The following is a 57,671-nucleotide window of genomic DNA, read 5'->3' as shown; positions in this document are numbered from 1 at the left end:
ATCTTCTCAAGGATTGCTGCTAATTTATCTGGTTTTAAGTTCGATAAAATGCGAAGAGCTTCTGCATCACTCATTTTAATGAGTACAGGTGCAGCTGCTTTAGCAGACATTTTATCAAAGGTTGTCAAAATATCATTAAAATCTCGTTTAACGTCGTCTTGCTCTCTTTTTAATTTCTCAATTTCAAAAAGCAATTGTTCTTTCTCTGTCATTAGCTGTTCTTTTTCAGTCAATGTTGAATCCAATTTCTTTTGCAATTGTGTAATTTCAGCTTCTTTTTCTTGGATTTCAGCCTGTAAGTTGACTACCTTTGAATCGTTATTAACAACAGCATCTTTCGCTTGCTGTTCCTCTGATTCAACAAAAGGTAAGTTTCCTAGAGCTTTTTTACCTAAATCAAAGACATTGGTATTCATCAATGTAGCGACTATAAGTAGAACAGCTACAACAAACATTATCGGTAGCAGTATCCACATGAAAAACTTTTGAAAACCACCAGATTTCCGCGTTGGTTGCTGTTCCTCTAACTCTTTTACAATTCGATTGTTTTTTGCCATGAAATCACCTGATTTCTTTCTTGTTGTACGTAAGTGATGAAATTTCATCTAAAAAAATACCTTCAATACGATCTTGTTCTTGTTGGAACACTTTAAAATCTTTTTCGCGCATTTTTTCGAATTTACGTACTTCCAAGTTTTTTTCTAATAATTTTTCTTCATGCCAGTTCATCTTTGCACGCGCTTGGACAACCTTTTGCTGCACATCTGCGATTGTTTTTTCAAGGCTGTCTATAAAGCGGGCATAATGATGAATTTCCTCTATCGACGAACCTATAGCTAAACGTTGTTGCTGAAATTCTAGTAAATTTTCTTTCTTTTTCAGCAAATCATATAGCTTTGTTGCGATTTCTTCAAAAGAACGTACAGATTCTTTATAGGCGATTTCGGTTTCATTCTTTTCTTGCTCACGAATGGTTAACACTTTTTCAAAACGATATATATAACTGACCATCTATTTGCCCCCACCGTTCGATAATGTAATTAACTCATTCATACTTTCTTCAAGTGTCACCTTATCTAAATATCCTTGCTTTAAATAAGCAGTTATAAGCGGTTCATAGTGAATCGCTTCATCAATTTCTTGTGACGTTCCCCGTTTATAAGCGCCGATATTAATTAGATCCTCTGACTTGTCATATGTATAATAGAGCTCTCGCAAACGTTCTGCTGCCTTTTTATGTTCAGGCTCTGCCACATGATTCATCAAGCGACTAACGCTTTTCAACACATTAATCGCCGGATATTGTCCTTTGTTAGCAAGATTTCGATCAAGTACAATATGTCCATCTAAAATCCCTCGAACAGTATCAGCAATCGGCTCATTCATATCATCCCCATCTACTAGGACAGTATAAAAGGCCGTGATAGAACCCTTTTCATTTGTGCCAGTACGCTCTAATAATTTAGGTAATATCGCAAATACAGATGGCGTATAACCTTTTTGAGCAGGTGGTTCACCAGTAGCAAGCCCGATTTCACGTTGTGCCATTGCAACACGTGTCACAGAGTCCATCATTAACATGACATTTAAACCACGATTTCTAAAATACTCCGCAATAGCTGTCGCTGTAAAAGCACCTTTAATACGCATAAGTGCTGGCTGATCAGATGTTGCCGCTACAACAATCGAGCGACTCAATCCCTCTTGTCCTAAATCACGCTCAATAAATTCACGAACCTCACGACCACGCTCTCCAACCAATGCAATTACATTTAAATCAGCTTGCGTATTACGCGCAATCATACCGAGCAATGTACTTTTTCCGACCCCCGAACCAGCGAAAATCCCGACCCGTTGTCCATTCCCTACTGTTAACATACCGTCAATCGCTTTTACGCCAACCTCAAGTCTCTCATCGATAGGTGGACGTGTCAGCGGATTCGGCGGGTCTTGCTCTGTTGGTACAGTCATTAGACCCTTTGGTAATAATGTACCATCAATAGGATTCCCCATAGAATCAAGTACTTTTCCAATTAACTCTGGCCCAACCCTTACTTCGAGTGGTGCTCCAGTACCTTCAACTAAGCAACCAATCGAAATTTCACGCAGCGAGGTAAAGGGCATAAGGACTACGATTTCGTCTTTAAAACCAACGACCTCTGCCAAAATGATTTGATGGCCGTTTTTCGATGTTTCAACATGTATTTTACATACATCACCGATGGAACTATCCGGACCTTGCGACTCAATCATCAAGCCGACAACTCTCGTCACTCTACCAAACTTTTTAAAGGTTGGTATATTAGGAATTTGTTCGATTAATTGAGCCGTTTTCATCTAGATCATTCCTTACTTTCTAATATTTCATGTAGTTTTAATCTCAATTCATTTAACTGCTCATCTATACTTACAACGATACGGCCATGATTTGTTTCGATAAAACAATCTGTTTCGTTTTCTAAATCTTCATTAACAAAAATCATAAATGGTACATCTGTTGGGAACATTTCAGCAAGTTCATCACGATTTGCAGTAATTAACCCGTAATAGGTCGGCGAAACGTAGATTTTTATTTCTTTCATTTCTCTCGCTTCTTTTAGCCCTCTTCTGACGATTGACACAAACATTTCATCATCTCGTTCTAGTGAAGCACCTATAATTCGTTCTGCCGCTGTCAATCCAAGTTCCAAAATGATAGCCTCTTGGTCTTGAATATATTTCTGCGCATTTTCTCCTGCTTGTACAATAACTTCATTGGCAGTGTGTAAGGATTGTGCCATTGCTTCATTGGCTTTGTTTGTACCATCCTCATAGCCTTGACCAAAGCCTTCATCGTAAGCTTCTTGTACGCGATTCGGTCGTTCTTCTTCCCAACTTTGTTTCATGTGCTCAATTTCTTGGAAGTACAATTGTTTTTCTTGCTCAAAAGCCTCACGCTCATTTTGTAGTGCAGCTCTTGCCTCAGCAAGCAACTGATCACGTTCTATAAGTACGTCTTCCATAGTAATTTGGCTGTGGGATGTTTCATCTGTTTCAATTTCGGGTATTTCAAACATGTCACGAATTTGTATCTCTTTCACATTTTCGCCATTGGATTGTGTATATACGGAACGGATGATTCTAGACAATGACGTCATCTCCTCCACCACGTGCAATAATAATCTCACCAGCATCCTCTAAGCGACGAATAACAGCTACAATGCGAGATTGTGCTTCCTCTACGTCACGTAAACGTACAGGTCCCATAATCTCCATTTCTTCTTTAAACGTTTCAGCCATTCGTTGTGACATATTGCGGAAAATAATGTCTTTTACTTCTTCACTTGACACTTTCATTGAAAGCAGTAAATCTTCATTTTCACAATCACGAATAACACGCTGAATAGAGCGGTTGTCGAGCGTCACGATATCTTCGAATACAAACATGCGTTTTTTGATTTCTTCAGCAAGTTCAGGATCTTGAATTTCGAGTGCGTCCAGAATGGTTTTTTCGGTTTGTCTATCTACTCCATTTAATACTTCAACGACAGCATCGATGCCGCCTGTTTCTGTATAATCCTGTGTGACCGTAGATGATAATTTACGTTCCAATACAGACTCAATTTCACTAATTACTTCTGGTGAAGTCGACTCCATCATGGCAATACGTTTGGCGATATCTGCCTGCACCTCTTGCGGAAGTGAAGATAAGATAACACCTGCTTGGCCTGCTTCTAAATAAGACAGAATAAGGGCAATCGTTTGCGGGTGTTCATTTTGAATAAAGTTAAAAATTTGCGATGGGTCAGCTCTACGTGCAAAGTCGAAAGGTCGCACTTGTAAAGAGGATGTTAAACGATTAATAATCGTTTGGGCTTGTTCCATGCCAAGTGCTTTCTCAAGTACTGTTTTCGCGTAACCAATACCACCTTGTGTAATATAATCTTGCGCAAGGGCAATATTATGGAATTCTTCTATTATTTCTTCTTTCACGTTCGCTTCTACTTTTTTAACACTTGAAATTTCTAACGTTAAACGTTCAATTTCTTCTTCAGTTAAATGTTTATAGACAGAAGCTGAAACCTCAGGCCCTAGTGAAATTAACAAGAGTGCGGCCTTTTGTTTTCCGGTTAATTCCTTATCTTTCTTGGACACAGCCGAACCTCCTAGTTAGTCTTCCGCAATCCAACTACGCAGTAACTTCGCAAAATCGTCTGGCTTCTCTTTAGCCATTTTCTCAAGTTGCTTACGACGCATTGTAGCTTCCGTTTCAATTTCTTCATTAATATCATCAATCATTAGTTCTTCTTGTTCTTCTAGGATACTAAGTTCTTCTTCTTCCTTCGCACGTTTACGAGAACGAATGATGAAGAATGCTAGTAATAGAATGACAGCTAGTAAAATGCCTCCAATGACCCAAACCCACCATGGAATAACTGGATTTTCACTACCTACATCTGTTGCTTTACCATTTAAGGATTGTACTGAAACAGCCACTTTTTCATCAATTTGCTCTTGCGTAAGTTCAGCTGCTACATCTTTTGAAATTGTTGTACGTACAATAGTACTTAAAATTTTCTCAATATCTTCTAGCACACCATCTGGTAGCGATGCTGCGTCTGTTGCTGTCGGTGGCTCAACGATTACTTGTATACCGATATCTTGGACTTTATAAGGTGCCTCTTGAATATCTTTACGAATACGGTTGACATCATTATTGATAGTTTCTTCCGTACGTTCGTAATCTCCGTCACCCATTGCACCTTCATTATAGGTTGTGAAGTTATCTGTAGTTGTTTCTGCCTCAGGTGTACCCGTCGCTGCCGCACCTGAACCCGAATAGGATTCAGTAATACGTTGGGCGCTAATAGCAATGCCCTCCATATTCTCTTCATCAACTGGTGTCACTATATTTTCTTCACGATTTTCTTTTTTAAAATCGATATCTGTTGTAACTGATGCAATTACTTTATCTTGCCCCATTAATGTACCAAGCATATTCTGTACTTGACGCTGCAAGTCACGTTCCACCATTTTTTTCATCTGTAATTGACCTTCAGCTGTAGTTGTTGATGAAGCATCAGCAGTTGCAGCATTTAAATCAAAGTACTCCGAAAACTGGTTGGAAATAACGATATTATCTGTGCTTAAATTTGGAATGCTTTTTGCTACTAAGTTGTACATAGTAGCAATTTGTTGTTCCGTAAACTTATAGCCAGGATCGGTATTTAAAACAATAGAAGCACTTGCATCTTCTTTTACATCCGTTACGAAAACACCCTCTTCAGGTAAAGTAATCATAACTTTTGCATCTTTTACACCCTCTAGATTTTTAATCAGTTTGCCGATTTCTGTTTCTGTTGCTGCTTTTTTCAATAAGTTAAATTCATTATCTGTCATACCAAAGCCAGAACTATTAGCAAACGAGTAATCAATCGTGCCGGTTTGAGGATATCCTTCTGATGCTAGTTGCACTAATAAAGCATCAGCTTGTTGTTCAGGTACGAGTATGGAAGTTCCGCCAGGTGCAATTTCATATTTTACACCTTGGGTATCCAACGCCTCCTTCACTTGACCAATTTCTCTCGTTGACAAATCTTTATAGAGTGGTACATATGTAGTTTTTGTAGCGAAAAATGTAATAACAGCTGCAAGTACTATCACACCTACTACAGAACCAATCATTACACCTTTTTGTTTTTTACTACGACTTGTCCAAAATTGGCTGGTGTCGTTTTTTATTTTCGTCAATCGTTCATTCATTATGAATCCTCCGGTTATAGTGAATAACCTAGCAATTAATAATTCGCGATAACAGTGGTACCCCATAGTTTTCAATTTTTTCACCTGTAACAGCAAAATTCCTATGACAACTATGGGAAACTTGTCTTTATTTAATGGTGCATTTTAACACCTATTTAATAAAGTTAGACACTCATTCGCATTATTTCTTGGTAAGCTTCAATCACCTTATTGCGAACTTCAATTGTTGCATTTAATGTAACGCTTGCCTTTTGTGATGCAATCATCACTTCGTGCAACTCTACGTCTCCACCAGTTATTAGCTTTTTAGTAAAATTATCAGATGTTATTTGCTGATCATTTACTTTTGAAATAGCTTCTTTTAACGAATTCGCAAAGCTCTGTTGTGCTTCATAAGGTGTCGTATTCAATTTATTTGTTTCGTTTACAACCTGAGTAGGTGTCATTAGTGAAACGGACGAAATTGTCATTATGTATCATCCTTTCTATATATTATTTACCAATCTCTAATGCTTTTGTAAGCATAGATTTATTCGCATTGAAAACTGTTATGTTTGCCTCGTAAGAACGAGTGGCTGACATTAAATCCACCATTTCTTTTAACGGATCCACATTCGGCATATTGACATAACCATCTGCATTGGCATCTGGATGTGTTGGATCATACACCAATTTGAAAGGTGTTTCTCTATCTTCTTTAATCTGTGAAACCTTTACGCCATTCCCAACACCGCTCTTCGCATTTTTACCAAGTGCAACATTAAAGAATTTTGAGAACTGATTTTCTTGAGCAGTAAGAGTGACAGACTTGCGTCGATAAGGCTCCCATTCACCATTTACCTGTCTAGCACGAGTCGTATCAGTATTTGCCATATTAGAAGAAATGACATCCATTCGTAATCGTTGTGCCGTTAAAGCAGAGGCAGTGGTGTTCATCCCATGAAAGATAGACATTAATTACTTACCTCCTTTAATAACAGTATTTAATGTATTTAACTTACCGTTTACACGATCAATTAAAGCATTGTAGTAGATTTGATTTTCTGCTAATTTCGCTTGTTCAGCATCCATATCTACACCATTACCGTTATTTCGATAGCGTAAGCCATCCATGTTATTTACACCTGGCGTAGATTGTCTAATCGAGAAATCATAATGTCTATTATCCGTACGATATGCCGAAATAGATATTTCCTTCTCTGTTTCCAACATATCCTTAAAACTTACATTTTTCGCCTTATAATTTGGCGTATCGACATTCGCTATGTTATTCGCGATTGTTTTATGATTCAAAGTTGCATAGGAAAGTCCATTTTCCAGGCTACTAATAGTTCCTCCAAATAAATTCAAAACCATTCACCTCTTCTATTACTTCTTTATTTATCCAATAATACAATTGTAATTAAGATGCTACGTAGTGTCTATTGTCTTTTGTCACTTTTTAATAGTATATACGCCCTATTTTTTAACTTCAGGACCCAGGACAAAACTATCTCGACCCTTTATAGGACTAGTTTTCACGCATTTTCTTTCTTTTTCTAGTTATTTAACACTATTTCGACAGTGTTTACTGTATTAGTAATAAGGATTTCCCTTTTTTTACCTTTACCAATTTCGACACATTTTCCTAATAAAACATCACTAATGAAATAACAACCAATTCTACCACTTATCAAGTCCAAATACACGTAAAAAAAAAGCTCTCCCAAAAAAATTTGAGAGAGCCTGTCGTTTACTCATTTTATTTCATTTTAATTTCAGCTAACGCGTTTAAAAATTTATCGTTCAATACTTTAATGTACGTACCCTTCATACCAAGAGAACGAGATTCAATTACACCTGCAGATTCTAGTTTACGTAATGCGTTTACAATAACTGAACGTGTAATTCCCACTCGGTCCGCAATTTTTGAAGCTACTAATAAACCTTCATTACCATCAAGTTCCTCAAAAATATGCTCAATTGCTTCTAATTCACTGTATGATAGTGAGTTAATGGCCATTTGCACAACAGCTTTGCTACGAGCTTCTTCTTCGATTTCCTCAGATTTTTCACGTAAAATTTCCATTCCTACTACTGTTGCACCATACTCAGCAAGAATTAAATCATCGTCCTCGAATTGAGCAGATAAACGAGCAAGAATTAAAGTACCTAAACGTTCACCACCACCAACAATTGGCACAATTGTTGTTAATGCATTTTGGAACAATTCTTTGTTTTCGACTGGGAATGCCGTATGTTCATTATTAATATCTAAATTCGATGACGTCTCAGAAATTGTAAATAAGCTATGTGTGTATTCTTCAGGGAATTGACGCTCTTCGAACATCTTTTTCATACGTTCATTTTCGATTTGTTGGTGGATTGATATGCCTAAAAGTTTCCCTTTTCGACTAACAATATATACATTGCTATCAATAATATCACCTAATGTATCTGCCATTTCCTTAAAGTTTACTGGCTTACCAGCAGATGCCTGGAGCATTGAGTTAATTTTACGCGTTTTTTCTAATAAATTCATTATATGTTCCTCCTATAAATAATCCGAAGAGTATTTACTTAATATTCTAAAGGTTTTTACAACTGAATGATACTATTCAGCCTTATCTTACAATATAAACTGTGACAAATCTTTGTTTTTTACAATGCCCGCCAATTTTTGATCCACATAAGCTGCTGTAATCGCAATATTCGCTGGTGCAATCTCAGATGCTTCAAATGATAATTCTTCTAGCAATCGTTCTAAAATAGTGTGTAATCGACGCGCTCCGATATTATCTGTTTCTTGATTAACCTCGGTTGCGATTTCTGCTATACGATTAATAGCATCATCCGCAAAGCTAATTTCTACGCCTTCCGTTTCTAATAATGCTTTATATTGCAAGATAAGTGATTGATCTGGTTCTTGCAAAATTCGCACAAAGTCTTGCTTCGTTAACTTTTCAAGCTCAACACGAATAGGGAAGCGCCCTTGTAATTCTGGAATTAAATCCGAAGGCTTAGACATATGGAAAGCGCCAGCTGCGATGAACAACATATAGTCAGTTTTGACAGCACCATATTTCGTCGTCACTGTAGAACCTTCTACGATTGGCAGAATATCACGCTGTACACCTTCACGTGAAACACTTGCAGAAGAGTTATTTTCTTTACTTGCAATTTTATCAATTTCATCGATAAAAATAATGCCCGATTGTTCTGCTCTAGACACAGCTTCTTGCGCTACTTCGTCTGCATCTATCAGCTTATTTGCTTCTTCAATTGTTAAAACACGTCGAGCATCCTTAACTTGTAAACGGCGCTTCTTCTGTTTTTTAGGCATTAAGCTGGATAGCATATCTTGCATACCGCTATTTGCAGACATATCCATTCCCGTCCCCTGTAATGCGTCAAAAATAGAAGGATTTTGCTCTGTTACTTCAACAGTCACCCACTCATTTTCTAATTTACCGTTACGTAAATCAATAGCGATTTGCGCACGTTTTGAACGCACTTCAGTTTCTTCCGAAGATGTATCTTCTTGTGACTGTTGCTCCTTGCCACCAAATAACATTTCAAACGGGTTTTGCATAGCTTGCTTTTTACGTAAGGAAGGAACAAGTAGTTTAACAATTGCCTCATTTGCTAGTTCTTCAGCTTGTTCTTGTACGGACTCCATCATTTCTTCCTTTACAAGACGATGGGAAGCCTCCACAACATCACGTACCATCGATTCCACGTCACGTCCAACGTAGCCCACTTCAGTAAATTTAGTTGCTTCTACTTTAATAAACGGAGCATTTGTTAACTTGGCAATTCTTCTGGCAATTTCTGTTTTACCAACACCTGTAGGTCCAATCATCAAAATATTTTTTGGAATGACTTCAGCCTTCATGTCATCAGATAACAGAGAACGACGATAACGATTACGCAGTGCGATGGCTACTGCTCGTTTCGCTTCATTTTGTCCAACGATATAACGATCCAAATGCTCAGAAATCTGTCTTGGCGTTAAATTGTGTTGTGTCATTAGTTAAGCGCCTCCACGATAATATTATGGTTTGTAAATACACATATTTCAGCTGCTGTTTCTAATGCTGCCTCTGCAATCTCTCGGGCAGACATTGTTTCACCTGCATATTTTTTAAGGGCACGACCTGCTGATAATGCATAGTTGCCACCTGAACCAATCGCCAAAATACCATCATCTGGTTCAATGACTTCTCCTGTACCCGAAACAAGCAATAACGTAGTTTTATCCATTACAAGTAACATCGCCTCTAATTGACGCAACATTTTATCACCACGCCATTGCTTTGCAACTTCTACCGCTGCACGTTGTAAATTACCATTGTATTCATTTAATTTGGCTTCAAACATTTCAAAAAGTGTAAAAGCATCGGCTACCGAGCCTGCAAAACCTGCAAGCACCTGCCCATTAAACAGACGTCTGACCTTCCTTGCAGTACCTTTCATCACAACTGCATTGCCAAGCGTCACTTGACCGTCGCCAGCCATAGCGCACCCTCCATTATGATGAACTGCAAATATCGTTGTCGCATGAATTTGTCCCATTTGCCTTCCTCCTTAGCCTCTATTATGCCCGCGGATGAGCATTCATATATGTTTGACGAAGATGCTCATTTGTTACATGCGTGTAAACTTGTGTAGAAGATAAATGTGAGTGCCCTAGCAACTCTTGTACCGTACGTAAATCTGCGCCATTATTCAGTAAATGTGTAGCAAATGTATGGCGAAGCATATGTGGGTATATTTTTGTATGAAGTGAGGCCTTGTCAATCATTTCATTTAAAATATGACGTACCCCTCGTGGTGTAAGTTCCCCACCGCGCATGTTGACAAACACTTGCTGATGAACTGTTTTTTTCATCAAGCGCGGACGAGCCAACTCTATGTAGTCTCTCAAAGCTACACTTGCAAATTGGCCAAATGGAATAATGCGTTCTTTTCGTCCTTTACCCATTACCCGAACGATTGAATAATGAAAATCTATATCTTCTATCATAATGGATGTAAGCTCGCTCACACGAATGCCTGTTGCATATAACAACTCTAAAATAGCCAAATTTCGCAACGATTTCAAATCTTCTCCTACATTTGCATCAAAAAGCTGCATCAATTCTTCTTCGTAGAAAAAGCTTGGCAAACGCGATTCTTTTTTCGGATGATAAAGTGAACGAAATGCACCATCATCCAGTCCGTGCTGTCTATTTAGGAAGCGAAAAAAGGAGCGAATGGAAGAAATTTTTCTTGATACAGATGATCTTGCTTTTTTTTCATCGTACAACTTCGTAACATAAAGACGTGCATGTATATACTCAACACTCGCTAAATCATGAACGTCCTCTGCCTGTAAAAACGTTAAAAAATCTAGGAGGTCTGATTCATATTCTCGCACCGTATGAACAGAGAAGTTTTTTTCTACTTGGATATAAAGCATGAACTGTTCAAGTGCTTCTTGGGACGAAACTATCATAAAAAGATTCACCACCAACGAATTATTCGTAACCTTCTCATTACTAATATCAACAAATTCACAAGCGAAAAACATTGTCATCGCCCATTGTTGCTAATCGAATTAGTAATCTTCAAAAAACATACATATTGACACTATACCTATCTTCGCAATATAGCAAGTGAAAAAGGTTACATTTTGAGAAAATCTCAATATAAACAATTAAAATGCGTGTAAATAAGCATTTGTTTACTAAAAAGAAAAAGCCTCTAAAAGTATATCAACTTTCAGAGGCTTTTAGCAATTAAATTGTTTGCGAATTCACAAAATTTCGAATCGTCTCTAAAGCGCGTGTTGCATGCATTTCAGCACGCTCAGGCTTTGAGCGACGACCTGGTGGCAATTCCGGGAATATGCCAAAGTTGACGTTCATTGGTTGGAAATTTTTAGACTGCGCTTCTGTTATATAACGCGCCATGCTTCCCATCGCAGTTTCAAATGGGAAAATCAGCGGTTCTTGTCCTAAAGCTAAACGTGCTGCATTAATGCCAGCAATTAGTCCACTCCCAGCAGACTCTACGTATCCTTCAACACCGGTCATTTGACCAGCAAAGAAAATGTTTTTATGCTCGCGTAACTGATACGTTTTCTCCAATACTTTCGGCGAGTTAATGAACGTATTTCGGTGCATCACACCATAACGAACAATTTCTACATTTTCTAAACCTGGAATTAGTTGTAGTACTTCTTTTTGTGGCCCCCATTTTAAATGCGTTTGGAAGCCTACGATATTATACAGTGTGCCCGCCGCGTCATCTTGACGTAATTGTACGACAGCATATGGACGTTTACCTGTTTTCGGATCTTCAAGTCCTACTGGCTTCATCGGGCCAAAAAGCATTGTTTTTTCGCCACGTGCTGCCATAACTTCGATAGGCATGCATCCTTCAAAGTAAATTTCTTTTTCAAATTCTTTTAATGGCACCACTTCTGCATCGATTAATGCTTGACGGAAACGGTCAAATTCCTCTTTTGTCATAGGACAGTTTAAATAAGCCGCTTCGCCCTTATCATAACGAGATTTCAAATAGACCTTATCCATATCAATGCTATCTTTTTCGATAATTGGTGCCGCTGCATCATAGAAATACAGATAATCAAGCCCTGTTAAACCTTGGATTTGTTCTGCTAAAGCCTTAGATGTTAATGGACCTGTTGCAATAACAGTAATACCTTCAGGAATAGTAGTCACTTCTTCGTGAATAACTTCTACAAGCGGATGATTTTTTACCGCATCCGTGACATAGCCAGCAAATTCATGACGGTCTACTGCAAGTGCCCCACCTGCTGGTACCGAGCATGCATCAGCCGCTTTTAGAATTACCGAATCTAACAAACGCATTTCTTCTTTAATAACACCAACAGCATTTGTCAATGTGTTTGCACGTAATGAGTTTGAGCATACAAGCTCTGCAAATTTATCAGTATGGTGAGCTGGTGTTTGCTTTACTGGACGCATTTCATAAAGTCTAACTTTTACACCGCGTTTAGCAATTTGCCAAGCTGCCTCACTACCCGCAAGACCCGCGCCTATTACATTTACTACTTGTTCAGTCATTGTTCTTACCATCTTTCTATCATTGAGTAGGTGTTTCTTCGTAGTCACATTTTGTACATTGAATTTGCACACCTTTTTTCAGTTTTTTCTCTACTAATAATGCACTGCATTTTGGACATGGTCTACTAATCGGCTTGTCCCATGATACAAACTCGCACTCAGGGTACTGATTGCAACCATAGAATAATCGTTTTGTTTTACTTTTACGTTCTACAATCTCACCCGTTTCACAAGATGGACATTTTACACCAATTGGCTTCATGATTGCTTTTGTATTACGACAATCCGGGAAATTTGAGCACGCCATAAATTTGCCATATCGACCTAATTTATAGACCATTGGTGAGCCGCATTTTTCACAATCCTCACCAGCAGGTTCATCTTTAATCACAACTTTTTCCATTTCGGCATCTGCATGCTTCACATGCACCTCGAAGTCTTTATAAAACTCATCGATTACTTCTACCCATTGACGGCTACCTTCTTCAACATCATCAAGATCTTGTTCCATTTTCGCAGTGAATTCAATATTTATGATATCTGGGAAAAATTCTAGGACAAGTTGGTGTACGATTTCACCCAGCTCTGTTGGCATGAATCGTTTTGCATCTAACACGACATAGCCACGGCGCTGTAATGTATCGAGGGTCGGTGCATATGTGGACGGGCGCCCTATACCTATCTCTTCCATTGTTTTCACAAGACGCGCCTCTGAATAACGTGGTGGTGGCTGTGTAAAATGTTGCTTCGGCTCGATTTCAAGAGATTTCACTTGATTACCGATTTCCATTTCAGGTAGAAGCTTTGTAGTTTCTTCCGTTTGGTCATCAGTACCTTCTATATAAAGTTTCATAAAGCCGGCAAATTTCACTTGTGAGCCGTTCGCACGGAATAATACATCACCATTTTGCAAGTCAACTGCAACTGTATCTAGTACAGCTGGTGCCATTTGACTGGCGATAAAGCGCTCCCAAATTAAACGATATAAACGTAATTGGTCACGGCTAAGTACTGTTTTTAATTCATCTGGTGTTCGCATTGTGCTTGTTGGACGAATTGCTTCATGGGCGTCCTGTGCATTTGACGCTTTTTTTGTCTGTTTGATCTCTGTCGCAATAAATTCTTTACCATACTTTGATTCGATATATGAAATGGCTTCTGTTTTTGCAGTTTCGGAAATACGTGTTGAATCCGTACGCATATACGTAATCAAGCCGACCGTTCCTTCTTTTTTACCGATATCAATACCTTCATACAATTGTTGTGCAAGCATCATCGTTTTCTTCGCACGGAAGTTTAGCTTTCGAGCTGCCTCTTGTTGTAAAGAAGATGTCGTAAAAGCAGGTGCTGCATTTCTTTTACGTTCTTTTTTCGTTACATTGACAACTTCAAACGCTGTACCCTTGACGTTTTTTAAAATGGATTTCACTTGCGCTTCATTTGTTAACTTTATTTTGTCTTTGCCATTCCCATAGTATAGGGCGTCAAAAGTTTTCTTGCCCTTTTCAAAGGAGCCTTCAATTGTCCAGTACTCTTCTGGTTGAAAGTTTTTAATTTCATTTTCACGATCAATGATCATGCGTAGTGCTACAGATTGTACACGCCCTGCAGATAAACCTTTTTTTACTTTTTTCCAAAGAATCGGACTAATGTTATAACCAACAAGTCGGTCTAACATTCGTCGTGCTTGCTGTGCATCCACTAAATCCATATTAATAGAACGAGGATTCTTAAACGAGTCTAGAATTGCGTCTTTTGTAATTTCATTGAAAACGACACGGCAATCCGAATGGATATCTATATTTAGCGCAGTCGCAAGGTGCCAGGCAATTGCTTCTCCCTCGCGGTCTGGATCGGCTGCTAGATATACTTTCTTTACTTTTTTAGCCGCAGACTTTAGTTCCTGTAAAACAGGTCCTTTACCGCGAATTGTAATATATTTTGGTTCGTAGTTATTTTCAGTATCAATGCCCATTTGGCTACGTGGTAGGTCACGAACATGCCCGACCGACGCTTTTACTTTGTATTTTTTTCCTAAATAACGCTCAATTGTTTTTGCTTTTGCTGGTGATTCTACAATCACTAAATAATCCGCCATCTATGTCTCCCCCTTAGCGAGGTCTAATGCTAATTTTTTTATGTTACCTGTTGCAAAATGTATAACAGATTTTAAGATAATGCAACTTTTTTTCAATTTTTGCTAGAAAAGAGCGCTAGTGCTTCAACGATTTGATAGCCGTTACACACAGGAATAGCTCCTTCTAAAATTAACTTATTTGTCCCTTTTGACTGCTCAGCATCAATTGGTCCTGGTACAACAAATACATCTTTTCCTTGCTCTAATGCGCATTCAGTTGTAATAAGAGTGCCACTTTTCAGTGCCGCCTCTGTCACTACTAATGCTTGTGAAAGCCCACTAATTATGCGATTACGCATGGGAAAGTGCCATTTTTCCGGTTTTATATAAGGTGGATATTCTGTGACAAGTAACTGATTCTCAGCCATTCTTTCAGCAAGGGTCTGATTTTCTTTTGGGTATACATGATGAAAACCATGTCCAAGCACAGCAATAGTTTTGCCACCCATGGTAATTGTTGCCTCGTGAGCCATTGTATCTGCGCCGCGTGCAAGCCCACTCACGACCGTGTATTCGTGTTCAACAAGTGGCGGGACAATTAAGTCCAATGCTGTCTTTGTATAAGCTGTAGCCTTTCGAGAGCCTATAATAGCTACTTGTTTATCACTTGTTAACAGAGAATATTGACCTTTCACATACAATACAGTAGGTGGACTTGGTATTTCAAATAATTGCGCCGGGTAATAAGGGTGATGAAAGGGTATGGGGAAAATATTAGCCTGTGCATAGGCTTCTTCAAACGACAAGCTAATTACGCGCTGAAAGCTTTGAGAAATTTGCTTCGCTTTTGACAATGGAATTTGTAATGCTTTCGCTATGTCATTAGGGTGCGCTTTTTCAAAATAGCTTAATACATCCACCGGGGACAATAACTGTTGAAGTTTTTGGAGTGGTAATGGATATATATAATGCAAAGCTAGCAATCTTTGTAGGTCTACTGAATAAATCATTTAAAAACCTCCTTTTTAATAGAAGAAATTAAATGACCGCATTTTTCATTTCACCACAAAAAATAGAAAAGCGTATTTGCCTTCGCCGCATAAAGGTTTGTAAAAATCGCTAACGTCCTTGACCTCACCGATATCACAGAAGCCTCAAACGATGGAAATACCGAAGCAAAAGTATAAGCTCCACCACTATAATTTGGCAATCGAAGCGAACTTAAACAAACTGGGCAAATACTTAGACAGAGAAAAAGATGTAGCCACTATGTGCTACATCTTCCATTTTAATGGGTTTTACACTTTTCGTATAGCCCTTTTTCTTTTATTACTTTAATAAGTGTTTCACCAATCACTGATGGTGTTTCTGCTACTTCAATGCCTGCTGCATTCATAGCTTTAATTTTTTCAGCTGCTGTTCCTTTACCACCTGAAATAATGGCACCCGCATGGCCCATTCGTTTTCCTGGAGGAGCTGTTTGTCCACCGATAAAGCCAACGACAGGTTTCGTCATATTAGCTTGAATCCATTCGGCTGCTTCCTCCTCAGCTGTACCACCAATTTCCCCAATCATGACAACCGCGTATGTCTCAGGGTCATTGTTGAATGCTTCTAGGGCATCAATAAAGTTTGTCCCATTAACAGGATCTCCGCCAATCCCAACAGCTGTTGTTTGACCAATACCTGCTTGTGTTAATTGGTGAACCGCCTCGTATGTTAATGTTCCAGAACGAGAAACAACCCCTACATGGCCTTTAGTATGAATATATCCTGGCATAATGCCGATCTTACATTCATCAGCTGTAATAACACCTGGGCAGTTTGGACCTACTAAGCGTGTTTTTTTGCCTTCCATATAGCGTTTAACTTTTACCATATCAAGGACAGGAATATGCTCTGTAATGCAAATTGTTAGTTCTAGCTCAGCATCCACAGCTTCTAAAATTGCATCTGCTGCAAATGGCGCAGGTACATAAATAACCGATGCTGTTGCACCAGTTGCTGCTACAGCTTCTGTTACTGTATTAAATACAGGTACACCTTCGATTTCAAGACCACCTTTACCAGGTGTTACGCCTGCTACGATTTTTGTACCGTAGTCAAGCATCTGCTTTGTATGGAATAGCGCTGTTTCGCCTGTAATTCCTTGTACAATTACCTTTGTATCTTTATTAATAAATACAGCCATTGTTCTCCCTGCCTTCCTTAGCCTACTAGTTCCACAATTTTTTGTGCGCCGTCAGCCATTGAATCCGCTGCTACGATGTTTAAACCAGATGCGTTTAAGATCTCTTTCCCAAGTTCTACATTCGTACCTTCTAAACGAACTACTAACGGTACAGCTAAACCAATTTCTTTCGCTGCTGTTACGACACCTTCAGCGATAATGTTACATTTCATAATTCCACCAAATATATTGACAAAAATGCCTTTTACATGTGAATCAGAAAGGATAATTTTGAATGCTTCTGTTACTTTTTCAGCTGTAGCACCGCCCCCTACATCAAGGAAGTTAGCGGGACTTCCGCCGTAATAGCTTATTGTATCCATTGTCGCCATAGCAAGACCTGCACCATTTACCATACAGCCAATATTGCCATCTAGTGAAATATAGCTAAGGTCATATTTAGAAGCCTCGATTTCTTTTGCATCTTCTTCATCAAAATCGCGTAACTCGACAATATCTTTATGGCGATACAATGCATTTGCATCAAAGTTAAATTTAGCATCTAACGCTACGACTTCTCCTTGTCCAGTGACAACAAGTGGATTAATTTCTACAATAGATGCATCCTTGTCGATAAATGCTTGGTACAAGCCTAACATTAATTTAACAGCTTTCCCTACTAGGTTTGCTGGAATATTCATATTAAACGCCATGCGACGTGCTTGGAAGCTTGTTAAGCCGATTACAGGATCAACAACTTCTTTGAAGATTTTTTCTGGGTGTGTTTCCGCTACTTCTTCAATATCCATGCCGCCCTCTTCAGAACCCATCACCGTTACACGAGATGTAGCGCGGTCTAATACTAAACTTAAGTAATACTCTTTTTGAATATCTGAACCCTCTTCAATGTATAAGCGTTTTACTTCTTTTCCTTCAGGACCTGTTTGATGTGTTACTAAAATTTTCCCTAATAATTCTTTTGCGTAAGTTCGCACCTCATCAAGGTTTTTAGCGATTTTAACTCCACCTGCTTTACCGCGTCCACCCGCATGAATTTGCGCCTTGACAACCGTGACATTTGAGCCAAGTTCTTTCGCTACCTTCACTGCTTCATCAGGGGAAAAAGCAACTTTTCCGTTTGGTACAGCTACACCATATTTTCTAAGAATCTCTTTCCCTTGATATTCATGGATATTCATAATACATCCTCCCATCAAACATTTGCAAAATTGTTTTACTAACATATCTATTCTAACTAAAGATTCTGATAAAGTCTACACTTTGTCTTTTGTTCGAATTTTATTGTTTATTATGACATTTTCTTCTACTTCGTGTACTAAAACAGAGAATTCTAAAAATCAGAATACTTTATCTTTTCTATTATTTTGTCCATGTTGTTGATCTAAACGATAAATAAATGCAAAAACTTCGGCCACCGCTTGATATAATTCTTCAGGAATCGACTCATTTAAATCTAACTGTCCAAGCAATTGTACGAGGTTTGGATCTTCATAAATCGGGACATCATGCTCATTTGCACGGGCTAAAATATTTTCGGCGACCTTCCCTTTTCCTTTTGCGATTACCATTGGACTATCAAATTTTCCTTGCTTATACGTAAGGGCAATTGCTTCTTTTCGAGTAATTTTTTCCTCACTCATATACGGTAATCCACCCCACTATGTCCCTCTCGCTGTTCTACTACAGTGCTTATTTTTTCAGGTTTAGCCTTTTCAAATTGCTTAATAAAAACACCAGATAGTTGATATTCTTTTTCTGCCAAGCCGATTTTTAACGCTGCTTTTAATGGTTCTGCTAGTGGAATGATATCAAAATTCTCATTAAATACCGTCACTGTCACAACACGATTTTGAACTTGCATATCAATAACTGTCTCTTTCATTGATTCCATTTGTAAATAAAATAAGATTCGTGCAAAATTGGCATCAATTTTACCATCATCCTTCATGCGCCCATTCCATTGTAAGGTTGCATCCATTTTTTTGCCGAAAAATTCGAGTGGTACCTGCATAATAAGCTGATGCTGATGACCACTTTCACCTGATGCAAGCTGCATACCATTCATACGTGTCATTAACATTTCTGCTGCTTCCTTCAGCTGTGGTGTAATCTGCGCCTCCTGCAACAATGTATGGAGCTGTGGCTTTAATTGATGAGCAATCGTCTGTAAATCAGCAGACTTATTAGCAAGTGTGGCCTCATAGCTAATCCCTAGACTTTTTAAAACCGTTTTAAGCGCATGTTCCATTGCCTTACTATCCATCGAGCTTTGTACATGTGCATCTGCCTGTGTAAGCATTTGTTGAATCATTGGTTGAGGCGATTCAATCCCAACCTTCACGAGATTACGCATCAACGCTTCATTTTGTACAGGTCTGGCTAATTCATGCCTGAATAGCGACAATAATTGGTCTTTTGTTGACAAACCATTTGAATCTTGCGTAAATAAGCGTTCTGGTGTATTTTGGGCAAATGCCTTGATAAGCTGCTCCTGCATCTGTTTCGCAAAAACTTCAAGTGCTTGCTTACTTGGTGGCAATTGACTAAATCTATCTATTATTTGGTTTAGTTGTTGTTTTTGCTCATTCGTCAATAAGTTTTGACCTGCTGTCCATGATTTTAGTTGTTCAATGAGCTGTGTGGTATTTTCTGGCTTTGCTGTTAAAATCGCTTGAATTATCTGTCCTGCCTGATGTCCTGCATTAGATTGTAGAGGTTTTGTATTATTTGCTATAAGAGTTGACCAATTTTGTAATGTTGCTTGCTGTGGAAGCACACTAGCATCCTTCAATATATTCAATGCTTGTAAACGCTCACTTATTGAGCTGGCATTATTAGTTAATAGTTGAATCGATTTTGCAAGCATTAAACTACCCGTTTCCACATCAAAAGGCTTTGCTATCGTTTGTACTTGTTGCATTAAATTTTGCTTTAAACTTGCTGCTATGACTGTATCCTTCGCTAACAATTGGGCAAAGGCATCCATGGTAGCAGACATTCCAGCAGTTTTTTGTCCGCTGACAAGTGCTTGGAATACGTCATTTGTCATGGGCATTTTAAGTTCTACCATTTTTTGCAGGGCTAGCAATGCATCTGCTTTAGAGATACCTTCGGGCAATGCTTTTAACCACATTTCTGCTTGTAGGAGTTGTTCCTTAGAAATTGGTATTTGTGCTTTCATAAAATGTGCTAACACTTGCTGCATTTCCGTTGTTTTAGGTAGATTCATCGATTCTAGCAGTTGATTCAACTGTTGTGTTGGTGAGGTTGTTTGTGCCATAGGACCTGTGACAACCTTTAGCTCAGTTTGAGGATTTGCACCTGTCACTTGAAAAAAATGAGCGTCACCAGCTTTGAGAGGTACCTCAAGTTTGGCAATTAGTTTTTGATTGCCAACCTGTATTTCAGCCATTTGATCAGGAAATAGTTGTTTAACGGTCCCGTGAAATACCTGTCCTTGCTTTAATGCAAGTGGCTGGGTTGCTGACGTCAAAGCAGTCTGTTGCATTTGTATTGAATTAAATGATGTAGCTGTCATATAGATACTCCTTTCTTACATTGATTTTATAGGTTCAAAAGACTTGCGATGATGTATCGTTGGTCCGTATGTTTCAAGTGCCTCTAAATGTTGCTTCGTGCCATAACCCGCATGCTGTGCAAAACCATACATAGGAAATTCTTTATCCAATTGTTCCATATACTCATCTCGTGCAGTTTTCGCTAAAATAGAGGCTGCTGCAATCGCCAGACTTTTTGCGTCTCCTTTAATAATGGCCTCTTGTGGTATCGTTATTGGTAATGTCATCGCATCGACAAGTACATAACTAGGCTTTATCGGCAATGATTCCACACTCGTCTTCATAGATTGTTTTGTTGCTTCATAAATATTTAGTGCATCAATCTCATCAGCTGGCTGAAAATGAACGAAATAACTTATAGCATGCTTTTTCACAAGCGTTGCAAAGGTATTGCGCTTCTCCTTCGATAACTGTTTTGAATCGTTTAGACCAACAAGTGCTTCGCAGTCATTTGGCAAAATAACTGCTGCTGTTACAACCGGCCCCGCAAGCGGCCCACGCCCTGCTTCATCCACACCTGCAATCAAAGTCCCTACCTCGCCATAACTCTGATCGAAGTCCACTTTTGCTTGATGTTCCAGTAGTAGCTGATGTTTTTTGTCCTGACGCTTTTGCCAACTGAGCCAAGCTTTTTGCACACCTGCTCGCTCATCGGTTGCTATCTCTTCCATCCATTCGCGCCAGTCCTCGGCCATTTTCAATGCTGTCGTAATTTCTTTAATGGTTTTCATACGTTACTCCCTTTTATCACTCTATATCATTTATCGGCAACAAGTGCCATTCCTAAAAGAAAAACTGCCATGCTCACAATTTATTGTGTGAGTATGACAGTTTTATGCCAGTATTATTGCTGCTGTGCTTCCTTTTCAAGCTGTTCGTCCACAAAGTCAAATGTTAGTTTCCCTAATTGTAGTCCACGAATATCACGCACGACAAGTTGTGCTACTTGATCATAATCGATTTCCCCACCCGTGCTAAATACACGGCGAAGTTTACCAATATGATCGAAAGTTTCGACTAAATCTTCATGAATAAAACGGAAACCATATCGCTCTTCCATACGTGTTGGATAATGAACTGCTAGGAAGCGTAGACCGTAGACTGCCAAATCCTCCATATTAGTAATGGTATCTTTGATAGCACCTGTTAACGCCAGCTTATAGCCTACTTCTTGATCTTCAAATTTTGGCCATAAAATTCCGGGCGTATCGAGTAATTCCAGCTCCTTACCGACTTTTATCCATTGCTGAGATTTTGTGACACCAGGTGTATTACCCGTCTTCGCAAGGTTTTTTTTCGCTAATCGATTAATAAGTGTTGATTTCCCAACGTTTGGAATTCCGACAATCATTGCACGAATGGCTCTTGGTTTCATACCACGCGCCTTCATGCGGTCAAACTTTTCTTTTAAAATTTCTTGAGCCGCTTTTGTGACAAGCTGTAAACCTTTACCTTCAAGAGAGTTAATGGCAACTGCTTTGTGTCCCCGTTGCGCAAAGTACTCTACCCATTTTCGCGTTTCTTGTTCGTCCGCCATATCTGACTTATTTAATATAAGCAGACGTGATTTTTGATGAATTACTTCATCAATCATTGGGTTACGTGAGGAAAGTGGTAAACGCGCATCGATTAATTCAAATATTATATCTACTAGCTTTAATTTTTCTGTTACTTCGCGGCGGGCCTTTGCCATATGCCCTGGAAACCATTGTATGGTCATTGCAATACCTCCTAAATAAGAAAAATGTATCCCTGCCCATTTGCACGCAATTAGCATGGAAAAGCCCCTAGCAAGAGCATGACCGCTTTTTCCCCCGAGGAGTCAAAGGCTTCTCGAACGTGCGGGCGCGAATACAAGTAGGTAACAAATTAATACCTCTTTATACGTTAAGAAAAAGGGAGTGTTAGCCTCTCCCTTTAATACTTACTTTACAATTTTAATATCACTAAACGGCCAGAAAATAAGGCTCGTATTACCTATAATTTCTTTTTGTTCAACGATGCCAATATGACGGCTATCCTTACTATAGCGGCGATTATCCCCCATAACAAAAACATAGCCTTCTGGAATTACATCAAGCGAAACATCGATATCCTTTAACGTAAAATCTTCTGTTAACGTACCCTCTGTTATTTCTGCTTTATAGGCATCTAAATAAGGCTCGTCTATCGCTTCACCATTAATATATAATTGATCATCTCTATACTCCAATGTGTCGCCTGGTAAACCAATTACACGCTTTATGTAATTTTTTTGTTCTGGTGCATGAAATACAACGATATCAAAGCGTTTAGGTTCACCAATTTTATATCCAATTTTGTTAACAATCATACGGTCGCCATCTTCAAGGGTTGGCATCATGGACTCACCATCTACTGCAATTGGTGTAAATAAAAAATAACGAATAACTGCTGCAATCGCAAATGCAATTAGAAGCGCCTTTGTCCATTCCCATAATTCATTCTTTTCTTTCACTTGTTTTTCCATTGAGAATTGCCCCCTTGTCTACCCTCATTTTAGATGATAGCTATTTAAGTTGACAAGCAAAAAGAAAAGGGGCTTGTTACACAAGCCCCTCACTTTTAAGTCATAATTATCGAATTTCTTTAATACGAGCAGCTTTACCACGTAGGTTACGTAGGTAGTAAAGTTTAGCACGACGTACTTTACCACGACGTACAACTTCTAAGTTAGCGATTTTTGGTGTGTGTACAGGGAATGTACGTTCAACACCTACACCGTAAGAAATTTTACGAACTGTGAAAGTTTCGCTAATACCGCCACCACGACGTTTGATAACTACACCTTCGTATACTTGGATACGTTCACGAGTACCCTCTACTACTTTCACGTGTACCTTAACAGTATCACCAGGACGGAAAGTTGGTAGGTCAGTACGAAGCTGAGCTTTAGTAATTTCTGTAATAATGTTTGACATTGTTTTCTCTCCTTAGACAGATGCTCTTGCACGCAATCTATGCCACAGCGGAACACCGTAATTCAGCACTTCACATAGAAGTACAAAATAGATGTTATCACAAATACTTCATGCAAGCAAGCATCATTATTGTTCATTTTTTAGTTTTTCGAGATATAGCTTCTGCTTGTCCGTTAATGGATAATGTTCGAGTAAATCTGGGCGACGCTCGAAAGTTCTTTTTAAGGACTGTTCTTCACGCCATTGATCAATTTTTGCATGATTGCCTGACAGTAAAATATCAGGTACCTTCATGCCACGAAACTCTGCTGGGCGTGTATAGTGCGGATGTTCAAGTAGACCCGTTGAGAAAGAATCTTGTATATGTGAATCTTCTTGTCCTAAAACCCCGGGTAAAAGACGTACAACGCTATCAATAACTGTCATGGCGCCTAATTCTCCACCCGTTAACACAAAATCGCCAATTGAAATTTCATCTGTGACAAGATATTGACGTATACGTTCATCATAGCCTTCATAATGTCCACATAAAAAAACTAATTCTTCTTCTTGAGCTAGCTCTTCTGCTTTTTTTTGTGTAAAGCGTTCTCCCTGCGGACACATCAAAATAATACGTGGCTTTTTCCCCGCTGTAATGGCCTCTACAGCGCTGAACATTGGCTCTGGCTTTAACACCATCCCCGCGCCACCACCATAAGGATAATCGTCCACCTGATTATGCTTATTGCCCGAAAACATACGGATATCTGTTACTTCCAACTGAACAGCACCTTTTTCCTGTGCCTTTTTTAAAATCGATGCCCCAAACACACCCGTAAACATATCTGGAAATAGGCTTAACACTTGTATATTCATCATAGCAAGCCTTCCATCACGTGGATAACAATCTTCTTTTCTTTCACATCAATTTCTTTTACGATGTCTTCGATATATGGAATGTAATGCTCTTTTTTAGCAGCTTTTACAACCCATACATCATTCGCGCCAGTTTGGAGAATATCTTTTATTTCTCCAATTGTCTCACCATCTTCAGATACAACTGCACAGCCAATTATTTCGTGGAAGTAATATTCATTTTCTGTTAATAAGTCATCTGCCATTTGATCTTTTGTAATTTTCAACATACCTTCTTTAAATGGCTCCACCAAGTTAATGTTGTTCATGCCTTCAAATGTTAGCAAGATAAAATTTTTATGGCGGCGTACTGATTGAATTGTTACCCACGTTGGCTTTTTATCGTCTTTTTTGAACGCAGCAAGTTTATTACCTACTGCAAAGCGTTCCTCTTCAAAATCTGTTGTCGATAATATACGTACCTCACCGCGAATACCGTGCGTATTGACGATACGGCCTACATTAAACCATTCCATGCAATTCACCTCTATACAATCTTTTTGCTATCCGTACTATATAAAAAAGGAAGGAACCAGCAAGCTCCCTCCTCCTTTGTTCAGATTTTCATACTCCACGCTCAAAGTCACTTTGATTCCTTTCAACACATGAATGCATGTTCGTCAGGTTTCTCTAAGCTTGAGGTCGACACGAAGTCGGACATTGGAATAATATCGCATGGTTGCGAAGCTGTTATCCCCCGCGTGTATACGAGTGTGAAAATCTTTTCTATTCAATCCAATATATCGACGTAAGTCTTCTTTTGATGGTGACTACCTGCCGCTGAATAAACAATTGTACGAATCGCTTTGGCAACCCGCCCCTGTTTGCCTATGACTTTCCCTCGATCCTCTGGATGAACAAAAAGTTTATAAACAATTCGATTTGCATTTTCGTCCGTCTCAATACGGACTTCTTCTGGATAATCGACTAACGGTAAAACGATTGCTTCAATCAGCTGCTTCAAAGACGTCTCCCCCGATTATTTACTGAATTTTTGGTTATGGAATTTCTCCATGATACCTTGTTCTGAGAACAGGTTACGTACTGTATCTGATGGTTTTGCACCGTCAGTTAACCATTTAAGAGCTTTCTCTTCATCGATGTTTACAGTAGCTGGTTGAGTTAGTGGGTTGTAAGTACCAACTGTTTCGATTTGACGACCGTCACGTGGTGAACGAGCATCTGCAACTACGATACGATAGAAAGGAGATTTTTTAGCTCCCATACGTTTTAAGCGAATTTTAACTGCCATTTTAATAGCACCTCCGAATAAGTTTCACACAAGATAGTATATTATCAATGTTTGCGATGTTTGTAAAGTGTTTTTTCTTAACACCTAAAAAATATTATTTAAATAATGAGTCAAAGCCTGGTAATTTCATTTTTTTCTTACCTTTACCTGTTGCCATACCCGTCATTTGTTTCATCATTTTTTTCATTTCATCGAACTGTTTCAACAGTCGATTGACTTCCTGAATCGACGTACCAGACCCTTGAGCAATTCGTTTTTTTCGACTACCGTTAATGATTTCTGGGTTCGTTTTTTCAGCAGGCGTCATCGAGTAAATAATTGCCTCAACATGCCCCATTTGCTTATCGTCAACTTTGACATTATCTAAGCCTTTGATTTTGTTCGCGCCTGGTAACATTTTTAAAATTTCATCAATCGGTCCCATTTTCTTCACTTGTTGCAATTGCTCGACAAAATCGTCTAATGTGAAGCTTTGCGTTTTGAACTTTTCCTCTAATTCTTTCGCTTTTGCTTCATCAACGTTTGCTTGCGCTTTTTCAATAAGCGATAAAACGTCACCCATACCTAAAATACGAGATGCCATACGCTCTGGATGGAACGGCTCAAGCGCGTCCATCTTCTCACCCATACCGACGAATTTAATCGGTTTCTGTGTCACAGAACGAATCGATAATGCCGCACCACCACGAGTATCACCATCAAGCTTTGTTAAGACAACGCCTGTAATGCCCACAGCCTCATTAAAGCTTTCCGCAACATTTACTGCATCTTGACCAGTCATAGCATCTACAACAAGGAACACTTCGTCAGGTTCTTTTAATGCACGAATATCCTTTAGTTCTTGCATTAAATCTTCGTCGATATGCAAACGACCAGCTGTATCAATAATAACAACATCATGATGCTCTTCTTTTGCCAGTTCTAATGCTTGACGCGCGATTTCTACAGGAGATACATCAGTGCCTAGCGCAAAAACAGGAAGCGATAACTGCTTGCCTAATGTTTGTAATTGTTGCACCGCAGCAGGACGATAAACGTCAGCCGCAACTAATAATGGTTTACGATTATATTTTTTACGTAAAACATTCGCTAATTTCCCAGAAGTCGTCGTTTTACCTGCACCCTGTAAGCCGACCATCATAATAACAGTTGGTGGTTTGGTATTAAATTTAATTGGGCTTTGTTCGCCACCCATTAGTTGTGTTAATTCGTCTTGAACAATTTTGATTACCTGTTGACCTGGAGTTAAGCTTTGCATTACATCCACGCCGACAGCACGTTCACTTACTTTTTTAACAAATTCTTTTACTACTTTTAAGTTAACATCCGCCTCGATTAAAGCAAATCGGACTTCACGCATCATTTCTTTAACGTCTTGCTCCGATACTTTTCCTTTACCCTTAATCTTTTGGATCGTCCCTTGGAGTCGTTCCGCTAATCCTTCAAAAGCCACTGCTTTCGCCTCCTAATCCCATTCTTTCAATTGTTCAATAAGCGTTAACTGTTCCTCAGCTGTCATACTTTTTTCGGTAATTCCTGCTGTTAACTGCGCTAGCATTTGCGTGCGTTGCTGAAATTTTTCAAGTAAACATAGTTTTTCTTCATATTCTTCAAGCATCGCTTCTGTTCGACGAATATTATCATAAACAGCTTGGCGTGAAACTCCATATGATTCAGCGATTTCCCCAAGCGAGTGATCGTCTAAATAATATAGTTCCATATAACTTCTTTGCTTATCTGTTAATAATGCTTGATAAAAGTCGAAGAGAAAGTTCATGCGTGTTGTTTTTTCAAGTAGCATAATATTTCTCCCCCCGTTATTAGTCATTTGTATCATAACGAAAAGCGCCCATCTGTGTCAAGGTAATCTCCTTGTCTAAAAGCCTTATATAGCCGTTGTTAGGCGTTTTCCACCTTTAGCTAGTATTTCCCTTTTAAACAATGTGATTCGCCTTTTCACAGTTGAGCGCGTATCATCAATCAATTACACCTCTGCGTAATGCGTCTGGTTTCCAAAGACAGCTCATGCAGCAGTTAAACTTGCTGTATTTTACGCCTAAACTTTTGCACTGTCGCCTCAATATTAATCTTCGTTATTTTGTAATTCCTGATCCAATCCATCTGCAAATAAACCATATACATAGCGTTCTGCATCAAATGGCTGTAAATCATCCATCTTTTCACCCAATCCAACAAATTTTACTGGAATGTGTAATTTGTTACGAATGGCTAGTACGATACCACCCTTAGCAGTACCATCCAACTTCGTTAAGACAATACCTGTCACATTTGTGGCTTCTTTAAATGTTTGTGCCTGAACAAGCGCATTTTGACCAGTTGTCGCATCAAGTGCTAGTAATACTTCATGTGGTGCATTAGGTACTTCACGCGCAATAACGCGATGTACTTTTTCAAGTTCATTCATTAAATTGACTTTATTTTGCAAACGACCTGCTGTATCACAAATTAACACGTCTGCATTGCGATTTTTTGCTGCACGAATTGCATCGTACATAACCGCTGCAGGATCCGAGCCTTCAGATTGCTTAATAACTTCACAACCAACACGGTCTCCCCAGACTTGTAATTGATCAATCGCGCCAGCACGGAAAGTATCTCCAGCAGCTAATACTACATTTTTACCTTGTGATTTTAGGCGATGTGCAAGTTTACCAATCGTTGTTGTTTTTCCTACGCCGTTCACGCCAACAAATAAAATAACTGTTAATTCACCTTTAGGCTGCATATTAAGGTCAATTAAATCTTCTTCCCCTTGCTCATAAATTTCTACAAGCTTTTCAGAAATGATTGTTTGAATGCCATTTGTATCTTTAATATTTTTTCGTTGTACTTCAAAGCGCAGTTTGTCCATAAGCTCCATGACCGTTTCAAAGCCGACATCCGCTTGTAATAACAAATCCTCTAATTCCTCAAAGAAATCCTCATCCACTTTTCTGTAACGCGCAACTAAATCATTCACTTTTGAAGTAAATGAATTACGCGTTTTTTCAAGTCCAGCCTTAAATTTTTGTGTAATGGACCAAGCAGATGGTTTTTTCTCTATATCGGTTTCTTCGGCAGGTTGCTCGTCTACAAGAGCACTGTCCTGTGTTTCTTCTTTTAGCTCTTCAATTACAACCGGTGTCTCCACAACGGAAGAGTTCTCACTTACTGGCGCGTCCTCTATCTGTGCTTCAACTACTTCTTCTACAGTCGTTTCTAATTGTGCAGGGTCTGCTAGTTGTATTTGCTGTCCGGTAGATTCTTCCTCATTGATATCTACAACCTTTTCTTCTTCAGCGGGATTTCCCAACAACTTATCTTTCATTCGTTTAAAAAAACTCATGCTTGTTCGCTCCTTTGCTCCGCAAGTACGGGTTCATCTTCTAATTTGACTGAAACGAGTTTCGATACCCCTGATTCCTGCATTGTAATACCATACAGGACATCAGCCCCCTCCATTGTACCTTTACGATGGGTAATAACAATGAATTGTGTATCAAGGCTAAATTTCTTCAAGTATTCGCTATATCGAACAACATTGGCCTCATCTAAAGCAGCTTCTACTTCATCTAGAATACAGAATGGCACTGGGCGAATATTTAAAATCGAGAACAATAAGGCAATCGCTGTTAGTGCACGTTCACCACCAGAAAGAAGGCTTAAATTTTGCAATTTTTTCCCAGGTGGTTGTGCAACAATTTCAATGCCCGTTTCCAACATATTGTCTGGCTCAAGTAACACTAAATCTGCTTGCCCGCCACCAAATAGTTCACGGAATACCAGTTTGAATTGCTCACGAATTGCATAAAATGTGTCACTAAAGCGCAGTGTCATTTCCTCATCCATTTCCTTAATGGCTTCATGTAACGTTTCCTGTGCTGCAAGTAAATCCTCACGTTGCTCAGTTAAAAATGAATGTCGTTCTAGTACACGGTCATATTCTTCAATAGAACTTAGGTTAACAGGCCCAAGTTCTTCAATTGATTTTTTCAACAGCTTAACGCGACGACGCATATGCTCCTCATCTTCAATCTTAAGAGCTTCATGCATCGCTTGCTCAAATGTTAGCTGATAATTTTCTTCGAGCTGTTCATTGAAATTATTCATTTCAAATTCTACGCGATTACGTTTTAATTCATTCGCACGTATTGCTTCCAGGAAGCCTTTATGTATACGTTGCTTTTCCTTCAGCTGCTCTTCCAATGTTGTCAGTTCTTGTTGATGCGCTGCTTTTTCTTCTTTTTTCTGTGCAATCGTAAGCTGTAGCGATTCACGTCTTGCTTTCCAAGTAGTAACCTGCTCATCCACTTCTTCATCACTTAATAGTTTTGTCGATTCATCAGACTGTAGCCAGATTATTTCCTGAGAAATATTGTCGACTTTTTGACGAGCTTTGTTTAATTGTAAAGCAAGCTCTGCAGTCGCAACTTGTACTTGAGACATTTGCTCCTGTATAACTGCTAATTGTGAGCGTTTTTCTGCCGATTGCTCACGAAGAACATCTTTTTCAGTTTCACCCTGCAACTTCACCTTGCCTAGCTGTTCAACAGTTTCATTGATTGCTATTAGTTCTGTTGCAAGCGTGGCTAAACGTGCTGTTGCAACTTCCTTTTGAGCTAGAAGTGCTTCTTCTCGTGTTTTAACATCCTGCGTTTCATTAGATGCAAAGGAAACGCGTGCAGATAAGCTTTTTTCAACAACCTCTAACTCACGAATACGACTAGCCTGTTGCATTTCATCTTTACGTAATTGCTCGCCGTCTAGTTTCATTTTCTCAACTGTGTCACGCAATGTCGCAAGATTCTCTTTTTCAGCTGCTACAGCCTGTTCCGCACTATGAATTGATGTTTCTAACGCTGCTAATTTTTCAATTAAGCCGTCTAATTCCGCTTTTCTAGTAAAGAGCGAAGATTGTTGCTTCGCCGCACCACCTGTTAACGAACCGCCCGCATTGACAATATCTCCGTCTAGAGTTACTACACGATATCGAAAACCACATAAACGGGCAATTTGGCTAGCTCCTTCTAAATTCGCTGCGACAAGTACGTTACCTAGCAGGTTTTCGACAATTGAACGATTTTCTTCATCGAATGTAACGAGCGCATCGGCCATTTGCACAAAAGCTGGATGTTCAGTAGCGAGCTGTATAGCGGACAGATTGATTTTCCGTGACTTCATAACTGTTTTTGGTAAGAATGTCGCACGTCCCGCTCTTTTTTGCTTTAACCAATGAATAGCCTGTTGAGCATGTTGTTCATTCGTTGTCACAATATGCTGAGAAGCAGCACCTAATGCCGTTTCAATGGCCTGTGAATACTTACTATTGACCTGGACTAATTCAGCAACAGCCCCTTCAATACCTTGTAACTCACCCTTATCGCGCGCTAACAATACTTCCTTAACTCCGTGGAAGAATCCTGAGAAATCGGATTCTAGCTCGGCTAGCGTATCTTTTCTAGCCTTCAATTGTTGTTGATGTTGGTACGCTTTATAAAGCATTTCTTGTTTGTCATTAAAGGATGTATTTACTTTTTTTAGTTGTATCTGTAGGGTTTCAAATCTCTCTAGCTTATGTTGTAACTCGTTTGTTGTAGCTAGATGTGCAACAGTAAGTGCCTGTTTTTCGGTTACAATTTGTGCAAGTTCCTGGCCGAATTCATCTGTTTGGTCTGTCATACGTGCAGCCATTGCTTTTTGCTGTGCTAATTGTTGGTCAATATTTTTCAATTCGTTTTTGACAGTTGCCTCTTCGTTTAACGAATCAATATAACGATTTTTTTGTTCTTCAATTTCTTGCTCTATTTCTGTAACGGAACGATTTAACGATTGCTCTAATTGTTTAATAATGTGCTTCAGCGTTGATACTTCTTGCTGTTTTTCAGTGAATAATTCTTTCTTCTCACGTTCTTGAACAATTAGAGTCTCTACTTCATCCTTCGCTTCTTGTAAAGATGTATTTAACTGTTGTAGTTGATTTGAAGTGTTTTGTCGCTTTTCTGCCATCAAGGCTTTACGGCCATCCCACCGCTCCACTTCCATTGTTGCATCAACAAGATCGGATTGAGAGCCGTCTAATAAGTGATCTAATTCTTTCAAATACTTCCGAATCTCAGTTGACTTTGTCTCCAACGCTAAAATATTACTTGCTTGAGTTTGTTCAGTTTCAGATAGCTGTGTATATTCTTCTTTCAGTGCATGCAAAGATTGTGCACAATTTTTTAAATCGTGCACAAGCATCGCAATATCAAAATCCTTTAACTCTGTTGACATTTGTACATAATCTTTAGCGCTAGAAGCCTGAACCGCTAAAGGTTCTAGACGACCATCTAACTCATGCAAAATATCTAATACGCGGTATAAATTTTCATCTGTTTCAACAAGTTTATGCTCCGCTTTTTTCTTTCGTAATTTATACTTTAATACGCCTGCCGCCTCTTCAAAAATAGATCGGCGATCATCAGGTCTACTATTTAAAATTTCATCGACACGGCCTTGTGAAATAATCGAAAAAGCTTCTTTACCAAGTCCCGAGTCCATAAACAAGTCCGTAATATCCTTCAGGCGACACTGCTGGTTATTGAGTAAATATTCACTATCACCTGAACGGTATACGCGTCTTGTTACGCTTACTTCTGTATAGGGAAAAGCAATTTGCTCATCAGTATTATCTAAAATCAATGTTACCTCTGCAAAGTTTAATGGCTTTCGAGAGTCACTCCCAGCAAAAATAACATCTTCCATTTTTGCTCCACGTAACGACTTTGCCGATTGCTCCCCGAGTACCCAACGAATAGCATCGGTCACATTACTTTTTCCACTGCCATTTGGTCCAACAACAGCAGTAACACCTGGTACAAAATCAATACCAATGCGCTCCGCAAAAGATTTAAAGCCAATCACTTCTAGTCGTTTTAGGAACATCTATTAAGCCTCCTCTTTAGCAGTCTGCGCACGCATAGCATGCATAGCACATTGTGCCGCCTGCTGCTCGGCTTCTTTTTTTGACTTCCCTCTACCAATACCAAGCTCTTGTCCATTTAATAACACGCTCGATACAAATGTACGATTATGCGCAGGCCCCTTCTCATCGACAATTTCGTAATGAAGAAGACCGTTATTCGTTTGTTGCACCATTTCTTGTAACTGACTCTTGAAATCCATCACATGCGAAAAAGCACCGATTTCTACTTTTGGGAACACGATTCGTTCTAAAAATGTCACGACCGTTTGTAAGTCCTGATCTAAATAAAGGGCACCTACAAATGATTCAAATACATCTGCAAGTAGCGCTGGACGTTCCCGACCACCTGTTAATTCCTCACCTTTTCCCAGTAACACAAAGCGACCAAAGCCTAACTCATTTGCAAAGATTACAAGTGAGGGCTCACAAACAATCGACGCACGAAGCTTCGTTAATTCACCTTCGCTCATATGTGGGTATTTCTCAAAAAGGTATTTAGAAACAGATAGTTCAAGTACAGCGTCACCTAAAAATTCAAGACGCTCATTATCCGTAAACAACTTACGGCGATGCTCATTCACATAAGATGAATGCGTGAATGCTTGATACAATAAATTTTTATTTAAAAATGTGATGTTCAATTCATGCTGTAATAGCTCGAATTGATTGCGTACTTTCTCAGGAAGTACGCCTGATTTCTGCATAGTTCCTTTTCTTTTCATAGCCATTGAACAATCTGCCTTCCTAATAGTTTCTACCGTCTTAGTGTACCTTTTTCAAGGCGTTTATGCAAAAGTATTTCCACCAAAATGCAATGTTTTGGAATTTTTTTTGCAAATCGTTTGCAAAATTGAAAAAAGGCACGTCCTGAGCTCGATAAACGAACCATTACGTACCCTTTCACATTCGCCTTGGCGTATTTGCACCGATCACTAAACTGTCAGTGCAGAAAAACATTGCGTCTAGAATTTGACCTGTGCAACACATTCAAATTTTGTGACATCGCCAGAGGCTTTAACTTTATTCAGCTAACCTGACTGTTGATTGATTAAAAAATGAATCTACACTCATTTTAACACCTATTGAGGCGAGAGACTACCGCTGAATAAAGTTAAAACGAAAATTAGCTAACTTTACTTTCGATGTATGAAATAGCAGAACCAACCGTAGAGATTTTTTCAGCATCTTCATCAGAAATTTCCATATCGAATTCATCTTCAAGCTCCATAACAAGCTCAACTACGTCTAATGAGTCAGCACCTAAATCATCACGGAAAGAAGCTTCAAGTGTTACTTCGCTTTCTTCAACACCTAAACGGTCCACGATTACTTTTGTTACTCGTTCTAATACAGTAGTCAAATCTTTCACCTCCCCTCACATGATTATACAAAAAAGCAAAATCTATGCCCATTACATATTATTACATCACCATGCCGCCGTCTATATGTAACGTTTGACCAGTCATATAGTTAGCATCGTCTGAAGCTAGAAAAACAACTGCCTTTGCAATATCTTCCGGCTGACCAAGCTTTGCTAAAGGAATTTGTGTAAGCATGCCTTGTTTTAACTCTTCTGGTAGTTGATCAGTCATCTCTGTTTCAATAAAGCCTGGTGCAATAGCATTTACTAAAATATTGCGAGATGCCAACTCTTTAGCTGTTGTTTTTGTCAAACCTATAACGCCTGCTTTGGCAGCTACATAATTAGCCTGGCCAGCATTACCTGCTACACCTACGATAGACGAAATATTAATAATTCGTCCTGCACGTTGTTTCATCATTTGACGCGTTACTGCTTTTGTACAAAGGAAAACACCCTTTAGATTCGTGTCTAAAACATCGTCCCATTCGTCTTCTTTCATACGCATCAATAAATTATCACGTGTAATGCCCGCATTATTAACTAAAATATCGAGCGAACCAAATGTTTTTACTGCCGCATCCATTAATGAAGTTACTTCTTCCGCTATCGAGACGCTTGCTTGTATTGCAATGGCCTCACCACCGTTCGCTTGAATGCTCGCAACAACTTCCTCTGCTTTTGCCTGTGAGCCACTATAATTGACGACAATTTTAGCTCCCTCTTCAGCAAGTTTCAATGCAATCGCACGTCCAATTCCTCGCGAAGCACCCGTTACAACCGCTACCTTACCTTGTAATTTATGCATTGATTGTCCACTCCTTCGACGCTTCTATTAATGCTTCTAATGATGCTTCATCATATACACAATACGTTGCTACTGTTCGATCTATCTTTTTAACTAAACCGCTTAAAACTTTGCCGGGTCCACATTCGATAAATACATCCACACCATTAGCGATCATTTCACGCACAGATGCTTCCCACTGCACAGCGCTGTATACTTGTTCTACTAATTCTTGCTGAATAGCAGATACATCCTGTAATTCATTGGCCATAACATTGCCAATTACCGGAATTTGTGGCGCTGATAGTGTAATACCATCTAATGTTGCACGTAATTTTTCAGATGATGGTCGCATTAATTCTGAATGGAATGGACCACTTACGACTAAAGGAATCGCACGTTTCGCACCTGCTTCTTTCGCTGCTACAGATGCCTTTTCAACGCCTTCCTTTGTACCAGAAATGACAATTTGGCCTGGACAGTTAACATTTGCTACCTGTACAGCATCTCCTGCCGTAGTTACTTTTTCAGTTACAGCATGTAAATCATTGAGCTCCATGCCAAGAATAGCTGCCATTGCACCTTGCCCCGCCGGCACTGCCTCGTTCATATATAAACCACGTTTATGCACTACTGATACCGCATCTTCGAATGATAGTACTCCAGCAATAACTAATGCACCATATTCGCCAAGCGAGTGACCAGCTACATAGTGTGGTGTAATTCCAGCTGTGCGTATTTTCTCTGCCACCATCACACCTGTCGTTAAAAGTGCTGGCTGTGCATGATATGTCAACGTCAATTCCTCTGCAGGTCCTTCCAGCATTAATTTTGAAAGTTCAAATCCTAGAGCCTTGTCCGCACTTTCATAAAACGCCTTGCTCTCTGCCGTGTTCTCTACAAATTCTTGACCCATTCCAACCGTTTGAGAGCCTTGGCCTGGAAAAATAAATGCAATTTTCGTCATTTCTCATTAATCCCCTTTGTTAGTCAATTTCTAAGCGACGCACTGTGTCCGTAATCGTTGGTATGACAGTATGCTCTACCATTGTATTGGCTTGGCGAATCGCACTAAAGATTGCTTTCCCATTCGATGAGCCATGCGCTTTAATAACAGGTGCTTGCAAGCCAAATAACCCTGCTCCACCATACTCTGTGTAATCCATTTTATTTTTCAAGTCACGTAAATTATTTTTCATAAGGGCTGCTGAAATTTTTGTTTTTGTAGAAGACATAAAAGCCTCTTTTAACATCGTAAATAATGCACCCGCTGTTCCTTCTATCGATTTCAACACCATATTACCCGTAAAACCGTCTGTCACAACAACATCCGCAACCCCTTCAAGTAAATCACGAGCTTCTACGTTACCGACAAAATTCAAATCTGCTTCCTTCAGCAATTCAAAAGCAGCTTTTGTTAAATCATTGCCTTTTTTTTCTTCTGTACCGATATTTAAAAGGCCAATACGCGGCTTTTGTAGCCCTCCAACCTTCTTAGCATAAATATCGCCCATTATTGCATATTGCAATAAATGTTCAGGTCGTGCATCTGCATTTGCTCCTAAATCAAGCATTAAAAACCCTTTGCCATCAAGCGTTGGTAATGTCGTTGCTAAAGCAGGTCGTGCAATCCCTTCAATACGCCCGACTTTAAATAAGCCACCTGCCATTAAAGCCCCTGTATTACCGGCCGATAGACAAGCATCAGCCTTCCCTTCCTCCACAGCATCCATCATTCGTGCCATTGAGGAGTCCTTTTTACGTCGAACAGCACGCGCAGGGTCGTCTGTACCTTCTACCACTTCTCCACAATGGACAACTGTTAGTCGGTCATGCATTTTTAAAAACGGCTCAAGCTTGTCTTGCTGTCCATATAATTGAATTTCCAAATTTGGAATTTGATTTAATGCTAATAAAGCACCTTCCACAACCGATTTTGGTGCGTTGTCGCCACCCATTCCATCAAGCGCTAATTTCATTGTTGTTCACCTTTACCTTTCGTGCGGTACATATCAAATTCGCCAACAAAGACTGTTTCACCGTTAACAGTAGAGATTACCTCTACTTTCGTACGATGATGTTCGTCATCTCGTCCAACAACTACAGCCTTCGTAATAACACGATCTCCAGCTTTCACAGGTTTCACAAATGTTATATTAGAATGCACTGTTAAGGCTAGTTCATCATCGATAACCGCTACTGCTAATGAGTTTGCCTGTGCAAATAAATGATGTCCACGCGCGATGCCATTGCGCTGAAAAACATGTTCTTCTTTTACGTCAAAAATAGATAATGCACGATTATCTAATTCAATATCAATAATTTCACCGATTACTTCATCTATCGGCAAAGATTTCACTTCATTTTCATAGGTTTTCGAAGCCACATCTTTAATTCGTTCACGCAATTCTGGAATTGCTAATTCCATACGATCCAAACGAATTGTTTGAACACTTACCTGAAACTCTGATGCTAGCTGTTCATCTGTGACGAATGGATTTTCCGCAATCGTTTCAGATAGTAGTTGCTGCCGCTCTTTCTTCGTTCGTCTCAACGTCATTCGCCACCTTTTTAGTTGTTATTAGCACTTGGTACTAATATCAGTATATAGAGTATAAAAAAAGAATGCAAGACCTGTTTTCAAAAACAAGTACTTGCATCCCTCTTAATCGAAACGATCTCCTTGTAATACACCTGATTCTTCTAACATGAGACGTAAATATTTATACGCCTCATCCTGCCAAAATGCATCGCCTTCAATCATTTCAGTTGCATCTTTCCGAGCAGTTTCAAGGGTTCTATAGTCGTGCACTAAATCTGCTACTTTAAAATCAGGTAAGCCACTTTGCTTACGACCAAAGAAATCCCCTGGCCCTCGAAGCTCTAAATCTTTCTCAGCTAGTCGAAAGCCATCATTTGTTTCTGTCATCGATTGCATTCGCTCTTTACCTTCATCTGATTTTGGATCGGCAATCAATACACAATATGACTGATGCTCCCCACGACCAACGCGACCACGGAGTTGATGTAATTGAGCTAAACCGAAACGCTCAGCGTCATAAACAACCATAAAGGTTGCATTTGGTACATTAACACCGACTTCAACCACCGTAGTAGAAACAAGCACTTGAATATCACCTTCACTAAAGGAGCGCATAACCGCATCTTTTTCATCTGCGGGCAAACGACCGTGCATCAGACCAACTTTATAACGTCCATTATAATACGATGCAAGTTGTTCATAAATGTCCACTGCATTTTGTACGTCCAGTTTGTCGGACTCCTCAATAAGTGGACAAATGGCGTATGCTTGTCTCCCAGCCGTTAGTTCTAACTCCAATTTCGATAATACTGAACTAAGTTGTTCTTTTTTCATCCAATGTGTTTCGATTTGCTTTCGCCCCGCAGGCATTTCATCAATCATCGACACATCCATTTCACCAAACGCGGTAATCGCTAGTGTTCGTGGGATTGGAGTAGCTGTCATAAAAAGCACATCAGGATTTTCTCCTTTATCACGTAAAATCCTACGCTGCTCAACTCCAAAACGATGCTGTTCATCTGTTATCACAAAGCCTAATTTGTGAAAAACTACATCTGGCTGAATAAGCGCATGTGTACCAATTAAAATATCGATTTCACCATTTACCAGCGCTTCTAAAAGTAAGCGGCGCGCTTTCGTTTTTGTCGAGCCCGATAACAAGGCTACACGCACCCCAAATGGCTCAAACCACGCCATTAAATTTTCAGCATGTTGCTCAGCTAAAATTTCCGTCGGTGCCATTAACGCCCCTTGAAAACCAGCCGTGACAGCTGCATATAAACATATAGCTGCAACAACTGTTTTTCCTGAGCCAACATCACCTTGTAACAAACGGTTCATTCGATGCGGCTCTTTTAAATCTTTGCAAATTTCATTTACGACTCGCTTTTGCGCTCCCGTTAATTCATAAGGCAATGATTCAATAAATTCACGTAGCTTTTGCAAATCAAATTGGACCATCGTACCATGCTCATTATCCTTACGTATTTTACGTAATGTTTGGATACGTAACTGAAAATTTAATAATTCCTCATAAGCGAAGCGTCTTCTTGCTTGCTTTGCATGTTGAGCGTCCAGTGGAAAATGAATACCTTCAAGCCCGTCACGCATGGATACAAGTTTATACGAAGCTTGTAAATGTTCAGGAATTGCATCTGGTAGTTCTGCGCCAAATTCATCAAGCACCTGTCGCATATATTTACGAAAACGCTTTTGTGGAATCAAACCTTTGAGGCTATACACAGGTTCAAAATCAACTTGATCAGTTTTCGGCCCAAAAGTTACAGTCGTACCATTAATAACCTGTCTACCCCGATCCCATTTACCTGTTACCGTAATAATAGAACCAGGTACAAGCTTTTGCTTTAAATAGTTTTGATTAAAAAATACAATTTTCACTAAATGACGCCCTGCAAGCACTGTCACTTGTAAACGGGATTTATTTCGTCCTAAGAACAGCACTGTGGGCTCACGTTCCACTTTACATTCAACAGTGACACGTTCATTATGTGGCGTCTGCGCTAAATCTTTTAAACGAAAATCCTCATGTCGATGTGGGAATGTCCACAATAAATCTGATATTGTCTCGATGCCTAGTGCTTCTAGATGTGCTGCTGTTTCTTTCCCGACCCCCTTTAAATCGGAGACGGGATTAGTTAATTCAGTCACCTTGCACGACAGCTCCTCCAAATATCTTCGCCGCAAGTGCCTTCCCTGTTGGTGTTGCCGCTAGGCCACCACGCGCCGTTTCTTTTAAATTTGGACTCATCGACAAGCCGATACGATACATTGCTCCTATTACTTCATCACAAGGGATACGACTAGTGACACCCGCAAGTGCCATATCTGCAGCAACAAGTGAGTTAGCAGCACCCATCGCATTACGCTTTACACAAGGCACTTCTACTAATCCTGCTACCGGATCACAAACGAGCCCTAGCATATTTTTAAGGGTAATCGCAAATCCTTCAGCACATTGCTGTGGTGTACCACCTGCCATCTCCACAATAGCAGCTGCTGCCATACCTGCCGCTGAACCAACCTCAGCCTGACAACCACCCTCAGCACCCGAAATAGAAGCATTATTGGCTACAACAAAACCAAAAGCACCCGATGTAAACAAATAACGAATCATTTGTTCACGTGTTGGATTCAGCTTATTTTTCACTGCAAATAATGTACCTGGTACAACACCCGCTGAGCCAGCTGTCGGTGTTGCACAAATTGTACCCATTGCCGCATTTACTTCATTTGTTGCAACCGCTTTACTAACAGCATCTAATAATAAATCCCCAGAAAGTGAATTCCCTTGTGCAATATAATTTTGAAGCAGTACGGCATCTCCGCCTGTCAAACCTGTCACAGACCGTACACCATTTAAACCACGTTCAACAGCTTCTTCCATAACCGTTAAATTACGGTCCATTTGCTGCATGATTTCTTCACGTGTCCGCCCACTTATTAACATTTCTTGCTCTATCATCAGTTCTGAAATTAATTTACCTTCTTGTTCTGCACGCGCAACAAGCTCGCGTACATTGTGAAACAATACGTCCATATTGTCACGCCTCCTTAGTTATTAATTTTCGACACTTTTGTAATATATGGTATTAACGAAATCTGCTGTAATATTTTATCTTCAATGTTTTGATCGACCTCAATCACCATTAGTGCAGTTAAACCACGTTCAATACGTGAAACCTCCATATGACCGATATTAACATCATGCATAGCCAAACAGTTTGCAACATTGGCAATACAGCCGGCGCGATCGTCATGTACCACAAGGATGGCTGGCATTCCTCCAGTCAATCGTAATTTGAAGCCGTTAACCTCACTTACTTCAATTTTACCACCGCCGATAGAAATTCCAACTACCGACATCTCCCCCTCGTCATCTCCTATGACAAGCCGTGCAGTATTCGGATGTTCAGTATTTGCTGTTTCAGGAATGAATTCAAAAGCTAATCCCGCTTTTTCTGCATCTGCAAACGCTGTTTTAATACGCTCATCAAATGTATCATAATTTAATAAGCCACCAATAAGCGCAACATCTGTTCCATGCCCTCTATACGTTTCAGCAAAAGAACCATACAAATGAATCTTCGCCCATTTTGGCTGTCGTCCAAATAAATCTCGTGCAACTCTTCCTATACGCGCTGCACCTGCCGTATGAGAGGAAGAAGGCCCAATCATCACTGGTCCAATAATATCAAATACTGATGTAAACTTCATACAAGCACCCCTCTATTCTATTCATATAATAATATTTATTTTTATTTATATCATGCTTGATAGTTACTATAAAAGTAAAGCAATACTTTATCAACTTTCAGAAAATTAACACTACTATAACTTCCTTTTGTAAACCCGTTATTATTTTTGTCTTTCTCCCTAATACACTCATTTCTCAAAGCCAATAAACCAGTATTTGTAAATACCTCATCCTCTGGACGCGTACATTCAACGAACTATTTCCCGCTAATCTAGTTATATACTTATACATAATATCCCGTTAGCATAAACAAAAGCAGTACACAACTTGTGCACTGCTTCGCCTGATACATTTCAAGGGTATTGTTAATTATTCTACCGAAATAATATATGGATATAATCCTTGTTTACCATTAAATAGCTCGACTTCTACATCCGGGTAGCTTTCTTCGATAAATTTCACTAAAGTAGTTGCGTTTTCTTCAGTTGTATCCTCACCATAAATGATTGTCACAATTTCAGCTTCTTCATCAACTAAATCAGTAATAACTTTCTCAGCAGCATCTTTTAATGCTGGTGTCGATAGCACAATTTTCCCTTCTGCAAGTGCCATGAAATCATCCTTATGGATTTCTACACCATCAATTGACGTATCACGAACCGCATAGGTTACCTGTCCTGTTTTCACGTTAGCTATTGCGTCTGTCATTGTTGCTCGGTTCACGTCTACAGTCGCTTCCGGATTAAATGATAAGATTGCAGCCATCCCTTGAGGGATAGTTTTTGTCGGTACTACTGCCGCTTCAATATCAAGAAGCTCTACAGCTTGTTCCGCTGCCATCACAATATTTTTATTGTTTGGTAAAATCAATACTTTTTCTGCACCAATTTCTTGTACAGCCTTTACGATATCCTCAGTTGAAGGGTTCATAGTTTGCCCACCTTCAATGACATAAGAAGCTCCAATCGAACGAAGTAATTCAGCAACGCCTTCACCCATTGCAATCGTCACAATTGCATATGGATGTTTTTCAGCTTTTTTTGTTGAGGTAGGTGCTTTATGGTCTTCTCCAACAATGGCAGAATGTTGTTCACGCATATTGTCGACCTTAATTTTCATTAAACTACCGTATTTTTGGCCCATAGCTAAAACAGCACCTGGTTGTTCAGAATGAATATGCACTTTCGCAATTTCCTCATCTGATATAACAAGTAATGAATCACCTAGGGGATTCAATTCGTTACGGAATTGTTCCTCACTAAACGGCTCTTTACCTTCTTCAAAACGCACCATAATTTCTGTACAATAACCGAACTCAATATCCGCTGTATTCATGAAATCTTGCGCTCTATGATGTTCGGCATTGATTAAATCATCTAGTGTAGCATCGTTTTTCTTAGGTAGTGGCTCACCTTTCAACGAAGCTAAGAAACCTTCGTAAACAAATAGTAAACCTTGCCCACCACTATCCACAACGCCTACTTCCTTCAGTACTGGAAGTAAATCTGGCGTGCGTCCTAATGAAGCCTTTGCTTCCGCAGTGAAAGCCTCCATTACAGCAATGATATCGTTTTCAGTTTCTGCTACCTCGACACCTTTTTTCGCAGCTTCACGCGCAACAGTCAAAATCGTTCCTTCAACTGGCTTCATAACCGCTTTATAGGCTGTATCAACACCTGCTTGGAAGGCATCTGCAAAGCCCTTAGCATCAATTGTAGCTTCTTTTTCAATAAATTTACCAAAGCCACGGAAAAGTTGAGATAAGATAACCCCAGAATTCCCACGCGCACCCATAAGTAAGCCTTTTGATAAAGCTTGTGCTGTTTTCCCGATATGTTCTGATGCTTGAAGTTCTGTTTCTTTCGCTCCAGATGTCATCGATAAGTTCATGTTTGTTCCTGTATCACCATCTGGTACTGGGAATACATTTAATGAATCTACATAATTTGCATTTTGGAATAGATGATGTGCTCCCATTTGCACCATCTCTGCAAATTTTAATCCGTCTAATGACTGCATTCGATTTAGTTCCTCCTCTTACACATTCGCTACACGAACGCCCTGCACAAAGATATTGACAGATTTCACGCTCATACCCAATGTTTTATCAACTGTATATTTCACTTTCGATTGTACTTGATAAGCAACTTCCGAAATTTTCGTCCCGTAACTAACAATAATGTACATATCAATATGTAAATCTTCGTCTTGTTGTCGAATAACAACACCTTTAGCAAAGTTCTCTTTGCGTAAAATATCAGTTAGACCATCACGAATTTGATGTTTAGATGCCATGCCAACAATACCGTAGCATTCTATAGCAGCGCCACCAGCAATTTGTGCAAGTACATCCGTCGAAATATCAATTTGGCCGAATTCGTTATTTAATTCAATTGACATAGAAATGCCCCCTTGGCTCTTTTTGACTAAATTATATTGTACCACTTTGGATATACATTAAGCAACCTAAGAAGCCCTGAAAGCGCACTGTATCAACGTTTCAAGCTCACAAAAGGAAAAAATATACAGGTAAAATTTGTTCTCCTTCGAAAACTACTGTTTTTACATGGTAAATGGTTGCGGTTGTTTTGCTTCATCGTCGTTTGAATATGTTGTAAATTTAAAACTTTGGCACCACATCCCTATACTGACTGTGTCGACATCAGCTATTGGTGAACGCTCTAACATTTAATTCCGCAAATGAACGATAGGTAAATATTTGTTTTTCATGTCCCTCTCCCTATTACTGAATACTCCCAATAAATTATCTTGCTAATTTCAATAAATGTAAAGATATGAAAAAGGGTACAAAAAAGCTGGTACTTTTAGCACCAGCTTTTTTTCATCTATTATATGACTTTTTAAAATAGACTCTTTATAAGCGTGTCAATCATAACAGGCATCTCCTTAAATGCACTGTCAACATGTAGCCGTTCTGTTTTCTGATGTGCATCTTTTCCAAAAGGACCAACATTCAAAACAGGCCCTTTTAACGCTGTCATCGCTTCAAATGGAATGCTGTACGTATCACCCCAAACAGGCGTATTTCGCTCAAATGCTACCCAACCATTGGCATCATCTGCATAGTTGACATAGCTCAAATCACAAATTCCATTAAAATAATGAATCTGTTCTATTTCAATATGAAACGTTTTTGCTGTTTCTTTCATTAATTCGATAGATTTAATAACAAGCGCATTATCAGATGAATTGATAGCAGGATAGTAAGGTGGTGCATACAACAGAACAGTTGCAGGTGTTAGCTCTTGGCATCGAATCATAAGCTGATCTACAATGCGGATGGATTTCTCACGATCATCCCAAGCATTATTTTCAAGCACTTTCTGTTTTATACACTGAACCTCTTCCACACCTATTTTATTTATTGCATGCTCTAATAATGTCTCATAACGAAGCACTCGCACTTTTCCAACACCCTTTACCCGCTCACGTTCACAAATTTCTTTGTAATGCATATTACAAGTAGCCATCGCTTCTTTTGCTACGTGTTCAAAGATTTCCATCACCTCAGACGCTGTACGCTTCATTAAAAAAACATTGTACAGAGCGGCTGCTCGATAAGGTGTTTGTGTGGAATATTCCATTTTCAAATCCTTTAACTGTAAAGAGACTGGGAGTGGCGTACTTTCGCCAAGATCTGTTTCACGGAAAATAGGGTTCCATTCCATATACTGTGTCATATATGAGGCAATATAATTCGCCGTCATTCCTTTTAAAGGTTCGCCTACATGTGTCTCTTTTCCATAGAATAAAGCAGCTGGCATAATTTTACCAATTGTTCCTGAATAAATATATTCATTTATATCCGATGGACCTTGTGAAAAAGAAGGTTCACTATTTAAAAATAATTTGTAGGTTAGACCATGCTGCTTTCGTAACTTTACAAGCTCAACAACTGCTGCACGCATACCAGCAGAGTTCACTTCCTCATCCGGTACCGCTGTTAATATCAGGTTAATTGGCCACTGCTCAATGCTTGCTTTTTCAAGTAGTTGCATATGTAGAGCCAGTCCCATCTTCATATCCATCGTCCCACGACCAAATAAATAATTTCCCGATTCTAAGTCGATTCTCGCCTCTTCCGGTAAGTCTTTTTTATATTTTGGTTCCATTAGCTTTTTTGTCAACTCTTCAGGATAAAAAGCAAAGGGCTCTAGTTCACCATACTCTTCCGTATGAACAGTGTCGAAATGGCTAATCAAAACAACCGTTTCTGTTGCTGTCGGATGTTTGTACAATGCAGTTACAGCATTTCTTCCAAGACCTGCATCATGTAACATAATTTGATTTGGATTTTCTCTAAAATAAGAAAGCGTTTGCAACATCGTTTTTAATTTATAGGCAAATTCATTTTCACCTGCTGTTAATGTTCTACTTTCCCAACTTACAATTTCGCATAATAAGGCACGTAGTTTTTCAGGTGTATTCCATACGTAGTTGTTCATCATAATTCTCCTTTATCCTTGTGTGGGCAACCCTTTTTAATGTAAATCAAGTGGTTCCTCATTTTTTATGTTCTTATTAGAAGAAACTGTATTCGTTTTACTCAATTTAAATTTATAGAAAAGCATACAAGCTATAAAAAAGCCAATGCCATAAAGCAAACCAATTCGTTGGGTTGGATCGAATGCTAAAAATATAAGAATTAGTACACAAAAGCTAATACAAAACAAAGGAATTAGTGGATAAAAGGGTGTTTTAAATTTCAAGTCTTCCACCTTTCCTCCTGCTTTCACATAACGATGACGGAACATTAATTGCGATGTGGCAATGCCCATCCATGAAATTGTAACAGCAATTCCCGCAATTGACATGAGTAAAACAAATACTGTATCTGCTTCCATCACACTCGTTAATAACGATAAAAGGGAGAACAGCATCGTGAAAATAAGCGCATTTAATGGTACTTTATTGTTTGTCAGACGTCCAAATAGTTTTGGAGCCATTCCCTCTTTTGACATCGACCAGAGTAAACGAGTAGAAGCATAGAGACATGAGTTACCAACTGATAGAATTGCTGTCAAAATGACAAAGTTCATAATGCCAGCTGCATAAGGAACACCTGCTATTTTCATCAATGTCACGAAAGGACTTTCAAGTAGTCCAAGTTCAGATGCTGGGAAGATTGCAGATAATACAATAATGGAGGCGATATAAAATACAATAATTCTAAAAAGAATGGTCCGTATTGCCCTTGGGATATTCTTTTCTGGATTTTCAGTTTCTCCAGCCGCAATTCCTACTAGCTCCGAGCCTTGATAAGAGAAAATAACGTTCATCATCGTTACAAATATAATAGCAATCCCTGCTGGAAATAACCCTGTGGGTGCTAAGTTCGTTAAATGAGGTGTTGGACGATCTGCCAATGGTATTAAGCCAAATATAGCTGCTGCACCTATAATGATAAAAGCTATAACCGCAACGACTTTAATACTCGCAAACCAAAACTCTGCTTCTGCAAACCCTTTAGTCGTCAGGGCATTTAATACAAACAACAGCACCATGAAAACAGCACACCAAATCCAAATAGGAATATCAGGAAACCAATGTTGCATCAATATCCCTGCTGCGGTAAATTCCACCCCTGCTGTGGCAGCAGAACCTACAAAGTACATCCATCCTAAAGAAAAGCCCGCTGCTGGATTTATAAAACGGGTTGCATATGTTTGAAAAGAGCCGGTTACTGGCATATACACAGCCAATTCTCCAAGACAATTCATTACCATATATAATATGAAACCACCACATAAATAACCTATTAATGCTCCGCCTGGACCCGCTTGATTAATTGTATAACCGACATTTAAAAATAATCCTGTTCCAATAACTCCACCTAGTGATAGCATTAATAAATGACGACTCTTCATTGAACGATTCAATAAAATATTTTGTTGTTGCTCCCCTTTACCCAACGTCCATCCCCTCTTTCACATTCTTCGCGCTATCTAAATAACAAATATTCTGATATCTAAAATTATAAGCACCCAATCAATTTTTTCTGAAAAACAAATTGATTGGGCTTTAGTTTGTTTAGTTACTATAGTGAATTAAAAACGTAATGATAAGCAGCTTAATCCGCCATCATGTTTTCTGAACTCAGACATGTCAAGTTCAATTGTTTTATAGCCTAATTCATTTAGCTTACGATTCGTTTCTAGATAGCCAGCCGGAATAATCACATAATCGTTCACTTGAATACAGTTTGCTGAATACTCATCTTCTTTTGGAATGATAATTTTTTCATAGGAAGCGAAAGCTGGATGATCAATAAATTCCCCCGCAAGGACCATACGATTTTCACCCACATAGGCGATGCCTGTTTTTAAATGGAAGAATTCTTTTAATGGAATAATCGTAGCTTCATAACCTTCTTTTTCAACGATTTCCTTGAATTGACGCGCTCCTTCTTCATTCGTACGGTCAGAAATACCAACATAAAATTTCTTTTCAGCTTGTAATACATCTCCGCCATCGAGTGTTCCTGGTGCTTTGATATAGTGTATTTTGTTATAAAAATTTTTTACTGCTGGTTCTATATCTTCAATTTCACGGTTACGTGCATCCGCACCAGGATTGGAAATAATAGCAAATTCAGACGTTAATACTGCTGTATCCTCTACAAAAGTAGAATCTGGAAATGCTTCATTTGCTGGAAGGTGCGTTACTTCCACCCCACATTTTTTCAATGCTTCAACATAACGGTTGTGCTGTTCAAATAATTCTTCTAAATTCGGTTTTCCAAGATTACTCGTTGTTAAACCGTTGATATAACTATTACCTGGTGTTTTTACAATGACATTTTTAAACATATGAATCGTCTCCTTTTTATCCTCTAATTACTGGACAAGTTAGACACGTTGGTCCACCTGTTCCTTTTACCGAAATTTCTTCACCCTTATATTCATAAACTGTAGCGCCTGCATCCAATAATTGTTTCTTTGTAGAAGGATTTCCGGTTGGAATCACGCAAACTCTCGGCGCAAGTGCTAACACATTACAGCCTAAAGTGTCATATTCTTCTTTAGGCACTTCAATGAGCTGTATACCCTTTTCGATAATGAGCTGACGGAAAAATACTGGCATTAATCGTGAATGGACGACAGCCAAATCCTTGTCCACCATACTGATGAAGGACATCAGATGTAGACACTCTGCTTCCCCTAAATCGTGTGGTAGTTGTACGACAATAAATTCGTCAACAAAGTCAGCGGTAATTTCTTTTAATTGACGGATTGCTTCATCATTCGTGCGGTAGCCACGTCCAACAACAAGTGTCCGGTCATCTAGCCACACAATATCCCCGCCATCTGAAACTGCTTGTCCCGTTAATTCTCCGATAACAGGGATACCCTGTTGTGCTAAATAGGCTTTATATGCAGTCGCTTCAGGTTGTCTTAATTTCTTTCCAGATTTTAAAATGATGGCACCACGTGGTGTAAATTTTACAGGGTCATGTGCATATAGCGAATCTAACCCCACACCATTTGAAACTGGTAAATAATCAATTTTATCTACATATTTTTCGAGAATTGAAATAAATTCAGCATATTCTCTTACAGCCTCACTAAAATTAGGCTCCGATAGGTAGTTAAATGTTTGCCATTCATCGCTAAGATATTCTTGGCTTTTGAAAGCCTCTTTTGGATGTTTTACAATTACGTGTTTTAAAGGTGCATACATTGAAGAACAATAATGCAATCCTTTCACCCCTTTTCCGTATAGTGGAAAACGTTTCCGTTTAGAGGAAAGTTTATATGAAAAATATATGTGTTTTATGTTATACTGTCAATATATTTAGAAAAATTTTTATATTCCATCACTTTCGAATGGCATGATTGTAAAGCGCAACCATTATGTAGCTAGACGTGGGCAGAGAATAAAAATAAAATAGAAGTAGAGGAGGTGGTACAACATATGCAATTATTAGAACGGGCAATGACCATCGCTAAGGCTTTAGCTTCTGAAACAACTGAAAACAGTTTGTCCATATCTGAGCTTGCAACAAAAGTCGATTTGCCTCTCAGTACTTTACATAGAATTTTAAAAGCAATGATCCAACAGGGGATGATTGAACAAGACGAACAAACGAAACACTATCGTCTTGGTACAATTTGGATGGAAATCGGTTTACAAGTATATGATACGATGGATTATATTAGCAAAATCAGACCAGAATTAGAACGTTTAGCACGAGAGGTTGAGGAGAGCGTTTATTTAAGTAAGCCCGCAGGGACAGATACCATTATTATTGAGAGAATTGACAGTGCAGCAAATCCAATTCGGATTTATGATCAACTCGGTATCCGAATACCTATGCATATTGGCGCAGCAAATAAAGCGATATTGGCCGCTATGCCTGCTTCACAGGCAAGTGAAATCATCAGTCAGCTAGTGCCTAATGAAGATATCGCTGACTTTAATTTTCAACTAGCACAAGTACAGAAGCAGGGATTTGCAATAAGCCATGGAGAGCGAACAACAGGAACGTCCTCTGTCGCAGTGGCAGTTTTAAATGGATTTGGAGAAATAGTAGGAGCTGTAAGCATCGGCTTCGTTAGCTTCAACGTGACAGAGGAACAGATACAACTCCTTACTGAACGTCTACTGGAAACTGGTAAGCGCGTGTCAATGAAACTTGGTTACCGAGCAAGGAACTAAGTTTTAAAACAATGAATATCAGGTACGTTTGAAGTTCACTGTATAAAAAATCGATTTCGTTGATAACGAAATCGATTTTTCAGCATAATAGTAAGAAACCGTTGATTTCCGTTTCAGGGCCCTCTTTCCGCGGAGTGGCTCCACCTAATTTTTGCGGCGGCTCGCCACAAAAATGGATTTTCCGCCCGTGCTGTTCCAGCAGCAGTGTCGCGCCTTCCAACTTTTTCATGAAAAAGGTTTATGAAGCACAATCGTTACGCATGGGCATATACACGATAGTCATCTGCTTTAGCCATCGGTCGAAAAAGGTCATTGTTTCGGGTATTTCGTCAACAGTCGTTAAAAGTGAAATCTATTATTTATGTAGCAAATATTGAAGTGACATTCCGCACTTAAGATGAGTAGTCTTCTTTTAAGATGCTGTATATTTCTAAATCTACTATCCCCTTACCGGACCATAAAGAAGCCTGTCGTAATAATCCCTCTTTCAAAAAACCATTTTTCAAGAGCACTTTCTTGGAAACTTCATTTGCTGGCATGACCTCTGCTTGAATTCTGTTTATCTGAACCTCTTCGAATAAAAAATTGACTAATAGTCGCACGGCCTCAGTAGCAATTCGCTTTCCCCAATATTCCTCAGCTAAAAAGTAACCAATAGTTACCATATTGACCTTCTGATTAAAATCCATAGACTCAATAATTCCTAATAGTGTATCTTGATTTTTGTGAAAAACCCCCCATTTCACTCTACTTTTTTTCTGATAATCTCTCTCGAAATGACCGATCATTTTGCTAACTGTTTGGATGTTATGTTTCGGAAGAATTCCACAATATTGAAATACATGTTCATTATCGTAGATTGCAAAAAGTTCCTGTAAGTGTATTTCTTCAATTTTTTTTAAGACTAGCTGATCTGATTGTAAAACCGGAAAATTTATAAAAACTTTTTCTAAATTCATCTTTTCTTCTCCTTTATTATTCCGTAATTGGTATATAAATTTTCATATTTATTTCATTTGGAAAGTAAGAATTTATAACATCGGTCACCACAAAATCTGGCCCTTCTTTTCTTTCATAGTTTGAATTTGGCAACCATGTTCCATAAATGTATCTTCTCGTATTTTGGACTAAATCTGTAGTTCCACGAATTTTAAATTCAGCATACTTCCTCTCTGGAATTCCAAAATTTACAAGTCCGTTTTGTAAGCCCATTGCAACTTCTTGCACTGCTTCTCCAACTATAAAAGAAAATTTACCACTATCCTGAAAATAAGTGGAGATACCGTATGACATATTAGGGGCGATTTTCTTAGGGATTTGCAGATAAAGCCCATTTCTACCAAAGCTCATATAAAATTCAGGGATTTCTTCAAAGTACTGTTCGTTTTTTAAATTTATAGTATATTCATGCCCAATAATAAGTGTCTTTTTCAATTACACGATTTCAGGTTTGTTCATACTTATTTCTCCCATAATCTTATAATCTAAAAAGTTAATTTTCGACTGGTCATTTATAAAAACCTGTTCTTTCCGATACTTTGCTGGCGTTATGCCAAAACATATTTCAAACGCTCTTGTAAACGCCTCTTGGGAGCTATATTGAACAGTAAAGCCAATTTCCAAAATGTTTTTAGTTGTTTCTCTTAGTAACCTCGCGGCCTCAGCAAGTCTTCTGTTGCGAATATATTGTTGTACAGTAAATCCTGTAATAGCCTGAAAAAGTCGTTGAAAATGAAAAGCTGAAAAATAAGATTGCGCAGAAATTTCAGTTATCTCTAATTGCTTTTGTAGGTTCTTTTCGATAAAGTCAATTGATTTTTGTATTCGCAAAGTAATCCATCCCTCAACACCTCTTCTATTCTCTATTTTATCGGGTACTCGAAAGATTTTTTTGATAATTTGTGCTAACTCTTACTTATTATCCTATACTGTAGCGTACTTCATCGGTAAGACCTATTTCTACAAAATAAGTAACCTCTTTGATTGTTATATAGATGCTTTGACAAAAGGCTTGTCCATCCAACATTTTCATGTACGGCGCGCCTTTATAACCTAACATTAAAAAATGCAAGATACCTATTTCAAATAGTCCCTTGGAATAATGTATTTTTCAAAATAAATATCCTCTCGTTCTAGCTAATAAATTGCCTGTAAAGGTTTTTTTCTTGAAAGGTTGTGTGAAAACTGTTGCACTGTGCGCCTTCGTATGTTAAATTATTATGGTATGTGAAATAAGAACTGAAATAATAATCTTTCAGCATCAACTGTAAGGAGGGAATACAACATGCCAAAACAATGTGTAATCACTGGACGTAAAGCTCGTACTGGTAACAACCGTTCCCACGCTATGAACGCTAACAAACGTACTTGGGGCGCTAACCTTCAAAAAGTTCGTATCCTAGTAGACGGTAAACCAAAACGTGTATGGGTTTCTGCTCGTGCATTAAAATCAGGTAAAATTGAGCGCGTATAATCGCTGCTTATAAAAAATCGATTTCGCATTAGATGCAAATCGATTTTTTTCTTTCTGCTTTTCTTGGCAAACTACCAATCGCCATTATATATCTTCAACAAAGAAAAAATCCGACTATTGTTAGTCGGATTTTTTGACTTTCTTGTCTTTTTTAAAAAGGTTGATGCACGTACGCGTAATGCTACTCACAAATTTCGGTAGTTGGAACGTATATACTTTCAGAGCCATCTCCCCCTCGCACTAATCTATGCTTCTTATCATTAAACATATGCCTTGCGAGAATGATATAGACCCTGAAGTGCCTATAATTTCATTACTTGTAAAACGAGATGAGCCGAGTGATATTCGTTCATTTGTCGTTTCATATTTAACATGTCTCAATGTTACCTCTTCAATAGGTTGCTCGTGTGCGAAAAAAGACAAATAACGATACTGCTGATCTGCTTGAATTGTGTGCGTGCCAGGCACCAAAAACTGCAACAGATTTGCATGATTGATGATTCTCAACATGACATGAGGATGCTCTATCTGCAAACGATAAATTGAACGCACAGCAGCTTCATAATGATCTAGTCGTCCACCTGTAACTCCTGTTAGCACAATATCTGTCGGACCGTAAGTAAGCGCCTTTAATAGGGCTAAATCAGTATCTGTTTCATTTTTCTCCTCATGGAAACGCTGTGCATCATTTGTATGCTCAATGACTTGTTTAAACTCTACTTGAGATAATGAATCAAAATCCCCAACAATTGCATGAGGGGTAATTCCTTGCTCGATTAAATACAGTGCACCACGGTCAGCACCAATAAATATGACATCTTTACGCTCTTTAAATGGGGTTAAGGAACAAAGCTCCTCCCTTGGACCACCGGCACAAACGACAACAGTTGTCATTCTTTTATCGCAGCCTCACCAGCAGCTAATATTTCCTGTAATGCGGCTGTACGATCTTCTTTACTATAAATCGCCGAACCAGCTACAAAAATTGTTGCACCAGCTTTTGCACAAGGGATAATTGTTTCCGCATTAATGCCACCATCAATTTCAATAGCAATGTTTAGGTTTCGCTCTTTAATAATATGGGCTAAGGCCGCTACTTTAGGTACAACAGAGTGAATGAATTTCTGGCCACCAAAACCTGGATTCACTGTCATAAATAACACCATATCAATATCTTCTAAAACGTGTTGAATAGATTCTATCGGTGTATGTGGATTTAGCACTACACCAGGCTTTACACCATATGAACGGATTAATTGAATTGTACGGTGTAAATGACGACACGCTTCTACGTGTACCGTAATATAGTCCGCACCGGCTTTCGCAAATTGCTCTATATATTGATCTGGATTCTCAATCATTAAATGCACATCAAGTGGTAAATCTGTTAAAGGACGAATCGCATCTAACACGATGGCGCCAAATGAAATATTCGGCACAAAATGACCGTCCATAACATCAATATGAATGAGCTTTGCACCTGCTTGTTCTACTTCCTTTACTTCTTCTCCTAATTTAGCAAAATTTGCTGCTAAAATTGATGGTGCTATTTGTATCATTGTTAATACCTCGGCTTTCGATCCATTATTTCTTGCATAAATTGTTCATAATGCTTGTAGCGATAGTCACGGATTTCTCCTGCATCTACAGCTGCCTTAACCGCACATTTCGGTTCTTTCAAATGAAGACAACCTCTAAATTTACAGTCGTCTGCAATTCGAGCCATCTCGGGGAAACAGGCGCCTAACTGCTCTTTATCAATGTCATCAAAATCAAAGGAACTAAAACCGGGTGTATCCGCCAATAAACCGTCACAAACTTCTATTAGCTCGACATGGCGTGTTGTATGCTTCCCACGCCCTAAGCTTTGCGAAATAATACCTGTTTTTAAATTCAACTCCGGAATCAATGTATTCAGTAGAGTAGATTTCCCCACACCTGATTGCCCTGCTAATACAGATGTTTTTCCCTTTAAAATAGGCTGTAAACGCGCCACTAGTTCTTCCTCATCTTTGTAAGTTTGTAACACTGTATAGCCCATACGTTCGTAATCTTCTATATAACCCTGTAATTCAGTACGTTCGTTGGTTGTTAGTAAATCCATCTTCGTTAAACAAATAATCGGATGTACATCGAACGATTCTAGAACGACTAGAAATCGATCCAATAATATTGTATTAAAATTCGGTTCTTTTACAGAAAACACTAAAATGCCTTGGTCAATATTTGCAATTGGTGGGCGAACAAGTTCATTTTGTCGGTCGAGAATTTTTTGAATTGTACCATCCGAGCCTACTGTCTCTAACGAATACTCTACCATATCACCAACGAGTGGAGATTCCCCACGGTTTCGAAACACTCCACGCCCGCGGCATTGAATCAGTTGTTTTCCATCGAATACATAATAATAACCACTTAATGCTTTACGAATTTGGCCTTGCGCCATCCAATTCCCCCTTAGTTCACATCATCATAGTCAAATTTTTCTTCAGCAATAATCTCAGAATCACGAATAATTTTATAAGCTACTTCTTCACCTTCCACAATCACAAACTGTAACTTGTATTCCTTCTCACTGCTAATAGTAAATTCGGCATAAGGCTGTGCCATTGTGTGATTTTTATCTTGAATTAAAATTCTTATTGACTGCTCCATACCTTCCTCTTTTGGCTCATATGGAATTAACACTGTCTTCACATAAGTTTTTACAGGCTTCTCTTCAGGCCCTTTACTTAACACAACAGCAATTGTATCACCTTCTACAAGGTTTGTACCTGCAGCTGGTTTTTGTGAAATCACAAGTCCTTTCGCTATTGTTGATGAATACTCTTCACGCTCTACTCGCCATTTTAAGCCTTCAGAATTTACGTAGTTATCTAGATCTGTTCTCGAGTATCCCACTACACTTCGCACTGAAATCGGTTTTTTACCCTGACTCACAGTAAAAATAACTTTTGTTTCTTTCGGCACAATTTCTGAATTTGCTGCCGGATCCTGGTCTATAATACGGCCTGCTTCTTCAGCTGAATACACATAATTTATATCAACATCCATAAATTTGTCATTTACCACAGCTTGAACTTGATCAATTTTTTGACCTTTATAATTTTCCATTGGTGATTTTGCCACACCTAAACTAACAATTAGATCAATTTCAGTATCTTTCACGCGCAACGTGCCCTCTGCAGGATCCGTTTCAATTACTTTGTCTTTTTCGATTTCTTCTGAGTTACGTTCCTGTTGCTCACCAACAACAAAACCATGCTTTTCTAATTCCTTTTTAGCTTCTTCAACAGTCATATTGGCCACATCAGGTACAGCTATTTTTTTCGGACTAAATAAATCCGTAGCAAATAAAACGAATAGGAATATAACAACTGCTGCCAAAAGAAGTCCACCTACAATAAACGGCCACTTTTTCTTTGTCTTTGGTTTAACAGGCTTAACCTTTTCCACGGGCTTTTTTGCTACTGGAATCGTTTGAGTGATGGGTTCCATTGCCCTTGTTTTTGTTAAATCCTCGTCCTTCCGAATAAATTGTTCTTTTATAATCGGAATAGCCTTTGTAATATCATTATCGATAGGCACCGTAAACTTTGGTTCATTGATTCTTGTTGGGGCCAGAACCGTCTCTAAATCTTCCTGCATTTCTTCTACAGTTGCATAACGATGCGATGCATCTTTGGCAGTAGCCTTCAATACAACATTTTCTAAACTTTGTGGAATCGTAGCATCAAAAGCGCGCACTGATGGTGTCTCTGTTTGCAAATGCTTAAGTGCGATGGAAACAGCCGATTCACCTGAAAATGGCAATTCCCCAGTTAATAATTCATATAATACAATGCCAAGCGCATAAATGTCTGATTTATTTGTTGCTGTGCCACCACGTGCCTGTTCTGGAGATAAATAATGTACAGTTCCTAGCACAGAATTTGTTTGTGTAAATGAAGTTGCACTTAGCGTCATCGCTATTCCAAAATCGGTTATTTTCACATTACCTTCAGCATCCATTAAGATGTTTTGTGGCTTAATATCACGATGAATAATATGATTTTCATGGGCATTGGCTATGGCCGATGTCAATTCCTTCATAATGTGCACACATCTAGCTGGTGAAATCGGTGCAAATTCTTGTATGTACTGCTTTAAAGTCTTTCCCTGAACATACTCCATAACAATATAATGTAAATCTCCATCGTCACCTACATCATAAATACTCACAATATTCGGATGTGTAAGACTTGTAACTGAAAGCGCCTCACGCTGAAAACGGCGATGTAATTCATCCTCATTGGTAAAATCATAGCGTAATACCTTAATTGCTACATCACGATTTAAAATCACATCATGAGCCAAATACACATTGGACATGCCTCCGCCACCAATGAGTTCCAAAATTTTATAGCGATCACTAATTCGTTTTCCTACAAGCATACTTACACCTCCTCATCTTGCCTTGTGAGTAATACGAGGGAGATATTGTCTTCCCCCCCGCTAGCATTTGCTAATTCCACAAGTTTTCGTCCTTTTTCTTCCATTAAATCTGGATAAGTAATAATCGATGCCATTTCATACACTGAAAGTTTATTACTTAAACCGTCAGAGCATACAAGTAAATACGATTCTGGTGCTATATCTACTTCATAAAAGTCTGGTTCAATGGTTTCCTCTGTGCCAACAGCTTTCAAGATGAAATTTTTCTTCGGATGCGTCATCGCTTCCTCTTCACTTATTTCACCATTTTCTACCAAAACATTTACATATGAGTGATCTCTTGTTATTTGTTGTGCGCCATCATCAAAGAAATAATACACGCGACTATCACCAACATGTGCAATGAAGCAATGATAACCTTCGATTAACACGGCAATAAACGTTGTACCCATTCCTTTACAGTCTTCGTGTGATAAAGAATAGTCATAGATATTTGTATTTAACAGCTTAACTGTCTGTAATAGCCATTCTCTCTTTGTTGTTGTTGATGCAAAATGATGTGACTCTGCCTGTAAAAAAACGGTTTCCATCTGTTTCATTGCCATATCACTCGCTACATCGCCAGCATTATGACCACCCATGCCATCCGCTACAAGTGCTAGTGCTAGCCCATCTGGACGTTTAAAAAATGCAGCACGGTCTTCATTAATTGATCGTTTCAAACCAATATCACTTTCGACTGTGTATTTCATCACTGGTCACCTCGTCTCTTCAGATCTCTCTTGTGCACGTAATTGGCCACACGCAGCTGCTATATCAGAACCTTGCTCTCTGCGGATTGTTACGTTAATACCATTCTTCTTCAATGTTTTTTCAAAAGCAAAAATTTGACTACGAGACGTACGAACATAATCACGTTCTGGTACGTAGTTTACAGGAATTAAGTTCACATGGCATTTAATTCCTTTTAT

Annotated in this window: 57 protein-coding genes and 1 pseudogene (2 of these 58 only partly in view); 2 read left to right on the top strand and 56 right to left on the bottom strand. The window is 38.9% G+C overall.

The annotated features are described in order from the left end of the window. The 47 genes from C9J31_RS05620 to C9J31_RS05390 all read right to left on the bottom strand — a co-directional run. On the bottom strand, nt 1–605 hold the 5' portion of the coding sequence (locus C9J31_RS05620) for a MotE family protein (protein WP_107923080.1). Its footprint begins 49 nt before the window's first position; the window shows 605 of its 654 coding nt (coding positions 1–605); its start codon is at nt 603–605; the stop codon falls past the left edge of the window. Then, nucleotides 562–1,011: a flagellar export protein FliJ gene (gene fliJ, locus C9J31_RS05615; protein ID WP_107923081.1), complete on the bottom strand. Its 450-nt coding sequence runs from the start codon at nt 1,009–1,011 to the stop codon at nt 562–564. The genes C9J31_RS05620 and fliJ overlap by 44 nt, the downstream gene beginning before the upstream one ends. Next, the gene (fliI, locus tag C9J31_RS05610) at nt 1,012–2,337 is read right to left on the bottom strand and encodes a flagellar protein export ATPase FliI (protein WP_054767135.1); all 1,326 of its coding nucleotides are present in this window, start codon (nt 2,335–2,337) and stop codon (nt 1,012–1,014) included. A 5-nt stretch (nt 2,338–2,342) separates the two neighbouring features. Continuing rightward, nucleotides 2,343–3,128: a flagellar assembly protein FliH gene (gene fliH, locus C9J31_RS05605; RefSeq protein ID WP_107947753.1), complete on the bottom strand. Its 786-nt coding sequence runs from the start codon at nt 3,126–3,128 to the stop codon at nt 2,343–2,345. Continuing rightward, the gene (fliG, locus tag C9J31_RS05600; protein WP_107947751.1) at nt 3,121–4,134 is read right to left on the bottom strand and encodes a flagellar motor switch protein FliG; all 1,014 of its coding nucleotides are present in this window, start codon (nt 4,132–4,134) and stop codon (nt 3,121–3,123) included. Before fliG ends, fliH begins: the two co-directional genes overlap by 8 nt. A gap of 15 nt (nt 4,135–4,149) precedes the next feature. Then, nucleotides 4,150–5,742, bottom strand: coding sequence for a flagellar basal-body MS-ring/collar protein FliF (gene fliF / locus C9J31_RS05595; RefSeq protein ID WP_107947749.1), 1,593 nt, complete (start codon nt 5,740–5,742; stop codon nt 4,150–4,152). A gap of 164 nt (nt 5,743–5,906) precedes the next feature. Continuing rightward, nucleotides 5,907–6,212, bottom strand: coding sequence for a flagellar hook-basal body complex protein FliE (gene fliE / locus C9J31_RS05590; RefSeq protein WP_054767133.1), 306 nt, complete (start codon nt 6,210–6,212; stop codon nt 5,907–5,909). Nucleotides 6,213–6,234: 22 nt separating this feature from the next. Then, the gene (gene flgC, locus C9J31_RS05585; RefSeq protein ID WP_054767132.1) at nt 6,235–6,696 is read right to left on the bottom strand and encodes a flagellar basal body rod protein FlgC; all 462 of its coding nucleotides are present in this window, start codon (nt 6,694–6,696) and stop codon (nt 6,235–6,237) included. A gap of 3 nt (nt 6,697–6,699) precedes the next feature. Next, nucleotides 6,700–7,092, bottom strand: coding sequence for a flagellar basal body rod protein FlgB (gene flgB, locus C9J31_RS05580; protein WP_054767131.1), 393 nt, complete (start codon nt 7,090–7,092; stop codon nt 6,700–6,702). Nucleotides 7,093–7,483: 391 nt separating this feature from the next. Beyond that, entirely contained in the window at nt 7,484–8,263 is a 780-nt protein-coding gene (gene codY, locus C9J31_RS05575; protein WP_107923084.1) for a GTP-sensing pleiotropic transcriptional regulator CodY, read from the bottom strand. Nucleotides 8,264–8,350: 87 nt separating this feature from the next. After that, the gene (hslU, locus tag C9J31_RS05570) at nt 8,351–9,751 is read right to left on the bottom strand and encodes an ATP-dependent protease ATPase subunit HslU (protein WP_107923085.1); all 1,401 of its coding nucleotides are present in this window, start codon (nt 9,749–9,751) and stop codon (nt 8,351–8,353) included. After that, nucleotides 9,751–10,296, bottom strand: coding sequence for an ATP-dependent protease subunit HslV (gene hslV, locus C9J31_RS05565; protein ID WP_010858434.1), 546 nt, complete (start codon nt 10,294–10,296; stop codon nt 9,751–9,753). Before hslV ends, hslU begins: the two co-directional genes overlap by 1 nt. Before the next feature lie 22 nt (nt 10,297–10,318). Then, complete coding sequence (gene xerC / locus C9J31_RS05560) at nt 10,319–11,218, bottom strand: tyrosine recombinase XerC (protein WP_107947747.1); 900 nt, start codon at nt 11,216–11,218, stop codon at nt 10,319–10,321. 283 nt (nt 11,219–11,501) lie between these two features. Next, a complete protein-coding gene (trmFO, locus tag C9J31_RS05555) occupies nt 11,502–12,815 on the bottom strand; it encodes an FADH(2)-oxidizing methylenetetrahydrofolate--tRNA-(uracil(54)-C(5))-methyltransferase TrmFO (RefSeq protein ID WP_107923086.1) in 1,314 nt (437 codons plus the stop codon). Between the two features lie 19 nt (nt 12,816–12,834). After that, nucleotides 12,835–14,913 (bottom strand): type I DNA topoisomerase, encoded by a 2,079-nt coding sequence (topA, locus tag C9J31_RS05550; protein WP_107923087.1) that lies wholly within the window; start codon nt 14,911–14,913, stop codon nt 12,835–12,837. A 92-nt stretch (nt 14,914–15,005) separates the two neighbouring features. Then, nucleotides 15,006–15,902: a DNA-processing protein DprA gene (dprA, locus tag C9J31_RS05545; protein ID WP_054767129.1), complete on the bottom strand. Its 897-nt coding sequence runs from the start codon at nt 15,900–15,902 to the stop codon at nt 15,006–15,008. Between the two features lie 278 nt (nt 15,903–16,180). Then, a complete protein-coding gene (gene sucD / locus C9J31_RS05540; protein WP_107923088.1) occupies nt 16,181–17,083 on the bottom strand; it encodes a succinate--CoA ligase subunit alpha in 903 nt (300 codons plus the stop codon). A 17-nt stretch (nt 17,084–17,100) separates the two neighbouring features. Then, on the bottom strand, nt 17,101–18,261 hold the full coding sequence (sucC, locus tag C9J31_RS05535; RefSeq protein ID WP_107947745.1) for an ADP-forming succinate--CoA ligase subunit beta: 1,161 nt from the start codon (nt 18,259–18,261) through the stop codon (nt 17,101–17,103). Between the two features lie 159 nt (nt 18,262–18,420). Next, nucleotides 18,421–18,723, bottom strand: a complete 303-nt coding sequence (locus C9J31_RS05530) for an EscU/YscU/HrcU family type III secretion system export apparatus switch protein (protein WP_107947743.1) — start codon at nt 18,721–18,723, stop codon at nt 18,421–18,423. Beyond that, nucleotides 18,720–20,621 carry a hypothetical protein gene (locus C9J31_RS05525; protein WP_107947741.1) on the bottom strand — a complete coding sequence of 634 codons (1,902 nt, stop codon included), beginning with the start codon at nt 20,619–20,621 and terminating at the stop codon, nt 18,720–18,722. Before C9J31_RS05525 ends, C9J31_RS05530 begins: the two co-directional genes overlap by 4 nt. Before the next feature lie 15 nt (nt 20,622–20,636). Next, nucleotides 20,637–21,392, bottom strand: a complete 756-nt coding sequence (locus C9J31_RS05520; RefSeq protein WP_107923091.1) for a ribonuclease HII — start codon at nt 21,390–21,392, stop codon at nt 20,637–20,639. Between the two features lie 113 nt (nt 21,393–21,505). Further along, a complete protein-coding gene (gene ylqF, locus C9J31_RS05515; protein ID WP_107923092.1) occupies nt 21,506–22,381 on the bottom strand; it encodes a ribosome biogenesis GTPase YlqF in 876 nt (291 codons plus the stop codon). Nucleotides 22,382–22,585: 204 nt separating this feature from the next. Then, nucleotides 22,586–23,149, bottom strand: a complete 564-nt coding sequence (gene lepB / locus C9J31_RS05510) for a signal peptidase I (RefSeq protein WP_107947739.1) — start codon at nt 23,147–23,149, stop codon at nt 22,586–22,588. A gap of 106 nt (nt 23,150–23,255) precedes the next feature. After that, nucleotides 23,256–23,600 carry a 50S ribosomal protein L19 gene (rplS, locus tag C9J31_RS05505; RefSeq protein ID WP_010858422.1) on the bottom strand — a complete coding sequence of 115 codons (345 nt, stop codon included), beginning with the start codon at nt 23,598–23,600 and terminating at the stop codon, nt 23,256–23,258. Between the two features lie 126 nt (nt 23,601–23,726). Beyond that, nucleotides 23,727–24,455: a tRNA (guanosine(37)-N1)-methyltransferase TrmD gene (gene trmD / locus C9J31_RS05500; RefSeq protein WP_107923296.1), complete on the bottom strand. Its 729-nt coding sequence runs from the start codon at nt 24,453–24,455 to the stop codon at nt 23,727–23,729. Continuing rightward, nucleotides 24,455–24,970 carry a ribosome maturation factor RimM gene (gene rimM / locus C9J31_RS05495; RefSeq protein ID WP_107923094.1) on the bottom strand — a complete coding sequence of 172 codons (516 nt, stop codon included), beginning with the start codon at nt 24,968–24,970 and terminating at the stop codon, nt 24,455–24,457. Before rimM ends, trmD begins: the two co-directional genes overlap by 1 nt. A gap of 254 nt (nt 24,971–25,224) precedes the next feature. Then, complete coding sequence (locus tag C9J31_RS05490; protein WP_004269410.1) at nt 25,225–25,458, bottom strand: KH domain-containing protein; 234 nt, start codon at nt 25,456–25,458, stop codon at nt 25,225–25,227. A 15-nt stretch (nt 25,459–25,473) separates the two neighbouring features. Next, nucleotides 25,474–25,746, bottom strand: coding sequence for a 30S ribosomal protein S16 (rpsP, locus tag C9J31_RS05485; protein ID WP_010858419.1), 273 nt, complete (start codon nt 25,744–25,746; stop codon nt 25,474–25,476). A gap of 94 nt (nt 25,747–25,840) precedes the next feature. Continuing rightward, complete coding sequence (gene ffh / locus C9J31_RS05480) at nt 25,841–27,199, bottom strand: signal recognition particle protein (protein WP_107947737.1); 1,359 nt, start codon at nt 27,197–27,199, stop codon at nt 25,841–25,843. Between the two features lie 12 nt (nt 27,200–27,211). Further along, complete coding sequence (locus C9J31_RS05475; RefSeq protein WP_107923096.1) at nt 27,212–27,547, bottom strand: putative DNA-binding protein; 336 nt, start codon at nt 27,545–27,547, stop codon at nt 27,212–27,214. Nucleotides 27,548–27,829: 282 nt separating this feature from the next. Further along, nucleotides 27,830–29,092, bottom strand: coding sequence for a signal recognition particle-docking protein FtsY (gene ftsY / locus C9J31_RS05470; protein WP_107947735.1), 1,263 nt, complete (start codon nt 29,090–29,092; stop codon nt 27,830–27,832). Beyond that, nucleotides 29,089–32,670, bottom strand: a complete 3,582-nt coding sequence (smc, locus tag C9J31_RS05465) for a chromosome segregation protein SMC (RefSeq protein ID WP_107947733.1) — start codon at nt 32,668–32,670, stop codon at nt 29,089–29,091. The genes ftsY and smc overlap by 4 nt, the downstream gene beginning before the upstream one ends. Nucleotides 32,671–32,673: 3 nt before the next feature. Then, on the bottom strand, nt 32,674–33,438 hold the full coding sequence (rnc, locus tag C9J31_RS05460; RefSeq protein WP_107923099.1) for a ribonuclease III: 765 nt from the start codon (nt 33,436–33,438) through the stop codon (nt 32,674–32,676). Nucleotides 33,439–33,833: 395 nt separating this feature from the next. Then, complete coding sequence (gene acpP, locus C9J31_RS05455; protein ID WP_107923100.1) at nt 33,834–34,070, bottom strand: acyl carrier protein; 237 nt, start codon at nt 34,068–34,070, stop codon at nt 33,834–33,836. A gap of 61 nt (nt 34,071–34,131) precedes the next feature. Next, a complete protein-coding gene (gene fabG / locus C9J31_RS05450) occupies nt 34,132–34,878 on the bottom strand; it encodes a 3-oxoacyl-[acyl-carrier-protein] reductase (RefSeq protein ID WP_054767126.1) in 747 nt (248 codons plus the stop codon). Next, the gene (fabD, locus tag C9J31_RS05445) at nt 34,871–35,824 is read right to left on the bottom strand and encodes an ACP S-malonyltransferase (RefSeq protein ID WP_107923101.1); all 954 of its coding nucleotides are present in this window, start codon (nt 35,822–35,824) and stop codon (nt 34,871–34,873) included. The genes fabG and fabD overlap by 8 nt, the downstream gene beginning before the upstream one ends. Nucleotides 35,825–35,843: 19 nt before the next feature. Beyond that, on the bottom strand, nt 35,844–36,836 hold the full coding sequence (plsX, locus tag C9J31_RS05440; protein ID WP_107923102.1) for a phosphate acyltransferase PlsX: 993 nt from the start codon (nt 36,834–36,836) through the stop codon (nt 35,844–35,846). Next, entirely contained in the window at nt 36,833–37,411 is a 579-nt protein-coding gene (gene fapR, locus C9J31_RS05435) for a transcription factor FapR (RefSeq protein WP_054767125.1), read from the bottom strand. The genes plsX and fapR overlap by 4 nt, the downstream gene beginning before the upstream one ends. A gap of 111 nt (nt 37,412–37,522) precedes the next feature. Further along, a complete protein-coding gene (recG, locus tag C9J31_RS05430; protein WP_107947731.1) occupies nt 37,523–39,568 on the bottom strand; it encodes an ATP-dependent DNA helicase RecG in 2,046 nt (681 codons plus the stop codon). Continuing rightward, the gene (gene sdaAA / locus C9J31_RS05425) at nt 39,561–40,457 is read right to left on the bottom strand and encodes an L-serine ammonia-lyase, iron-sulfur-dependent, subunit alpha (protein ID WP_107923104.1); all 897 of its coding nucleotides are present in this window, start codon (nt 40,455–40,457) and stop codon (nt 39,561–39,563) included. Before sdaAA ends, recG begins: the two co-directional genes overlap by 8 nt. 14 nt (nt 40,458–40,471) lie before the next feature. After that, nucleotides 40,472–41,134, bottom strand: coding sequence for an L-serine ammonia-lyase, iron-sulfur-dependent subunit beta (gene sdaAB, locus C9J31_RS05420; protein WP_107923105.1), 663 nt, complete (start codon nt 41,132–41,134; stop codon nt 40,472–40,474). A 349-nt stretch (nt 41,135–41,483) separates the two neighbouring features. After that, entirely contained in the window at nt 41,484–43,133 is a 1,650-nt protein-coding gene (locus tag C9J31_RS05415; RefSeq protein ID WP_107947729.1) for a DAK2 domain-containing protein, read from the bottom strand. A gap of 18 nt (nt 43,134–43,151) precedes the next feature. Continuing rightward, a complete protein-coding gene (locus C9J31_RS05410; protein WP_054767124.1) occupies nt 43,152–43,514 on the bottom strand; it encodes an Asp23/Gls24 family envelope stress response protein in 363 nt (120 codons plus the stop codon). A 461-nt stretch (nt 43,515–43,975) separates the two neighbouring features. Then, on the bottom strand, nt 43,976–45,580 hold the full coding sequence (locus tag C9J31_RS05405) for a M20/M25/M40 family metallo-hydrolase (RefSeq protein ID WP_107947727.1): 1,605 nt from the start codon (nt 45,578–45,580) through the stop codon (nt 43,976–43,978). Nucleotides 45,581–45,616: 36 nt separating this feature from the next. After that, nucleotides 45,617–47,002, bottom strand: coding sequence for an amino acid permease (locus C9J31_RS05400; RefSeq protein ID WP_107947918.1), 1,386 nt, complete (start codon nt 47,000–47,002; stop codon nt 45,617–45,619). A gap of 180 nt (nt 47,003–47,182) precedes the next feature. Then, complete coding sequence (locus C9J31_RS05395; protein WP_107923108.1) at nt 47,183–47,944, bottom strand: dimethylarginine dimethylaminohydrolase family protein; 762 nt, start codon at nt 47,942–47,944, stop codon at nt 47,183–47,185. A 16-nt stretch (nt 47,945–47,960) separates the two neighbouring features. Continuing rightward, the gene (locus C9J31_RS05390) at nt 47,961–48,815 is read right to left on the bottom strand and encodes a dimethylarginine dimethylaminohydrolase family protein (RefSeq protein WP_107947725.1); all 855 of its coding nucleotides are present in this window, start codon (nt 48,813–48,815) and stop codon (nt 47,961–47,963) included. 234 nt (nt 48,816–49,049) lie between these two features. Between C9J31_RS05390 and C9J31_RS05385 the strand changes: the two genes are divergently transcribed. Further along, nucleotides 49,050–49,793, top strand: coding sequence for an IclR family transcriptional regulator (locus C9J31_RS05385; RefSeq protein ID WP_107947723.1), 744 nt, complete (start codon nt 49,050–49,052; stop codon nt 49,791–49,793). 392 nt (nt 49,794–50,185) lie between these two features. On the opposite strand, the gene C9J31_RS05380 is transcribed toward C9J31_RS05385, so the two are convergent. Together C9J31_RS05380 and C9J31_RS05375 are read right to left on the bottom strand one after the other, a co-directional pair. Next, entirely contained in the window at nt 50,186–50,752 is a 567-nt protein-coding gene (locus tag C9J31_RS05380; protein WP_107947721.1) for a GNAT family N-acetyltransferase, read from the bottom strand. A 16-nt stretch (nt 50,753–50,768) separates the two neighbouring features. Further along, nucleotides 50,769–51,633, bottom strand: a pseudogene (locus C9J31_RS05375) (AraC family transcriptional regulator). 444 nt (nt 51,634–52,077) lie between these two features. Here C9J31_RS05375 and rpmB point away from each other — a divergent pair. Then, nucleotides 52,078–52,266 (top strand): 50S ribosomal protein L28, encoded by a 189-nt coding sequence (gene rpmB / locus C9J31_RS05370; RefSeq protein ID WP_004227417.1) that lies wholly within the window; start codon nt 52,078–52,080, stop codon nt 52,264–52,266. Nucleotides 52,267–52,386: 120 nt separating this feature from the next. Here rpmB and spoVM read toward each other — a convergent pair whose 3' ends face one another. The 7 genes in view from spoVM to rlmN are tightly spaced (at most 12 nt apart) and all read right to left on the bottom strand, a layout consistent with a single transcriptional unit that may run on beyond the window. Continuing rightward, nucleotides 52,387–52,494 (bottom strand): stage V sporulation protein SpoVM, encoded by a 108-nt coding sequence (spoVM, locus tag C9J31_RS05365; protein ID WP_230491827.1) that lies wholly within the window; start codon nt 52,492–52,494, stop codon nt 52,387–52,389. Between the two features lie 12 nt (nt 52,495–52,506). Then, nucleotides 52,507–53,160 (bottom strand): thiamine diphosphokinase, encoded by a 654-nt coding sequence (locus tag C9J31_RS05360; RefSeq protein WP_107923110.1) that lies wholly within the window; start codon nt 53,158–53,160, stop codon nt 52,507–52,509. Continuing rightward, the gene (gene rpe / locus C9J31_RS05355; protein WP_054767121.1) at nt 53,157–53,825 is read right to left on the bottom strand and encodes a ribulose-phosphate 3-epimerase; all 669 of its coding nucleotides are present in this window, start codon (nt 53,823–53,825) and stop codon (nt 53,157–53,159) included. Before rpe ends, C9J31_RS05360 begins: the two co-directional genes overlap by 4 nt. 2 nt (nt 53,826–53,827) lie before the next feature. Continuing rightward, on the bottom strand, nt 53,828–54,712 hold the full coding sequence (gene rsgA, locus C9J31_RS05350) for a ribosome small subunit-dependent GTPase A (RefSeq protein WP_107947719.1): 885 nt from the start codon (nt 54,710–54,712) through the stop codon (nt 53,828–53,830). 11 nt (nt 54,713–54,723) lie between these two features. Beyond that, entirely contained in the window at nt 54,724–56,700 is a 1,977-nt protein-coding gene (pknB, locus tag C9J31_RS05345) for a Stk1 family PASTA domain-containing Ser/Thr kinase (RefSeq protein ID WP_107947717.1), read from the bottom strand. Between the two features lie 2 nt (nt 56,701–56,702). Continuing rightward, nucleotides 56,703–57,452, bottom strand: coding sequence for a Stp1/IreP family PP2C-type Ser/Thr phosphatase (locus C9J31_RS05340; RefSeq protein WP_107947715.1), 750 nt, complete (start codon nt 57,450–57,452; stop codon nt 56,703–56,705). A gap of 6 nt (nt 57,453–57,458) precedes the next feature. Beyond that, nucleotides 57,459–57,671, bottom strand: the end of a protein-coding gene (gene rlmN / locus C9J31_RS05335; RefSeq protein ID WP_153062511.1) for a dual-specificity RNA methyltransferase RlmN. Its footprint extends 930 nt past the window's final position; the window shows 213 of its 1,143 coding nt (coding positions 931–1,143); its start codon lies beyond the right edge, outside the window; it ends in the stop codon at nt 57,459–57,461.

Source organism: Lysinibacillus parviboronicapiens (assembly GCF_003049605.2).
In the GTDB taxonomy this organism is placed as follows: Bacteria; Bacillota; Bacilli; order Bacillales_A; family Planococcaceae; genus Lysinibacillus; species Lysinibacillus parviboronicapiens.
Note: the sequence above shows the minus strand (reverse complement) of the source record. Positions and strands in the feature narration are given on the sequence as shown.

Bases quoted from the DNA above. Each gene is read 5' to 3' on its own strand.
- C9J31_RS05340 (WP_107947715.1), bottom strand. From the start codon at position 57,452: ATGAAATACACAGTCGAAAGTGATATTGGTTTGAAACGATCAATTAAT.
- sucD (WP_107923088.1), bottom strand. From the start codon at position 17,083: ATGGCTGTATTTATTAATAAAGATACAAAGGTAATTGTACAAGGAATT.
- C9J31_RS05390 (WP_107947725.1), bottom strand. From the start codon at position 48,815: ATGTATGCACCTTTAAAACACGTAATTGTAAAACATCCAAAAGAGGCT.
- fabG (WP_054767126.1), bottom strand. From the start codon at position 34,878: ATGCATAAATTACAAGGTAAGGTAGCGGTTGTAACGGGTGCTTCGCGA.
- C9J31_RS05415 (WP_107947729.1), bottom strand. From the start codon at position 43,133: ATGCAGTCATTAGACGGATTAAAATTTGCAGAGATGGTGCAAATGGGA.
- C9J31_RS05530 (WP_107947743.1), bottom strand. From the start codon at position 18,723: ATGAGTGAGGAAAAAATTACTCGAAAAGAAGCAATTGCCCTTACGTAT.
- sdaAB (WP_107923105.1), bottom strand. From the start codon at position 41,134: ATGAAGTTTACATCAGTATTTGATATTATTGGACCAGTGATGATTGGG.
- smc (WP_107947733.1), bottom strand. From the start codon at position 32,670: ATGTTCCTAAAACGACTAGAAGTGATTGGCTTTAAATCTTTTGCGGAG.
- C9J31_RS05520 (WP_107923091.1), bottom strand. From the start codon at position 21,392: ATGAAAACCATTAAAGAAATTACGACAGCATTGAAAATGGCCGAGGAC.
- sdaAA (WP_107923104.1), bottom strand. From the start codon at position 40,457: ATGGACGTATTGTTTCACAATGTACGCGAGCTTGTTGCGCGTGCAGAA.
- spoVM (WP_230491827.1), bottom strand. From the start codon at position 52,494: ATGGCTCTGAAAGTATATACGTTCCAACTACCGAAATTTGTGAGTAGC.
- lepB (WP_107947739.1), bottom strand. From the start codon at position 23,149: ATGGAAAAACAAGTGAAAGAAAAGAATGAATTATGGGAATGGACAAAG.
- C9J31_RS05360 (WP_107923110.1), bottom strand. From the start codon at position 53,160: ATGACAACTGTTGTCGTTTGTGCCGGTGGTCCAAGGGAGGAGCTTTGT.
- plsX (WP_107923102.1), bottom strand. From the start codon at position 36,836: ATGAAATTAGCGCTTGATGGAATGGGTGGCGACAACGCACCAAAATCG.
- C9J31_RS05395 (WP_107923108.1), bottom strand. From the start codon at position 47,944: ATGTTTAAAAATGTCATTGTAAAAACACCAGGTAATAGTTATATCAAC.
- rpmB (WP_004227417.1), top strand. From the start codon at position 52,078: ATGCCAAAACAATGTGTAATCACTGGACGTAAAGCTCGTACTGGTAAC.
- C9J31_RS05380 (WP_107947721.1), bottom strand. From the start codon at position 50,752: ATGAATTTAGAAAAAGTTTTTATAAATTTTCCGGTTTTACAATCAGAT.
- rimM (WP_107923094.1), bottom strand. From the start codon at position 24,970: ATGGAATGGTTTAATGTAGGCCGTATCGTCAATACGCACGGTATTCGC.
- ylqF (WP_107923092.1), bottom strand. From the start codon at position 22,381: ATGACCATACAATGGTTTCCAGGGCATATGGCAAAGGCCCGCCGCGAA.
- fliF (WP_107947749.1), bottom strand. From the start codon at position 5,742: ATGAATGAACGATTGACGAAAATAAAAAACGACACCAGCCAATTTTGG.
- hslU (WP_107923085.1), bottom strand. From the start codon at position 9,751: ATGACACAACACAATTTAACGCCAAGACAGATTTCTGAGCATTTGGAT.
- flgC (WP_054767132.1), bottom strand. From the start codon at position 6,696: ATGTCTATCTTTCATGGGATGAACACCACTGCCTCTGCTTTAACGGCA.
- C9J31_RS05385 (WP_107947723.1), top strand. From the start codon at position 49,050: ATGCAATTATTAGAACGGGCAATGACCATCGCTAAGGCTTTAGCTTCT.
- fliI (WP_054767135.1), bottom strand. From the start codon at position 2,337: ATGAAAACGGCTCAATTAATCGAACAAATTCCTAATATACCAACCTTT.
- rplS (WP_010858422.1), bottom strand. From the start codon at position 23,600: ATGTCAAACATTATTACAGAAATTACTAAAGCTCAGCTTCGTACTGAC.
- rpsP (WP_010858419.1), bottom strand. From the start codon at position 25,746: ATGGCAGTTAAAATTCGCTTAAAACGTATGGGAGCTAAAAAATCTCCT.
- C9J31_RS05475 (WP_107923096.1), bottom strand. From the start codon at position 27,547: ATGCTACTTGAAAAAACAACACGCATGAACTTTCTCTTCGACTTTTAT.
- fliE (WP_054767133.1), bottom strand. From the start codon at position 6,212: ATGACAATTTCGTCCGTTTCACTAATGACACCTACTCAGGTTGTAAAC.
- codY (WP_107923084.1), bottom strand. From the start codon at position 8,263: ATGAATTTATTAGAAAAAACGCGTAAAATTAACTCAATGCTCCAGGCA.
- fliJ (WP_107923081.1), bottom strand. From the start codon at position 1,011: ATGGTCAGTTATATATATCGTTTTGAAAAAGTGTTAACCATTCGTGAG.
- fabD (WP_107923101.1), bottom strand. From the start codon at position 35,824: ATGACGAAAATTGCATTTATTTTTCCAGGCCAAGGCTCTCAAACGGTT.
- rsgA (WP_107947719.1), bottom strand. From the start codon at position 54,712: ATGGCGCAAGGCCAAATTCGTAAAGCATTAAGTGGTTATTATTATGTA.
- hslV (WP_010858434.1), bottom strand. From the start codon at position 10,296: ATGGGACAAATTCATGCGACAACGATATTTGCAGTTCATCATAATGGA.
- rnc (WP_107923099.1), bottom strand. From the start codon at position 33,438: ATGGCTATGAAAAGAAAAGGAACTATGCAGAAATCAGGCGTACTTCCT.
- topA (WP_107923087.1), bottom strand. From the start codon at position 14,913: ATGGCGGATTATTTAGTGATTGTAGAATCACCAGCAAAAGCAAAAACA.
- C9J31_RS05410 (WP_054767124.1), bottom strand. From the start codon at position 43,514: ATGTCAATTGAATTAAATAACGAATTCGGCCAAATTGATATTTCGACG.
- xerC (WP_107947747.1), bottom strand. From the start codon at position 11,218: ATGATAGTTTCGTCCCAAGAAGCACTTGAACAGTTCATGCTTTATATC.
- C9J31_RS05525 (WP_107947741.1), bottom strand. From the start codon at position 20,621: ATGACAGCTACATCATTTAATTCAATACAAATGCAACAGACTGCTTTG.
- C9J31_RS05400 (WP_107947918.1), bottom strand. From the start codon at position 47,002: ATGAAGAGTCGTCATTTATTAATGCTATCACTAGGTGGAGTTATTGGA.
- dprA (WP_054767129.1), bottom strand. From the start codon at position 15,902: ATGATTTATTCAGTAGACCTACAAAGATTGCTAGCTTTGCATTATATA.
- sucC (WP_107947745.1), bottom strand. From the start codon at position 18,261: ATGAATATCCATGAATATCAAGGGAAAGAGATTCTTAGAAAATATGGT.
- rpe (WP_054767121.1), bottom strand. From the start codon at position 53,825: ATGATACAAATAGCACCATCAATTTTAGCAGCAAATTTTGCTAAATTA.
- C9J31_RS05405 (WP_107947727.1), bottom strand. From the start codon at position 45,580: ATGAACAACTACGTATGGAATACACCTGAAAAACTACGTGCCTTATTA.
- pknB (WP_107947717.1), bottom strand. From the start codon at position 56,700: ATGCTTGTAGGAAAACGAATTAGTGATCGCTATAAAATTTTGGAACTC.
- trmFO (WP_107923086.1), bottom strand. From the start codon at position 12,815: ATGACTGAACAAGTAGTAAATGTAATAGGCGCGGGTCTTGCGGGTAGT.
- ftsY (WP_107947735.1), bottom strand. From the start codon at position 29,092: ATGAGTTTTTTTAAACGAATGAAAGATAAGTTGTTGGGAAATCCCGCT.
- trmD (WP_107923296.1), bottom strand. From the start codon at position 24,455: ATGAATATACAAGTGTTAAGCCTATTTCCAGATATGTTTACGGGTGTG.